This window comes from Streptomyces sp. NBC_00464 (assembly GCF_036013915.1).
GTDB lineage: Bacteria > Actinomycetota > Actinomycetes > Streptomycetales > Streptomycetaceae > Streptomyces.
In genome coordinates, this window is sequence record NZ_CP107899.1 from 859,812 (window position 1) to 917,482 (window position 57,671).

51 protein-coding genes (2 of these 51 cut by a window edge) are annotated in these 57,671 nt (G+C 71.8%); 22 read left to right on the forward strand and 29 right to left on the reverse strand.

Annotated features, from left to right (window positions below; translation table 11 throughout):
* The 10 genes from OG912_RS03700 to OG912_RS03745 all read left to right on the forward strand — a co-directional run.
* Positions 1-7, forward strand: partial view of a nitroreductase family protein gene (locus OG912_RS03700; RefSeq protein ID WP_327708151.1) — the 3' portion only. Its footprint begins 722 nt before the window's first position; 7 of the gene's 729 nt are visible here — the last part of the coding sequence; the start codon falls outside the window, past its left edge; it ends in the stop codon at positions 5-7.
* 216 nt (positions 8-223) lie between these two features.
* On the forward strand, positions 224-1,777 hold the full coding sequence (locus OG912_RS03705) for a peptidoglycan-binding protein (protein ID WP_327708152.1): 1,554 nt from the start codon (positions 224-226) through the stop codon (positions 1,775-1,777).
* Positions 1,778-2,086: 309 nt separating this feature from the next.
* The gene (locus OG912_RS03710; RefSeq protein WP_327708153.1) at positions 2,087-2,764 is read left to right on the forward strand and encodes an alpha/beta fold hydrolase; all 678 of its coding nucleotides are present in this window, start codon (positions 2,087-2,089) and stop codon (positions 2,762-2,764) included.
* 330 nt (positions 2,765-3,094) lie between these two features.
* Entirely contained in the window at positions 3,095-4,531 is a 1,437-nt protein-coding gene (locus OG912_RS03715; protein ID WP_327708154.1) for an MFS transporter, read from the forward strand.
* 83 nt (positions 4,532-4,614) lie between these two features.
* Entirely contained in the window at positions 4,615-6,159 is a 1,545-nt protein-coding gene (locus tag OG912_RS03720) for an FGGY family carbohydrate kinase (RefSeq protein WP_327708155.1), read from the forward strand.
* Positions 6,160-6,237: 78 nt separating this feature from the next.
* Positions 6,238-7,911, forward strand: coding sequence for a glycerol-3-phosphate dehydrogenase/oxidase (locus tag OG912_RS03725; RefSeq protein WP_327708156.1), 1,674 nt, complete (start codon positions 6,238-6,240; stop codon positions 7,909-7,911).
* A complete protein-coding gene (locus OG912_RS03730) occupies positions 7,908-9,461 on the forward strand; it encodes an FAD-binding oxidoreductase (protein WP_327708157.1) in 1,554 nt (517 codons plus the stop codon). Before OG912_RS03725 ends, OG912_RS03730 begins: the two co-directional genes overlap by 4 nt.
* Before the next feature lie 28 nt (positions 9,462-9,489).
* The gene (locus tag OG912_RS03735; protein WP_327708158.1) at positions 9,490-10,149 is read left to right on the forward strand and encodes a glycerol-3-phosphate responsive antiterminator; all 660 of its coding nucleotides are present in this window, start codon (positions 9,490-9,492) and stop codon (positions 10,147-10,149) included.
* Positions 10,150-10,156: 7 nt separating this feature from the next.
* Positions 10,157-10,459, forward strand: coding sequence for a putative quinol monooxygenase (locus OG912_RS03740; RefSeq protein WP_327708159.1), 303 nt, complete (start codon positions 10,157-10,159; stop codon positions 10,457-10,459).
* Positions 10,456-11,595 carry a zinc-binding dehydrogenase gene (locus OG912_RS03745; protein ID WP_327708160.1) on the forward strand — a complete coding sequence of 380 codons (1,140 nt, stop codon included), beginning with the start codon at positions 10,456-10,458 and terminating at the stop codon, positions 11,593-11,595. Before OG912_RS03740 ends, OG912_RS03745 begins: the two co-directional genes overlap by 4 nt.
* Positions 11,596-11,632: 37 nt before the next feature.
* On the opposite strand, the gene OG912_RS03750 is transcribed toward OG912_RS03745, so the two are convergent.
* Together OG912_RS03750 and OG912_RS03755 are read right to left on the reverse strand one after the other, a co-directional pair.
* Positions 11,633-12,037: a nuclear transport factor 2 family protein gene (locus OG912_RS03750; protein ID WP_327708161.1), complete on the reverse strand. Its 405-nt coding sequence runs from the start codon at positions 12,035-12,037 to the stop codon at positions 11,633-11,635.
* A gap of 50 nt (positions 12,038-12,087) precedes the next feature.
* Entirely contained in the window at positions 12,088-12,666 is a 579-nt protein-coding gene (locus OG912_RS03755) for a dihydrofolate reductase family protein (RefSeq protein ID WP_327708162.1), read from the reverse strand.
* Positions 12,667-12,846: 180 nt separating this feature from the next.
* On the opposite strand from OG912_RS03755, the gene OG912_RS03760 reads away from it, so the two are divergent.
* The gene (locus tag OG912_RS03760; RefSeq protein WP_327708163.1) at positions 12,847-13,917 is read left to right on the forward strand and encodes a hypothetical protein; all 1,071 of its coding nucleotides are present in this window, start codon (positions 12,847-12,849) and stop codon (positions 13,915-13,917) included.
* 135 nt (positions 13,918-14,052) lie between these two features.
* Positions 14,053-15,315: an MFS transporter gene (locus OG912_RS03765; protein WP_327708164.1), complete on the forward strand. Its 1,263-nt coding sequence runs from the start codon at positions 14,053-14,055 to the stop codon at positions 15,313-15,315.
* Here OG912_RS03765 and OG912_RS03770 read toward each other — a convergent pair.
* The 13 genes from OG912_RS03770 to OG912_RS03830 form a co-directional block, all read right to left on the reverse strand.
* Entirely contained in the window at positions 15,302-16,045 is a 744-nt protein-coding gene (locus OG912_RS03770; RefSeq protein WP_327708165.1) for an SDR family NAD(P)-dependent oxidoreductase, read from the reverse strand. The genes OG912_RS03765 and OG912_RS03770 overlap by 14 nt on opposite strands.
* Before the next feature lie 90 nt (positions 16,046-16,135).
* A complete protein-coding gene (locus OG912_RS03775) occupies positions 16,136-16,852 on the reverse strand; it encodes an urease accessory protein UreD (protein ID WP_327708166.1) in 717 nt (238 codons plus the stop codon).
* The gene (gene ureG, locus OG912_RS03780) at positions 16,849-17,499 is read right to left on the reverse strand and encodes an urease accessory protein UreG (RefSeq protein ID WP_327713330.1); all 651 of its coding nucleotides are present in this window, start codon (positions 17,497-17,499) and stop codon (positions 16,849-16,851) included. The genes OG912_RS03775 and ureG overlap by 4 nt, the downstream gene beginning before the upstream one ends.
* A 67-nt stretch (positions 17,500-17,566) precedes the next feature.
* Entirely contained in the window at positions 17,567-18,232 is a 666-nt protein-coding gene (locus tag OG912_RS03785; RefSeq protein WP_327708167.1) for an urease accessory protein UreF, read from the reverse strand.
* Positions 18,232-19,935, reverse strand: a complete 1,704-nt coding sequence (locus OG912_RS03790; RefSeq protein ID WP_327708168.1) for an urease subunit alpha — start codon at positions 19,933-19,935, stop codon at positions 18,232-18,234. Before OG912_RS03790 ends, OG912_RS03785 begins: the two co-directional genes overlap by 1 nt.
* A gap of 1 nt (position 19,936) precedes the next feature.
* Positions 19,937-20,266 carry an urease subunit beta gene (ureB, locus tag OG912_RS03795; RefSeq protein ID WP_327708169.1) on the reverse strand — a complete coding sequence of 110 codons (330 nt, stop codon included), beginning with the start codon at positions 20,264-20,266 and terminating at the stop codon, positions 19,937-19,939.
* On the reverse strand, positions 20,263-20,565 hold the full coding sequence (locus tag OG912_RS03800; protein ID WP_327708170.1) for an urease subunit gamma: 303 nt from the start codon (positions 20,563-20,565) through the stop codon (positions 20,263-20,265). The genes ureB and OG912_RS03800 overlap by 4 nt, the downstream gene beginning before the upstream one ends.
* 241 nt (positions 20,566-20,806) lie before the next feature.
* The gene (locus tag OG912_RS03805) at positions 20,807-24,562 is read right to left on the reverse strand and encodes a S8 family serine peptidase (RefSeq protein ID WP_327708171.1); all 3,756 of its coding nucleotides are present in this window, start codon (positions 24,560-24,562) and stop codon (positions 20,807-20,809) included.
* A 107-nt stretch (positions 24,563-24,669) separates the two neighbouring features.
* On the reverse strand, positions 24,670-25,821 hold the full coding sequence (locus OG912_RS03810; RefSeq protein ID WP_327708172.1) for an XdhC family protein: 1,152 nt from the start codon (positions 25,819-25,821) through the stop codon (positions 24,670-24,672).
* Between the two features lie 35 nt (positions 25,822-25,856).
* A complete protein-coding gene (locus OG912_RS03815; protein ID WP_327708173.1) occupies positions 25,857-27,314 on the reverse strand; it encodes an NCS2 family permease in 1,458 nt (485 codons plus the stop codon).
* A 255-nt stretch (positions 27,315-27,569) separates the two neighbouring features.
* Positions 27,570-29,954: a xanthine dehydrogenase family protein molybdopterin-binding subunit gene (locus OG912_RS03820; RefSeq protein ID WP_327708174.1), complete on the reverse strand. Its 2,385-nt coding sequence runs from the start codon at positions 29,952-29,954 to the stop codon at positions 27,570-27,572.
* Positions 29,955-29,957: 3 nt separating this feature from the next.
* Complete coding sequence (locus tag OG912_RS03825) at positions 29,958-30,551, reverse strand: (2Fe-2S)-binding protein (protein WP_326739655.1); 594 nt, start codon at positions 30,549-30,551, stop codon at positions 29,958-29,960.
* A 2-nt stretch (positions 30,552-30,553) separates the two neighbouring features.
* Positions 30,554-31,444, reverse strand: coding sequence for an FAD binding domain-containing protein (locus tag OG912_RS03830; protein ID WP_327708175.1), 891 nt, complete (start codon positions 31,442-31,444; stop codon positions 30,554-30,556).
* 257 nt (positions 31,445-31,701) lie between these two features.
* On the opposite strand from OG912_RS03830, the gene OG912_RS03835 reads away from it, so the two are divergent.
* The 3 genes from OG912_RS03835 (at position 31,702) to OG912_RS03845 (ending at position 34,973) form a co-directional block, all read left to right on the forward strand.
* A complete protein-coding gene (locus tag OG912_RS03835; RefSeq protein WP_327708176.1) occupies positions 31,702-33,423 on the forward strand; it encodes a PucR family transcriptional regulator in 1,722 nt (573 codons plus the stop codon).
* 194 nt (positions 33,424-33,617) lie between these two features.
* The gene (locus OG912_RS03840) at positions 33,618-34,403 is read left to right on the forward strand and encodes a hypothetical protein (protein ID WP_327713331.1); all 786 of its coding nucleotides are present in this window, start codon (positions 33,618-33,620) and stop codon (positions 34,401-34,403) included.
* 186 nt (positions 34,404-34,589) lie between these two features.
* Positions 34,590-34,973 (forward strand): hypothetical protein, encoded by a 384-nt coding sequence (locus OG912_RS03845; RefSeq protein WP_327708177.1) that lies wholly within the window; start codon positions 34,590-34,592, stop codon positions 34,971-34,973.
* A 53-nt stretch (positions 34,974-35,026) separates the two neighbouring features.
* On the opposite strand, the gene OG912_RS03850 is transcribed toward OG912_RS03845, so the two are convergent.
* Entirely contained in the window at positions 35,027-35,788 is a 762-nt protein-coding gene (locus tag OG912_RS03850; protein WP_327708178.1) for a GntR family transcriptional regulator, read from the reverse strand.
* 146 nt (positions 35,789-35,934) lie between these two features.
* Between OG912_RS03850 and OG912_RS03855 the strand changes: the two genes are divergently transcribed.
* Together OG912_RS03855 and OG912_RS03860 are read left to right on the forward strand one after the other, a co-directional pair.
* Complete coding sequence (locus tag OG912_RS03855; protein ID WP_327708179.1) at positions 35,935-36,783, forward strand: (2Fe-2S)-binding protein; 849 nt, start codon at positions 35,935-35,937, stop codon at positions 36,781-36,783.
* Positions 36,784-37,009: 226 nt separating this feature from the next.
* The gene (locus OG912_RS03860) at positions 37,010-38,089 is read left to right on the forward strand and encodes a DUF2637 domain-containing protein (protein ID WP_326739648.1); all 1,080 of its coding nucleotides are present in this window, start codon (positions 37,010-37,012) and stop codon (positions 38,087-38,089) included.
* Positions 38,090-38,141: 52 nt separating this feature from the next.
* Here the strand turns inward: OG912_RS03860 and OG912_RS03865 are convergent, their stop codons facing one another.
* Together OG912_RS03865 and OG912_RS03870 are read right to left on the reverse strand one after the other, a co-directional pair.
* Complete coding sequence (locus OG912_RS03865; protein ID WP_327708180.1) at positions 38,142-38,540, reverse strand: ATP-binding protein; 399 nt, start codon at positions 38,538-38,540, stop codon at positions 38,142-38,144.
* 143 nt (positions 38,541-38,683) lie between these two features.
* Positions 38,684-40,627: a serine/threonine-protein kinase gene (locus OG912_RS03870; protein ID WP_327708181.1), complete on the reverse strand. Its 1,944-nt coding sequence runs from the start codon at positions 40,625-40,627 to the stop codon at positions 38,684-38,686.
* A 228-nt stretch (positions 40,628-40,855) separates the two neighbouring features.
* Here OG912_RS03870 and OG912_RS03875 point away from each other — a divergent pair, with 228 nt between their 5' ends.
* The 3 genes from OG912_RS03875 to OG912_RS03885 all read left to right on the forward strand — a co-directional run bounded on the left by OG912_RS03875 (position 40,856) and on the right by OG912_RS03885 (position 42,476).
* Positions 40,856-41,446 (forward strand): TetR/AcrR family transcriptional regulator, encoded by a 591-nt coding sequence (locus OG912_RS03875; protein WP_327708182.1) that lies wholly within the window; start codon positions 40,856-40,858, stop codon positions 41,444-41,446.
* A gap of 144 nt (positions 41,447-41,590) precedes the next feature.
* A complete protein-coding gene (locus OG912_RS03880) occupies positions 41,591-41,983 on the forward strand; it encodes a ribonuclease domain-containing protein (RefSeq protein ID WP_327708183.1) in 393 nt (130 codons plus the stop codon).
* A 103-nt stretch (positions 41,984-42,086) separates the two neighbouring features.
* Positions 42,087-42,476, forward strand: coding sequence for a barstar family protein (locus OG912_RS03885; protein WP_327708184.1), 390 nt, complete (start codon positions 42,087-42,089; stop codon positions 42,474-42,476).
* Between the two features lie 45 nt (positions 42,477-42,521).
* Here the strand turns inward: OG912_RS03885 and OG912_RS03890 are convergent, their stop codons facing one another.
* Positions 42,522-44,909 (reverse strand): M9 family metallopeptidase, encoded by a 2,388-nt coding sequence (locus OG912_RS03890; RefSeq protein WP_327708185.1) that lies wholly within the window; start codon positions 44,907-44,909, stop codon positions 42,522-42,524.
* Between the two features lie 288 nt (positions 44,910-45,197).
* Between OG912_RS03890 and OG912_RS03895 the strand changes: the two genes are divergently transcribed.
* Positions 45,198-45,932 (forward strand): hypothetical protein, encoded by a 735-nt coding sequence (locus tag OG912_RS03895; protein WP_327708186.1) that lies wholly within the window; start codon positions 45,198-45,200, stop codon positions 45,930-45,932.
* Between the two features lie 29 nt (positions 45,933-45,961).
* Here the strand turns inward: OG912_RS03895 and OG912_RS03900 are convergent, their stop codons facing one another.
* Entirely contained in the window at positions 45,962-46,654 is a 693-nt protein-coding gene (locus tag OG912_RS03900; RefSeq protein WP_327708187.1) for a TetR/AcrR family transcriptional regulator, read from the reverse strand.
* A 53-nt stretch (positions 46,655-46,707) separates the two neighbouring features.
* Here OG912_RS03900 and OG912_RS03905 point away from each other — a divergent pair, with 53 nt between their 5' ends.
* Positions 46,708-47,832 carry an FAD-dependent oxidoreductase gene (locus OG912_RS03905; RefSeq protein WP_327708188.1) on the forward strand — a complete coding sequence of 375 codons (1,125 nt, stop codon included), beginning with the start codon at positions 46,708-46,710 and terminating at the stop codon, positions 47,830-47,832.
* Positions 47,833-47,907: 75 nt separating this feature from the next.
* Here the strand turns inward: OG912_RS03905 and OG912_RS03910 are convergent, their stop codons facing one another.
* The 9 genes from OG912_RS03910 to OG912_RS03950 all read right to left on the reverse strand — a co-directional run.
* A complete protein-coding gene (locus tag OG912_RS03910; protein WP_327708189.1) occupies positions 47,908-48,630 on the reverse strand; it encodes a GntR family transcriptional regulator in 723 nt (240 codons plus the stop codon).
* Positions 48,631-48,698: 68 nt separating this feature from the next.
* Entirely contained in the window at positions 48,699-49,700 is a 1,002-nt protein-coding gene (locus OG912_RS03915) for a proline racemase family protein (RefSeq protein ID WP_327708190.1), read from the reverse strand.
* Positions 49,701-49,801: 101 nt separating this feature from the next.
* The gene (locus OG912_RS03920) at positions 49,802-50,710 is read right to left on the reverse strand and encodes a dihydrodipicolinate synthase family protein (protein ID WP_327708191.1); all 909 of its coding nucleotides are present in this window, start codon (positions 50,708-50,710) and stop codon (positions 49,802-49,804) included.
* 65 nt (positions 50,711-50,775) lie between these two features.
* Complete coding sequence (locus tag OG912_RS03925; RefSeq protein ID WP_326739636.1) at positions 50,776-52,230, reverse strand: FAD/NAD(P)-dependent oxidoreductase; 1,455 nt, start codon at positions 52,228-52,230, stop codon at positions 50,776-50,778.
* The gene (locus OG912_RS03930) at positions 52,211-52,549 is read right to left on the reverse strand and encodes a (2Fe-2S)-binding protein (protein ID WP_327708192.1); all 339 of its coding nucleotides are present in this window, start codon (positions 52,547-52,549) and stop codon (positions 52,211-52,213) included. The genes OG912_RS03925 and OG912_RS03930 overlap by 20 nt, the downstream gene beginning before the upstream one ends.
* 130 nt (positions 52,550-52,679) lie before the next feature.
* Positions 52,680-53,855 (reverse strand): NAD(P)/FAD-dependent oxidoreductase, encoded by a 1,176-nt coding sequence (locus tag OG912_RS03935; RefSeq protein WP_327708193.1) that lies wholly within the window; start codon positions 53,853-53,855, stop codon positions 52,680-52,682.
* A gap of 85 nt (positions 53,856-53,940) precedes the next feature.
* On the reverse strand, positions 53,941-55,683 hold the full coding sequence (locus OG912_RS03940) for a pyruvate dehydrogenase (RefSeq protein ID WP_327708194.1): 1,743 nt from the start codon (positions 55,681-55,683) through the stop codon (positions 53,941-53,943).
* Positions 55,684-55,796: 113 nt separating this feature from the next.
* Entirely contained in the window at positions 55,797-57,380 is a 1,584-nt protein-coding gene (locus tag OG912_RS03945; RefSeq protein ID WP_327708195.1) for a protein phosphatase 2C domain-containing protein, read from the reverse strand.
* 142 nt (positions 57,381-57,522) lie between these two features.
* A protein-coding gene (locus tag OG912_RS03950; RefSeq protein ID WP_327708196.1) for a S8 family peptidase crosses the window boundary here: on the reverse strand, positions 57,523-57,671 show its end. 3,622 nt of this gene lie beyond the right edge of the window; only the last 149 of its 3,771 coding nucleotides appear in the window; its start codon lies beyond the right edge, outside the window — the gene reads right to left on this strand; the stop codon is at positions 57,523-57,525.

Sequence of the window (57,671 nt, forward strand, 5' to 3'; positions counted from 1 at the left end):
CTGGTAGCACCTGCCGTCAGGACCCCGCCCGCCGAGGCGGGGTCCTGACTCCCCGCCTCCCCTGACCCGACCTCAACTCCATTGGAGTGAAAGGGACTTCGACACGCGACACCGTCGTTGTCATGCCCCGAACAGATGGATACCCTGAGCGGGCTTCGCGGCCCCTCTGCCCACCCCACCCGGGCGCGGGGCCGTTCTTCTCCCCCACAGAGCAGGAGCAGGTATGCCCACACGCGCCGCCGCCCACACCAAGGCCCGCGCTTCCGTGCTGGCGGCCCTCACCGCCACCGTCCTGGCCGCGACCGGCACCCCGGCCCTCGCCTCGACGGACACCGGGCACCCGATGAACCGGGCGTTCGAGCAGGCGGCCGAGACGTTCGACGTCCCGCGCGATCTGCTCGCCGCCGTCGGATACGGCGAGACCCGGCTCGACGGCCACTCCGGGCGCCCCAGCCAGGCCAACGGCTACGGCATCATGCACCTGGTCAGCAACCCCACGAACCGGACCCTGGAGCGGGCCGCCACCCTCACCGGGACGCCCCTGGCCGAGCTCCGCTCCGACACGGCGGCCAACATCATGGGCGGCGCGGCGGTGCTGCGCGGTTACGCGGACAGGCTCGGGCTCGACGCCCGGGACCGCGACGACCTCGGCTCCTGGTATCCGGCCGTCGCCCGCTACAGCGGCACCGAGGGGGCCGCCGCCGCCCTCTACGCCGACACGGTCTACACCTTCCTGGCGGACGGGCTGGACGCCGTCTCCCCGGACGGCGAGCGGATCTCCGTGACGGGGCGCCCGGTGTCACCGCACAAGGGTGCGCTCACCGCCGCGGACGTGAGCACCCGGAGTGCCGACTACCCGTCGGCGCTCTGGGTCCCGGCGAACGCGAACAACTACGCCACGGGCCGCTCGGCGGCGATCGACAAGGTGGTCATCCATGTCACGCAGGGCTCGTACGCGGGCTCGATCAGCTGGTTCCAGGACCCGGCGTCCGAGGTGAGCGCCCACTACGTGGTGCGCTCGTCGGACGGCCAGATCACCCAGATGGTGCGTGACAGCGACACCGCCTACCACGCACGGAGCGCCAACGCCTCGGCGCTCGGCATCGAGCACGAGGGGTTCATCGACGACCCGTCCTGGTTCACGGACTCGATGTACCGGTCATCGGCGGCCCTGACGGCGTATCTGTGCGACCGGTACGGCATCCCGAAGGACCGGGCGCACATCATCGGGCACAGCGAGGCACCGGGCAACGACCACACCGACCCGGGCCCGTACTGGGACTGGACCCGCTACATGGAGCTGGTCGGCGGGAGCACCGGCGGCAGTCCCGGCGCGGACGGGCTGAGCTTCACCGCGTACGCGACACAGCAGAGCGGGTCGACGGGTGCCCAGGTCAAGGCCGTTCAGACGCTGCTGAACGCGCAGGGCTATCCGGCGGGCGAGGCGGACAGCAGCTTCGGCACGGCCACGCAGAGCGCGGTGAAGGCGTTCCAGACCGCGCGCGGGCTGGAGGCCGACGGCGTGGTGGGGTCGAAGACGTGGACGGCGCTGCTGTCCGCGGGCACCACGCCCACGCTCGCCGAGGGGGCTTCGGGTGACGGCGTGAAGCGGCTCCAGCGCGCGCTGACCGCGGCGCTCGGCTCGACGGTCGGTGTCGACGGGAGCTTCGGGCCGGGGACGGCCACCGCGGTGCGCAGCTACCAGACCGGCCGGGGCCTGACGGCCGACGGCATCGTGGGTCCGGGCACCTGGGCGGCGCTTCAGGCGGGCCGCTGACGGAGACGGCCGAAAGGCGGGGCGGTGCGCACGGCACCGCCCCGCCTTTCGCGCGCCCCGGCCCACGCGCCGAACGCTCCCGGCCCCGGCACCGGAACACCCCCGTCGCACCCGCCTCGATGCTCCTGCAGGGATCACGGGTGATCGTGACGGAGAGGCGGTTCGGAACGTGGCGCCCAGGCCTGAGACGCGGGAACGGCCGGCGGGTGCGGCGCCGGCCGCGCCGGGCGGCGGGCGGCCTGGACGGGACCGCCGGGGCGGCCGGTCATCAGCCGGACGGCCTGGTGCCGCTCGGCCTATCATGACGCAATGAAGTTCGTGATGGTGCCGGGTGGTTGGCAAGGTGGATGGGTGTTCGACTCCGTGGCCGCCGAACTGCGCCGAGCCGGTCACCACGTCGAGGCCGTGACGCTGTCGGGGCTGGAGCCTGACGGCCCGGCCGATCCGGGCCGTCCGCCGAACCTCGACACCCATATCGACCAGGTGGCCGAGATCATCGACCGTAGCGACGGAACGCCCCTGGCACTGTGCGGGCACAGCTACGGCGGAATGGTGATCGCCGGTGTCGCGGACCGGCTCGGCGACCGCATCGACCAGCTCGTCTTCATCGACGCCTACGTCCCGGACGACGGGGATTCGTGCTGGTCCCTGACCAGCGACAGTTTCCGGGACCTGTTCATCGCCGGCGTACACGCCGACGGCCGTTGGGTCGCCGTCCCTGACGGGCTCGACCCCCGCGCGCGACCGCACCCACTCGCCAGTTTCGTTCAGTCGATCAGGCTGAGGGCGAAGCCCGGGGACGTGCTCGGCCGAACCTTCATCAGCGGTGGCGCGTGGCCGGGCAGCCCGTTCGCGGACCTGCCCGAGCGGTTGCGCAGCGACTCGGCCTGGCGGGTTCACGAGATTCCCGTGGGGCACAACATCGCCCGCCGCGACCCGCACAGCCTCGCGGCCCTTCTCGGCACACTGGCGCCCGGCTTCGCCTGACGCGCGGCCGCCGCCCACAGCGCCGTGCCACCGCCGCGTTCGCCTTCGCCTTCGCCTTCGCCTTCGTCTTCGTCTTCGTCGGGATGGACGCTCGCCGGGGCGTGGATCCACCCCCATGGGCTCTTCGTCACGTTTGGGTAACCTGCCGGAAACCCTTGACGTTTCTCCTGACGTCTTCCTAACCTCCTCGTGTAGTCGCTCTTCACGTGCTGCGGCGCTTTCCGCAGTGTTTTGACAGGCACAGACATAGACCACCTGTCGGTGGTTTCGTCATGCCTGTTTTTTTTGTGCTCCCCGTGCCGCCGATGGGTCTTCCTCGAAGGCGGATTCATGGCACAACGTCCGAGCGTCAAAGGCGTCGCCGACGTCGTTGCGCTCATCGATGGGCTGGGAAAGATCACCGGCCGGGCGCAAGTCATCTGGTTCCTCGTGTTCGGCGGGCTGTTCCTCGACGCCTATTCGAATGCGGCACTGAGCGCCGGTCTGGGACCGATGACGTCCCAGATGGAGCTGACCAGCACGCAGGTCTCGATCCTCACGGCCACCGCTCCGGCCCTGGCGATCATCTTCAACCCGGTCGGCGGCTGGCTCGCCACCCGGATCGGCCGGGTCCCCCCGCTGCTCATCGCCAAGGTCTTCGCCATCGCGGGCGCCCTGATCGCCGCGTTCGCCGGTGACTTCACGGTCGTCTGGGTCGGCCGGGTCCTGGTGGGAGTCGCGTACGGCATCGACTTCGCCGTCGCCATGGCCCTGCTCGCCGAGTACACGCCCGCCAAGCTCGGCGGCCGGCTGAACCTGTGGCAGGCCGTCTGGTACGTCGCCACCACCAGCAACCTCGCGCTCGCCCTGATCTTCTTCAACCTGGACGTCGGCGCGGACATCTGGCGCTGGTCGGTCGGCTCGGCCGCCGTGGTCGCCGTGGCGCTGCTCGTGGGCCAGTGGCTGATGCTCAGGGAGAGCCCCACCTGGCTGGCGAGCAAGGGCCGCCTGGACGACGCCGTCCTCAACCTGGACCGGATCTACGGCATCAAGGCGGTCGCCGGAAAGCCGGACGCGGCGACCCGCGCCGCGACCGCCGCACCCGCCATCGGCTTCCGCCAGGCCGGACTGCTCTTCAAGGGCGAGTACCTGCCGCGCACGATCCTCTCCTCGGTCATCTCGCTCGGGCAGTCGATGCAGTACTTCGCGGTCGGCTGGTATCTCCCGCTGATCAGCCTGACGATCTTCGGCGAGAGCTTCGAGAAGGCCACGATCGGCTCGATGGTGTTCAACGCCTTCGGTATCGCGGGCGGGCTGCTGTCCGCGTACTTCGGCCGCAGGCTCGGACTGCGGCTCAGCTCCGCCGCCGGATTCGCCGGGGTGTTCGTCGCCCTGATCGCGATGGGACTCACCTTCGAGAAGGTCCCGACGGCCGTGGCGTTCCTGCTGCCGGTGCTGTTCATCCTCTGCCACTCCGCCGGCCCCGGCGCCAACGGCAAGTCCATCGCCGCGCTCTCGTACAGCAGTGATGTGCGCGCGCTCGGCACCGGTGTCACCGGGATGGTCGGCAGCTTCGGCAGTGTCGCCGGGCTGTACCTCTTCCCGCAGATCAAGGAGTCGCTCGGCCTCGCCGACACCTTCCTGGTGCTCTCCGTCGTCCCGCTGCTCGGCATGATCACCTGTCTGGCCATCAAGTGGGACCCGATGAAGGCCGCTTCGCCCGACGAGGCCGCGGCGGAGCAGGCAGCAGAGGCGCAGGAACACGCGGAGTCCGTCACCGCGCGCTGACCGTCCGCCGTGCCTGCCGCACCACACGATGGTCCCTTCTCCCCCTCCGTACAGCTCGCGATGCTCGCAATGAAAGGGCTGCAATGACGCAGACGCTCCCCGGCGCCTCCCCCCGGCGCGGTGTGCTGGCCATCGACGAGGGCACCACCGGCACCAGGGCCGGAGTCGTCCTCGACTCCGGCGCCGCGCACGAGGTGTTCTACCGGTCGATCGCGGTCAGCCATCCGGACGACCTCTCGGTCGAGCAGGATCCGATGGAGATCTGGACCGCCACCCTCGACGTGGCGCGCCGGGCCGTCGGCGCCGCCCGGGCGGAGGGGATCGAGCTCACCGCCGTCGCCCTCTCCACCCAGCGGGCCACCGCGATGCTCTGGGACCGGGTCACCGGGCAGCCGCTGCTGCCCGCCGTGGTGTGGCAGGACCGGCGGTACGCCGCCGAGCTCACCGCGCACGAGGCGAAGTGGGACGCCGTTCTCACCGCCCGTCAGGGCCGGCCGGTCGGCGCCCGCGCACCGTTCCTCTGGGCCGCCCGGCAGATCGCCGCGCACCCGGCGGTGGCCGCCGCGCACCGCGAGGGCCGGCTGCTCTTCGGCACCGTCGACACCTGGCTGATCTGGCGGCTGACCGGTGGCGCCGTGCACGCCACCACCCCGACCAACGCCGCGTCCAGCGGGGGTTACCTGCTGGAGCGGCACGCCTGGGACGAGGAGTGGATCGGCCATCTCGGCTTCCCCCTCGACCTGCTTCCGGAACTCCGCTCGGACGACGCCGGATTCGGCATCACCGACCCGGCCGCCCTCGGCATCGCCGTCCCGCTGGCCGCCTCCATGGGCGACCAGCACGCCGCACTGATCGCGCTCGGCGGCCTGGCCGCCGGGCAGGGCATGTGCATGTACGGGACCGGCGCGTTCGTCGACGCGGCGACCGGCACCACGCCCGCCCTGCCCCGGCCGGACATCTCCGGGGTGCTCGCCCAGCCCGGCCGGCGGCAGGGCGACATCAGCCACTACAGCCTGGAGGCCTACACCTCCACGGCGGGTTCGGCGCTGCGCTGGCTCTGCGACGACCTGGGCCTGTTCGCCTCGCCGAAGGAGCTCGGTGAGGAGGCCGGCCGGGTCCCCACCCGGCCGGGCCGCACCCCTCGTTTCGTCCCGGCGCTCGCCGGGGTCCGTACGCCGGTCTGGCACCCGGAGGCCACCGCCTCCCTCACCGGGCTCACCCTCGCCACCACCCGCGCCGATCTGGCCCGCGCCGTGCTCGACGGGATCGCGCACTCGGTGTGCGACCTCGTCGACGGGGTGGCCGCCACCATGGGCGCCCCGTTCACCCGGCTCCGGGTCGGCGGCGGAGTCGCGGGCAGCGACCCGCTCATGCGGATCCAGGCCGACCTGACCGGCCTCCCGCTGGAACGGGTCGCCGACTCGGCAACCGCCAGCCTGCGCGGCACCGCCTATCTGGCCGGGGTCGCCCAGGGCCTGTGGGGCTCGCTGGAGGAGATCGTCGAGGCGCAGCCGCACGGCCGGGTCTTCGAACCCTCCACCGGCGCGGACGATCGCGCCGAACAGCGGGCCGCCTGGCGCGACGTGCTGATCGGCCACCTCAAGGACCCCGCACTCACCCCCCACTGACGGCCCCTCACCGTCAGCAGGCGGCGGCCGGACACCCGACCACGCGGCCGCCGCACCGAACCACCAGGAGTTGATGTTGTGATCACCATGCCCGCCCGGAAACCGCGGCGCACCGCCGCGGCGACCCGCCGCACCCCCCTGCTGCTCGACCGCGCGGCGGCCAAGCGGCAGCTGGCCGACGACACGTACGACGTACTCGTCATCGGCGGCGGCATCACCGGGGCGTACGCCGTGCTGGACGCCGCCTCGCGCGGGCTGCGCGCGGCGCTGGTCGAGAAGGACGACTTCGCCTCGGGCACGTCGTCGAAGTCCTCGAAGATGGTGCACGGCGGTCTGCGCTACATCGAGCAGGGCAACGTCAATCTCGTACGCCACTCGCTCCTGGAGCGGCACCGCTTCCGCAAGAACGCCCCGCATCTGGTGCACCGGCTGCCGTTCCTCTTCCCGATCCTGGAGAAGGAGGGCATCTTCGACGCCCGCCTCGCCAAGGGCTTCGAGGGTCTGCTGTGGACGTACGACCTGGTCGGCGGCTGGCGGATCGGCAAGCTGCACCAGCGGCTGACCGTCCCGGAGGTCCTCGCGCAGGCGCCGACGCTGCGCGCGGAGAACCTCAAGGGCGGGCTGATGTACTTCGACGCCCGCACCGACGACGCCCGTCTCGTCCTGACCATCGTGCGGACCGCCGCCGCGCTCGGCGCGACCGTCCTGAACGGGGCGAAGGCCGAAGGCCTGCTGATGCAGTCCGGCAAGGTGGCCGGGGCCCGGGTCGACGTGGACGGTGACAGCGTCGACATCCGGGCGCGGGCCGTCGTCAACGCCACCGGGGTGTGGACCGACGAGCTGGACGCGAAGGCCGTCGACGGCCACCGCCCGCAGGTCCGCCCGGCCAAGGGCGTGCACATCGTGGTGCCGTGGGACAAGGTACGGATCAACTGCACGGTCACCGTGCCGATCCCCGGCCGGGCCCGCCGTGCGACCTGCACCCGCTGGGGCAACAGCGTCGTGCTGGGCACCACGGACGAGGACTACCAGGGCTCCCCCGACGATGTGCACTGCACGCGTCAGGAGATGGACTTCCTGCTGGAGGGCGCCAACACCGCCTTCGAGGGGAAGCTCACCCCGGACGACGTGGTCGGCTCCATCGGCGGACTGCGTCCGCTGGTCGGCGGCAAGGAGGGCGCGACGCTCGACATGCGCCGCGACCACCACATCAGCGTCGGCCGCACCGGCATGGTGACGGTGACCGGCGGCAAGCTCACCACCAGCCGCCACATGGGCGAGCTCGTCATCGACAAGGTGATGGCGGTCCTCGGCCGCAGGGGGAAGAGCCGCACCAGCGACCTTCCGCTGCTCGGCGGCGCCGGCTACGACGCCGAGGCCGTGGCCGCCTCCGGTGGCATCGCCGCACACCTGGGCGAGCGCTTCGGCACCGAGGCGCGCTTCGTCGGCGACCTGATCCAGGAGGACCCGACGCTGGCCGAGCCCATCGTCGCGGGACTTGCCTACACGAAGGCCGAGGTCGTCTACGCGGCCCGCGCGGAGCTCGCCCGCTCGGTCGACGACGTCCTCTCCCGCCGCATGCGCGCCCGGCTCTTCGCCCGCGACGCCTCCGCCGAGGCGGCGGGCGCGGTGGGCGCGATCCTCGGCCGCGAACTGAACCTCACGGAGGCCGAGGTGGAGCGTTCCGTCTCCGACTACCTCGCGGCCGTCCGTCACGAAAAGTCCGTACTCCTCGAAGGGGCAGCAGCATGATCAGCCGTCAGACCATCACCCACCCGTTCAACCGGGGCAACTACACGATCGGCGCCCCCAGTTTCGCCAAGTGGGCGCAGAACACCCCGATCGGCGACGGGGAGGCCGCGCTCCAGGCCAACCCGGTCGAGGTCCCCGAGGCCGTGGTCGAGGCGCTGCGCGAGGCCGCGCACGCCGTGCACGTGGAGCGCGACGAGGTCGTCACCCGGACCCGTGACTGGTGGGCCGGCTCGATGATCGGTGAGACCGAGGGCCGTCCCGCGACGCCGGACGCCGTGATCGTCGAGGCGGCCGACGCGGACCAGATCGCGGCCGTGCTGCGGATCTGCCACGAGGCGGGCATCCCGGTCACCCCGTCCGCGGGCCGCTCCAACGTCACGGGGGCGGCGCTGCCCGTCTTCGGCGGGGTCGTCCTGGACGTGTGCGCGCTGAACGGGATCACCGGTTTCGACGCCGAGTCGAACGTGGTGGACGTCCAGGCCGGCATGTTCGGCGACCTCTTCGAGAAGCAGCTCCAGGAGGAGTACGGCGTCACGACGGGCCACTGGCCGTCCGCGTTCGCCGTCTCCACGGTCGGCGGCTGGATCGCCTGCCGCGGTGCGGGTCAGCTCTCGACGCGCTACGGCAAGATCGAGGACATGGTCGTGGGCGTGGACGTGATCCACGCGGACGGCACCCGCGCCACGTACGGCGACTACGCCCGCGCGGCGGTCGGCCCGGACCTGCGCCAGCTGTTCATCGGCTCCGAGGGCACGCTCGGCGTCATCGTCTCGGCCCGGCTGCGCGTCCACCCGCTGCCCGAGTACGCGAACGCGGTCGCGTTCGGCTTCGAGACCTTCGCCGAGGGCCTGGACGCCTGCCGCAAGATCATGCAGCGCGGTGCGACCCCGGCTGTCCTGCGGCTGTACGACGCCCTGGAGTCGGGCACCCACTTCGGCCACCCGGAGACCAATCTTCTGCTGATCGCCGACGAGGGCGACCCGGCGATCGTGGACGCCTCGATCAAGGTGGCGGCCGAGGTCTGCTCCGCGTACGGCCCCGAGCTGGACTCCCAGGCCGTCTTCGAGCGCTGGCTGGACGAACGGATGATCGTCGGCAAGTCCGCCGACGGCTTCACGCCCGGCCCCGGCTTCGTCGCCGACACCCTGGAGATGGCGGCCTCCTGGGCCGACCTCCCGGTGATCTACGACGAGGTCGTCGCCGCGATCCAGTCGGTGGAGGGCACCCTGGCGGCCTCGGCCCACCAGTCGCACGCGTACACCGACGGCGCCTGTGTCTACTTCTCGCTGCGCGGCGAGGTGGCGCCCGAGTCGCGGCGCGACTGGTACCGCTCGGTGTGGGACGCGGCCAACGCCGTACTCATCAAGCACGCCGCGGCGCTCAGCCACCACCACGGCTGCGGACTGCTGCGCGGTCCCTACCTGGAGGAATCCCTGGGAGCGGGCTTCGCGACGTTCGTCGCGGTGAAGGCGGCCCTGGACCCGGCCGGCATTCTCAACCCTGGCAAACTGGGTCTTCCCAGCCGATTCGGTACGTCTCCGCTGAACTGACCCAGCACTCTTCCAGGCAGGTTTTGCCATGCCCCCTTCCCCGTCCCGCTCCGGCGCCCCGCTCGATCCGCGGCTCACTTCGGCGTTCGCCGAGGTGCCCGTCATCGCGTCGGTCGTCGGCACCCAGCCGCTGCGGCAGTTCCTGACCGCACCGGCCAAGGTGTGCATCCTCGCTTCGTTCGCGGTGGGGCAGCTGCCCCAGGTCGTGCCGGCGCTGGGGCGGGCGGGGAAGCTCGTGTTCGTGAACGTGGACAGCAGCCCCGGTCTCGCGCAGGACCGGGGCGCGCTGGAGTTCATCAAGAACATGGGCGCCCACGGCGTGGTCAGCACCCGGCTCTCGCTCATAGAGAAGGGCCGCCCGCTCGGCCTGCTGACGATGATGAAGGTGTTCGTCACCGACCGGTCCAATCTGCGCCGCTCCACGGACGCGATCGCGCGCGGGGCGCCGGACCTGGTCGAGATCATGCCCGCCCCGATCATCGCCCGGATGAGCGCGCAGGCCCAGCGCGCGATGTCCCCGTCGGTGGCCGCGGGATTCGTGGAGTCCCCCGCGGACGTGGCGCTCGCCCTGGCCCTCGGGTCGGCCGCGGCCGCCACGTCCGACCCCCGCCTCTGGCATCTGCGCCGCGACCAGCTGCCGCCGGTCCCGCCGGCCGCACTCAAGAGGCCAGTCCCACCCCAGGAGTAGTACCGACGTGACATACGTAGTCGTAGCCCGCTACCGCACGAACCCCGGCGAGCAGGACACGGTCCTGCCGCTCCTCGACGCCATGGCCGCCGCTTCCCGCCAGGAGCCCGGCAACCTCGCCTACCGGGTCCATCAGGGCACCGAGGACCCTCGGGCGGTCGTGCTCTACGAGGAGTACGCGACCGAGGCCGACTTCACCGCGCACTGCGCGACCCCGCACTTCCAGGAGATCGTTCTCGGCAAGGTCGTCCCGCTCCTGGAGAGCCGCGACGTCCTGCGCTGCACCCCCCGCGACGAGGTGACCGCGTGAGGACCCGGTCCGTGGTCCTGCGCGGAATATCGACGGCCCGGCCCTACACGCAGACCCGTCCGGTCGAGGTGGAGGAACTGAACCTCGGCGCCCCGCGCGAGGGGGAGGTCCTGGTCCGGGTCGCTGCCGCGTCCCTGTGCCACTCGGACCTCTCGGTCGTCAACGGCGACCGGATCCGGCCGCTCCCCATGGCCCTGGGCCACGAGGCGGTCGGCGTGGTCGAGGAGACCGGGCCCGGCGTCCACCGGATCTCCCCCGGCGACCATGTCGCCCTGGTCTTCGTACCGAGCTGCGGCTTCTGCGCCGACTGCGCGGCGGGCCGCCCGGCGCTGTGCGCGGCAGCCGCCGCGGCGAACGGATCCGGCGCCCTGCTGCACGGCCCCTCCCTCCTCACCGACGCCTCCGGCGCCACGGTCCACCACCAGCTGGGCGTCTCCGCGTTCTCCTCGTACGCGGTGGTGGCCCAGGAGTCCGTGGTCCCGATCCCCCGCGACATCCCGTTCACCGTGGCCTCGATGTTCGGCTGCGCGGTACTGACGGGCGCCGGCGCGGTCATCAACACGGCCGCCCTGCGCCCCGGGCAGTCGGCCGTGGTCTACGGGCTGGGCGGCGTGGGCCTGTCGGCGGTGCTCGGAGCACGGGCCGCCGGCGCGTACCCGATCGTCGCCGTCGACCCGGTCCCGGAGAAACGCGCACTGGCCCTGCGCCTGGGCGCTACACACACGTACGCCCCCGACGAGGCACTCGGCGCGATCCGCGAACTGACCTCCGGCGGGGCCGAGGTGGCGGTGGAGGCCGTGGGCAGCCCGAAGGTCATGGCGGAGTGCCTGGCCGCCGTGGCCCGCGGCGGCAAGGTCGTCTCGGTGGGCCTGCCCGCCCCCGACCGCGTCCTGGAGGTCCCGGCCCTGGCCTTCGCGGGCGAGGGCAAGTCCCTGCTGGGCTCGTACATGGGCGACGCGGTCCCGCGCCGCGACATCCCCCGGTTCCTGGACCTGTGGCGGGCGGGGCTGATGCCGGTGGAGGAGATGCACACGGGGACGCTGGCCCTGGACGAGGTCAACCATGCGATGGAGGAGCTGGCGTCGGGGCGGGCGATCCGTCAGGTGCTCGACACGTCGGGGCTGCTGGAGTCCTGAGCGCCCTGCCGGAGGCGCCCGCCGCCCGGCGGGCGCCTCACGAGGCGCTGAGGGGTGTGCGCCGGGCGATGACCTTGCGGTAGCTGATGCGCCAGCCCCGCTCGCCCCGCACGACGGTGTCCTCGTACGTCACGCTGCCGCACGTGCCGTCCGCGTTGACACCGATGCCCTTGGACCGGGCGCCGATCCGCCCGTCACCGAGGTCGGTGAGCACGATGTTCGTGACGTGGTGCCCGACCGGGTTGAGCGCGCCCATGGCGAGCGCCGCGTCCCGGAAGGCGTCCACCCCGATCAGTGAGCCGTGCCCGAGGTTCGTGATGTCGTAGACGATGTCGTCGGTGAACAGCTCGTCCAGCCGGTCGAGTTCGCCGTCGTCGACCAGATGTCCGTGCAGGGCGATCAGTTCCATGACCGCCAGGCGGTCAACTGCTTCCAGTGCCATGTGCTTCCCTTCGCCGGTCCGGACCGGCCACGACCGTACGTCCTCGACGGTCAGTCCCGCGACGGCGTTTCGGCACGCTCGTACCGCAACTCCACGACCCCGCTGCCGAAGGTCCGGGTTCCCGCGAGCCGGAGCGCGGTCATGGTGTCCGTCGACGGGAACATGGACCTGCCCCGGCCGATGAGGACCGGGTGGACGTACACCCAGTACTCGTCGATCAGATCGAGCGCGGCGAAGGACGCTGCGAGGTCGGCGCCGCCGAGCCCCAGGTCGCCGCCGGGCTGCTCCTTCAGCGCCATGACCTCGTCGCGCACGACGTCGTGCACGACCGTGGTGTTCCAGTCCGCCCGCTCCAGCGTCCGGGAGTAGACGTACTTCGGCATGTTCCGCCAGATGACGGCGAAGTCGGCCATCGGCCCGGCGTTGGCCGGGTCCTGGTCCGCGGTGGGCCAGAAGTCCGCCATCAGCTCATGGACGACCCGGCCGTGCAGGAACCCGCCCATGCCGGCGATCCGCTCGTTGAAGTAGCGGTGCAGTTCCTCGTCGACCCGGTGCCAACTGATGTCACGGTCCGGTCCCTCGAAGAAACCGTCGAGGGAAATGGACATGGAGTAGATGATCTTTCTCATCGCGAACCTCACCAAGAAGCATCAGGGACGGGGCTGCGGAACGAACCCGACCATACCCGGCAGCGGTGCGCGGACACGGGAACTCGGAGAAGCGCTTGACGAACGGCGGGCGTGCCCCGTAGGAGTCGGGGATGGCGCGGCACCCGGAGCCGCCCGGACCTGCCCCGAGGAGTTACGCACGTGAGAGTCGGAGCGGCACGCGCCGCCGCAGTCCGCTGGGTGGCCGACCACGCCCGCTCCGCCCCCGGATACAGAGGGGCGTACTTCAGCGGGTCGACGGTCGGCCGGGCGGACGACGCCGAACTGGCGCCCTCGTCGGACGTCGACGTCATGGTCGTCACGGAAGAGGACGCCCCGCCCGCGAAGCCCGGCAAACTCCGTTACGAGGGTGCCCTGTTGGAGATCACCTACGTGCCGTGGGCCGAGCTCCGCGATCCGGGGACCGCGCTCTCCTCGTACCATCTCGCCGGCAGCTTCCGCACGGACACGGTCATCGACGATCCCACCGGCGGGCTGCGCGCCCTGTACGCGGACGTCTCGCCGCGATTCGCCGAGCTGCCCTGGGTCCGGCGACGCTGCCTGGACGCACGGCAGCGCGTCGAGGGCCGCCTCGCCGCGTTCGATGCCGCCGCCCCCTTTCACGAGCAGGTGCCGGCCTGGATGTTCCCCACCGGAGTCACCACGCACGTCCTGCTGGTCGCCGCCCTGCGCAATCCCACCGTCCGGCTGCGCTACCGGGCCGCGCGCGAGGTCCTCACCGCGTACGGGCAGCCGGAGCTCCATCCGGAGCTGCTGGGGCTTCTCGGCTGCGCCGACGTGTCCGCGGAGCGGGTGCGGCACCATGTGGCCGAGCTGACGCGCACGTTCGATGCCACGGTCCCGGTGGCCCGCACCCCGTTCTTCTTCAGCAGCGACCTCACCGAGCGGGCGCGCCCCATCGCCGTCGACGGCAGTCTGGAGCTGATCGACCGGGGCGAGCACCGCGAGGCGGTCTTCTGGATCGTCGCGACGCTCGCCCGCTGCCACACGGTGCTGACCGTGGACGACCCCGCGCTGCACGCCGAAAGGCTCCCGGCGTTCCGGGCGGCGGTGGCCGACCTGACCGGGATCACCGGTACCGCCGATCTGCTGGAGCGGCGCGACGAGGTCCTTCGATTCCTGCCCCGGCTGGACGAGGCCGTGGAGAAGGTTCTGGCGGCCAACCCGGACATCACCGGACAGCGCCCACTGCCGCCGCGACGCCCGCTCTGATAATTTGCCCGCATGTCATCTCCTCGTGCGTAGGACCCCGCGCTGACCGCACCCGTCGTCATGGGTGCGGCACTCCGGTGTCCCCGCATGCCCGCAGCGCCGGTTCTCCGCGCTGCCCTCACGAGGAATGTCATCGTGCTCACGTCTTCTCCCGCGCCCTCGCGCGCGCCCTCGTACGCCGCCGTGCTCCGAACCCCCCATGCCGCGCGCCCTTTCGCCGCCGCATGCCTGGGGCGGCTGTCGTACGGCGTCGCGCCCCTCTCCCTCCTGCTCGCGCTCAAGGACGCCACCGGTTCGTACTCCGTGGCCGGAGGCGCCATGGCCCTGTTCGGGGTCGCGAGCGTCTCCCTCTCCCCCGCCCGTGCGGCCCTGATCGACCGGTACGGGCCTCGCAGGGTCCTGCCGCCCATGGCGGGGCTGTACGCGGCGCTGCTCGCCCTGATCGCCCTGGCCACCTGGAATCCCGGCGCCCCGGCGCTCCTCCTGGGCGGGCTCGCCACTGCGGCGGGCGCCTGCACCCCGCCGCTCGGTCCGGTGATGCGGGCGCTGTGGAGCAGCCTCGTCCCCGACCGGGAGCTGTTGCAGCGCGCGTACAGCCTGGACGGGGTCGCCGAGGAACTGATGTACGTCACCGCCCCGTTGCTGGTGGGGATCGTGGTGACGTTCACGGTGCCGGCGGCCGGCGTGCTGGCCGGTGCGGTGCTCGTGTTCGTGGGGGCGTCGGCACTCGTGTCGTCCCCCGCGGTGTCCCGCACGCGTAAGGCACGGCCCGTGACCGACGCGCCTGCCGTGCCCCGGCTGCGGTTGCGCGGCATCGTCGCGCTGCGGCACGCGGTGCTGGTGACGGCGGCCGTGGGGCTGTGCCTCGGGGCGCTCGATCTGCTGGTGGTGGCCTTCACCGAGCGGCTCCATCAGGCGGCGGCCGTGTCCTGGGTACTGGCCGCGCTCTCGGCCGGGAGCGCCGTCGGCGGTCTGGCCTACGGGGCGGTCCGGTGGAAGTCGTCTGGCGGGGTGCGACTGCCGGTGGTGGCCGCCGCGCTGGGTGCGGCGCTGATGGTGGCCGGGGTTTCGCCGCATCTGTATGTGCTGGTCGCCGTCGCCGCGGTCGCCGGGCTCTTCGTCACCCCGGCGCTCACGACCGCGTATCTGATCGCCGACGAGTCCGTGGACGCCGACCGGCGCACGCAGGCGGGTGCCTGGGTGAACACCGCGTTCAACGCCGGGTCCTCGGGCGGTACGGCGGCGGTCGGTCTGCTCGTCGACCGGTTGCCGCTCGCCCTGTGCTTCGCGCTGGCGGCGGCCCCGGCGCTGGTGTGCGCGGCGGCTGTGGCGTACGCCGGGGCCCGCCGCTCCCGGACCACGGGAACGGCGGCCCCGGACGTGGTCAGCGGAGCTTGATCGCGCCGCCGTCCGCCATCAGGGTCTGGCCGGTGATGTAACGGGCGTCGTCGCTCGCCAGGAACGCGATGACGGGGGCGACGTCCGTGCGCGGGTCGCCGAAGCGGCCGAGCGGGACCTTGGCGGCGGAGAGGGCGTACTGCTCGGGGTTGGCCTCGGCCCAGGCGGCGACGCCCGCGGTCTTCGCCATGGGCGCGACGACGTTGACCCGGATCTGGTCGGCCGCCCACTCGTTGGCGACGACCCGGCTCAGTCCGCGGATCGCCTCCTTCGCCGCGGCGTACGACGCCTGGTTCGGCTGACCGTCGATGCCGGCGCCCGAACCGAAGTTGATCACCGAGCCCCGGCTGCTGCGGAGCTCGGGGTACGCGGCGAGCATGAAGTTGCGAGTGGCGAAGAGGCCGGAGTCCATGGCCAGCTTCCAGTCGTCCTCGGTCTGCTCGGTGAAGGGCCGTACGCGTGAGGCGCTGGCGTTGTTCACCAGGATGTCCAGCCCGCCGAAGCGCTCGACGGCGGTGGCCACCGCCAGATCGGCGACCGCCCGGTCGGAGACGTCGCCCCGGAGGAACGCCACCGCGTCGCCGAGGTCGGCCACGAGCGCGTCCCCCGCCTCCTGCTGGAGATCGACGACCACGACCCGGGCGCCCCGCTCGACGAAGACCCGGGTGACGGCCTCGCCGATGCCCGAGGCTCCTCCGGTGACGACGGCGACCTTGTTCTCCAGTGTCATTGCGCTGTACCTCCGACTCGCTGTGTCCGGCGCGGCTCCCCCGTACCGCACCCTCTCCATGCACCATACATTTCGTATGTATGGTGCACATCAGGGGGTGAGCCAGGACTCCCAGACCGCGGTCAGCTCCGCCTCGACGGCCGGGGCGACCGTGTCCAGCAGCCGCACCTGCGCACCCGGCCCCGCCAGGTCGGCGCGACAGGGGTGCGGCGGACCCGCCGGGGTCGCGCCGAGTGCCGTGACGGCGCCGATGACGCGGTGAGGGCCGAGAAGGCCGGGCAGCTCGCGCAGCTCCGGGTCGGTCAGATCGAGGTCCTCGACGAGGAGCTCGCGTCCGTCGTACGTCACCCGGGTCGTGGCCCGCAGGCTCCCGCCGCGTTCGCCGGAGCGGCCGAGTACCAGGGTGTCGCGCCACAGCATCCGGGCCCCGGCGGCGAGTCGCGCATCCATCGTCCGGACGACGTCCGCTCCATCGGAGACGACGAACGGCAGGCCGTGCCACAGGAGTTCGCCGCCCTCGGCGATGTCGACGCGGGCCCGCCAGCGGGAGCTGCCGCCGCGATGGTCGTAGGCGACGAGACCGGCCGGCTCCACGAGCTCCAGGCGCGCGCCCGGACCGACGGAGATCCGCAGCCCGAGGTCGTCACCGGCCAGCAGCCCGGCCCGGGTGCCGACCAGGGCGATCCGTATCCGGTCGGACTCCGGCATCAGGGGGCGGGGCGCGAGGAACGCGCCGGGCCGCAGCTCGCGCGCCAGATGGCGGCCCGAGGTGTCGCGTTCGACGGCGACGACAACCGGTTCGTTCACGAGTGGCTGTGGGGCGCCATGGGGCCCGGGTCCGTGGGGACATGGGAGCCCGCGCGGTGACGGGCGAGCAACGACCGTACCCAGTCGGCGAGTTCGGCGACGGAGGCCGGGTCCTTCCTGGAGAGGGCGAGGACGGGAAGTCCGCCGCGGGCCGCGTCGGCGTCGGCGACCATGGTGGACACGTCCACCTCCACGTAGGGCGCGAGGTCGGTCTTGTTGATGATCAGGAGGTCGGCGCCGGTGATGCCGGGGCCGCCCTTGCGGGCGACGTCGCCGCCGCCCGCGACGTCGATGCAGAAGAGCTGCGCGTCGGCGAGGGCCGGGCTGAAGGTGGCGGTGAGGTTGTCGCCGCCGCTCTCGATGAGGACCAGGTCCAGCGGCCCGTACGCCTCCTCCAGATCCTCGACGGCGTCCAGGTTGGCGCTGACGTCGTCGCGGATCGCGGTGTGCGGGCAGGCGCCGGTCTCGACCGCGCGGATGCGTTCGGTGGGCAGGACGCCCGCCGAGCGCAGGAAGCGGGCGTCCTCGTCGGTGTAGATGTCGTTGGTGACGACCGCCATGGAGAGTTCGCCGGCGAGCTCGCGGCACAGGGTGGCCAGGATGGAGCTCTTTCCGGTGCCGACCGGGCCCGCGACGCCCAGGCGCAGGGCGCGCGGCTGGTTGAGCGGCTCGTGGAAGTGGGGGTTCGGCTGCGGGGCGGGGGTGGTGTCGTTCTCAGGCAAGGAAGAGTCTCCGTTCGCGTCGTGCGTGTTCGAGCGCCCACTGTTCGGTGAGCGGGGCGGTACGGGCGGGCAGCCGGTCCGGGCTCCGTACGGCGAGGGCGGCGGTCACCGCCCGTGCCGCGTCGGGTTCGGCGGCGAGGATCCAGGCCACCGAGTCGAGCGGGTCGCCGGGCAGGAGCTTCAGTGCGGCGGCGGCGATGGTCTGGAGCTCGTCGTAGACGACGGCGTGCGCCAGTTCCGTCTCGGTGACCTTCAGTACGGCTCCGAGTGCGCCGAGCGTGACCGGCCGCAGGGGCCGGCCGCTCAGGGCGGCCAGCGCGGTGACCGCCGGGTGGTCCGGGGCCAGCCGCCGGGCCAGCCGCCGCACCCCCCGGCCGAGCGCCGCCGACGCCTCGCGCTGGGGGGCGACCGGGGTCCGGGCGGCCAGGGCCTCCTGTACGGGCCCGTAGTCGACCGGGTCCTGGCGGGCGGCCCGCAGGGCGAGGACGGCGGCGGCGGCCTCGGTGACGGCGGTGGTGTGCAGCCGGGCCTTGAGGAGTGCGGGGATCCGGTCGCGGGTGAGGCCTGCTTCGACGGCGGGTTCGAGTCCCGCGCTGTAGGTGTACGCGCCGACCGGGAGCCGTCCGTCGCCGAGCAGCAGAGAGGCGAGGGACGCCATCAGAACAGGGAGTACCGCTGGGTCAGCGGCAGTTCGGCGGCGGGCGACGGCTCGACGAGCTCCCCGTCGATGCGGATGGCGAAGGTCTCCGGATCGACCTCGATGGCCGGGAGCGCGGTGTTGTTCGGCAGATCGGCCTTGGTGAGGTGGCGGGTGGGACGCACGGCGACCAGTTCGCGTACGAGTCCGAGGCGTTCGGCCAGACCGTCGGCCAGGGCGGCCGGGGCGACGAAGGTGACGGACAGGTGCGGGGCGGCCTCGGCGGCGGCGGTGGGGCGCAGGAGCACGGGCTGGGTGGTGGGGATCGCGGCGTTGGCGTCGCCGAGGGGTGCGTACACGACCATGCCGCCCTTGATGACGGCGGCGGGGCGGATGCCGAAGAAGGCGGGGTCCCAGAGCACCAGGTCGGCGAGCTTGCCCGGCTCGACGGAGCCGACGACATGGTCGATGCCATGGGCGACGGCGGGGCAGATCGTGTACTTGGCGACGTAGCGGCGGGCGCGTTCGTTGTCGGCGGGCAGGGCACTGCCGCGGTCCCCGAAGCGCTGCTTCATCACATGGGCGACCTGCCAGGTGCGGCAGACGACCTCGCCGATGCGGCCCATGGCCTGGGCGTCGGAGGAGGTGATGGAGAGGGCGCCGATGTCGTGGAGGATGTCCTCGGCCGCGATGGTGGTGGCGCGGATGCGGGACTCGGCGAAGGCGAGGTCCTCGGGGACGCGCGGGTTGAGGTGGTGGCAGACCATCAGCATGTCGAGGTGTTCGTCGACGGTGTTGACGGTGTGCGGGAGCGTGGGGTTGGTGGACGCCGGGAGGATGTTGGGGTGGGAGGCCACGGTGATGATGTCGGGTGCGTGGCCGCCGCCCGCGCCCTCGGCGTGGAAGACATGGATGCCGCGGCCGGCGATGGCGTCCAGGGTGCCCTCGACGTAGCCGGCCTCGTTGAGGCTGTCGCCGTGCAGGGCGACCTGGAGGCCGTAGGTGTCGGCGGCCTTCAGTGCGGCGTCGATGGCGGCGGGGGTGGCGCCCCAGTCCTCGTGGACCTTGTAGCCGCCCGCGCCGCCGAGCGCCGCCTCGCGCAGGGCGTCCTCGCCGACGGTGGAGCCCTTGCCGAAGAGCATGACGTTGAGCGGGACGCGGTCCAGGGACCGGTGCATCATCGCGAGGTTCCAGGCACCGGGGGTGACGGTGGTGGCCTTGGAGCCCTCGGTGGCTCCGGTGCCGCCGCCGATGACGGTCGTGGTGCCGGTGGCCAGGGCCTCGTGGAGGGTCTCCGGCATGAGGAAGTGGACATGAGTGTCGACGGCCCCGGCGGTCAGGATGCGGCCCTCGCCGGAGACCACGTCGGTGCCGGGCCCGATGACGAGGTCCGGGTGGATCCCGTCGGCGATGTCGGGGTTGCCGGAGCGGCCGAGGGCGACGATGCGTCCGGCCCGGATGCCGATGTCCGTCTTGACGACGCCCCAGTGGTCGAGGACCACGACATTCGTGATGACGAGGTCGAGGGCGCCCTCGGCGCGCGAGGTGGTCGCCTGGCCCATCGATTCGCGGATGGACTTGCCGCCGCCGAAGACGGCCTCCTCGCCGCCGAAGCAGCGGTCCTCCTCGACCTCGATCCAGAGGTCGGTGTCGGCGAGCCGGACGCGGTCACCGGTGGTGGGTCCGTAGAGCGCCGCATAGGCGGCGCGGGTCAGTTGTGCCATGTCACACGGCCTCCTTCGCCGCGGCGTCGGCCCCCGGCGCGGCGGGTACGACGATGCCGGGCACCGTCCCGCGTCCGCCGAGTGCGACGAGGGTGATCTCCGCGCCGACGCCGGGCTCGAAGCGGAGCGACGTACCGGACGGAATATCGAGCCGGAATCCCTTCGTCGACGGGCGGTCGAAGGAAAGGGCGGGATTGACGTCGAAGAAATGAAAATGGGATCCGATCTGAATCGGACGGTCCCCGTCGTTGACCACGGTGAGCTTAATCTTCTGACGGTCGGAATTGATGTGCAGTACGCCGGGTCCGGTCCGGACCTCGCCGGGGATCACGGGATCGGCGAGGTGATCGTGACGAGCTTGCGCCCGTCGGGGAAGGTCGCCTCGACCTGGACGTCGTGGAGCATCTCCGGAACACCTTCGAGCACGTCAGCACGGGTGAGGACGGATCGCCCCGCGGTCATGAGGTCGGCGACGCGGGCCCCTTCGCGGGCCCGTTCCATCGCCCAGCAGGCGAGGAGCGCGACGGCCTCGGGATAGTTGAGGCGCACGCCCCGCGCCCGCCGGTCACGGGCGACCATTCCGGCAACACTCAGCAGCAATTTCTCCGTGTCGGACGGAGTGAGAAACATGGGAAACCTCCATGGCGGCAGTCCACGGAATTCCCGGAATCGCCTCGGCCACCTTCCTCTTATAAGCCTCCGGGCGACGCCTTGGCAACTTCCATCACACCGCAAAAAGTCCCTTTTTGCCGTTATCGCCTGCCATATACGGGCAAGCCGGGCAAATTTTGATCATCGGAAGGGCATGACGAAGGCGGCCGCGCACCCCGTTCCCGGGGTGCGCGGCCGCCTCGACCGTGGCCTCAGCAGGTCATTTCAGGCCGAAGGCCCGGATGATCTCCTGGTCCACGGCGAGACCGTTGCCGGCCTCGGTGTGCGCCTTGAGCGAAACAGCGGTGGCGCCCTTCTCGGGGGTCCTGAACCGGGCGGTCCAGGAACCGGCCGCGTCCTTCTTCAGCTGCACCGCGCTCCAGGTCTCCCCGTCGTCGTAGCTGACCGACAGCGCGGCCTTCGTCGCCTTCACAGCGCCCTCCAGCCACTCCTGCGTGGTGGACGACAGGCCGATCTCGGTCCACTTCCCGGCCTTCACGTCACCGGCCAGGTCGGTGGCGACGTCGTAGTCCAGCTGAAGCATCGGGATGTCGGCCTGCGAGGGCCCTTCGGGGTCGAGCGCGCCGGAGACGAAGTTCCACTCGGTGTGCGTGCGCACCGAGGTCTTCCAGGTGTCCGCGTCGCGCGAGGCGTCGAGCACCAGCCGGTACGGGGTCTTCTCGGGTGAGAGGTCCCAGGCGTAGCCCGCGCGGCCGGGGGACTTGTCCAGCAGGGTGTCGCCCTGGAAGAAGGCGATGGTGCCGGTGTCGTACTCCTTGTCGGGCATGGAGCCGGAGTGGCCGGCGCCGGCGTCCGTCCACGGCGTGATGTTGAACTGGATGTCGTTGTACGAGGACCGGAACGGTCCCCAGTAGCCGGTGCCCAGTCGCGGCCGGGTGATCGGCGCGAACCAGTCGGCGGGGTAGGTGCGGCCCGCCGTGTAGTCCAGGTCGCCGCTGCGCTCCTCCAGCGAGGTGTCCGAGCCCTCGTCGTTGAAGACCGAGTGGTCCTCGTACCAGAACGAGGCGCCCGGCAGGGGGTTGACCCACTCGGTGCGGGTGGCCGGGTACTTCTCGTACTCGGCGAAGCCGATGCCGAAGCCGTAGTCGGGGATGTCGTAGCGGTAGCCGCCGCCGACGACGTCCCGGTGGCCGTAGAAGGTGTTCTCCACCTTCGCGAGCTGCCGGGTGGACGGGGCGAAGGCGAGCGAGCGGTCCGGGATCGTGCCGTCGTGACGGTCGACCAGGTCGTAGACGTAGCGCGCGAACTTCCGCTGGTCGACGGTCACCTTCCTGCCGCGCTGGGCGGCCTTCACGAGGCCCTCGCCCGCGAGGCGCTGGACGGAGGCGACCGGAATGGGCAGCGTGGTGCCGTAGTCGGCGTAGGACTCCATCAGGACGCCGTCGCCGCTGTTGACGACGAACAGGGCCTTCGCACCCGCGGCGATCGCGGCGGCGGCCCGGTCGGCGGGAGCCACCGTGTCACTGCTGCGGATCACGACCGCCTTGCCCTTGACGTCGAGACCGGCGTAGTCGGCCGTGGCGCCGTCGCCCGCGAAGACGCTGTCGAGCCGCTGCCGGCTGTCCTCGGCCACGGGCGAACCGCCCTGCACGGCCACCGGCACATCGCGGCCGTCGGCCGTCAGGTCGATCAGCTTCTCGCCTCGGCGCCAGCGCGTCAGGAAGGAGAAGCTGCCCTGGGTGACCTTCTTGGTCGGGCTCGCCCACAGCTGGTCGTACGTCATCGGGATCTGGAACGCGTCGCGCTGGACGGTGCCGTCCGGTGCGGTGCGCGCCATGTCGTAGCGCAACTGGCGGGTCTCGGTCTCCTGCGGTGTCCGCACGCTGACCTTGTGGGCCTTGGACGCGTCGAGCGCCACGGTGGTGGGCTTGTCGAGGATGATCTCGGGGGCGGCGAGGAAGGCGAGGGCCTGGGAGTCGGCCGTGTCGCCCTTGATGTCGGCTGTGGACCAGGCCGTGTAGTTGCCCGGGGGCAGCCGCAGGGTCATGTCACCGGGGACCGCGACGACTCCGAGCTCGGGGTCGCCGAGCTGTGCGATGACGACCTGGCCGTCCATCGGCTTGCCTGCGCGGTCGCGGAGCTGGAGCGTCAGGTCGTAGAGCTCCTGCTCCTTGTCGAGGGCGAATCCGGTGTGCGCGACGACGGCGCCCGAGGCGTCCTTCGCGATGACCTGTCCGGAGAACGTGGTGTTGTTCGCGACCTTCGACGGATCGAGCGAGAGCACCGCATCGGCGGTCGAGCCCGCCGGGACGGTCAGCTGCTCGGCCGACAGCGTGTACGCGTCGACTTCACTGTCCGTCGCCAGATCCAGGGTGACGTCCTCGGTACCCGTGTTGCGGTAGGTGATCGTCCGCTCGGACACCGGGTCCGAGGCGCTGTGCGGCCAGTCGTACGAAGCGACCGCGACGGACCCCGTGGCCTCGATCGTGGTGTCGATGGCGGCCTTCACGTCCAGGCGGCCGGTTCCCTGCTCGTACGGCGTGTAGGCCGGCAGCACCTTGGACGAGGTCATCAGCGCTTCCTTGATGCGCTGACCGGACCAGTCGGGGTGACGCTCCTTCAGAATGGCGGCGGCGCCCGCGACGTGCGGGGTCGCCATCGACGTACCGGACATCGACTGGTACATGCCCTCGATGCCGGGGACCGACTGCGAGGCGGCCGCGTTGATGTCGACGCCGGGTGCGGAGAGGTCCGGCTTGAGGCCGTAGGAGCGGGTCAGCGGACCCATGGACGAGAAGTCGGCACGGTTGTCCTGCTTGTCGACTGCGGCGATGGTGAGTGCCTTCTCCGCCGAGCCGGGCGAACCGATGGTGCCGGCGCCGTACGCGTTGCCCGCGGCGATCACGAAGAGCGGACCGCCGTCCGCGGACAGGGTGTTCACGGCCTGGGACATCGGGTCGGAACCGTCGTCCGGGATGCTGGAGCCGAGGCTCATGGAGACGACGTCGGCGCCCTCCGCCTTCGCCCACTCCATCGCCTCGATGATGCCGGAGTCGGCACCCGAGCCCTCGTCGCTGAGGACCTTCCCGATGATCAGGTCCGCGGCCGGGGCGACGCCCTTGTTGACGCCGTCGGAGGCGGCGCCGGACCCGGCGATGGTGGACGCGACGTGCGTGCCGTGGCCGTTCTTGTCGTCGACCTCCTCGCCCGGGACGAAGCTCTTGGACTCCAGGACGCGGTCCTTGACGTCCGGGTGGTCGGCGTCGATGCCGGTGTCCAGGACGGCGACCTTGGAGCCCTTGCCGTCGTACCCCTCGGCCCAGGCCTGCGGGGCGTTGATCTGCGGGACGGAGTCCTTGAGAGCGGCCTCGACGCGGCCGTCGAGCCACAGCTTCGCGATGCCGTTGTCCAGCGAACGGGCCGTGGACGTCCTCGCGATGTCGTTCCAGAAGGTGCGCGCGGTGCCCTTGCCGGCCGTCAGCGCCGCGCCGTGGATGGACTCCAGCGTCCGGACGGACTTGCTGCCGCGCGGGGCGGCGGGCAGCGAACGGGCCTTGCTCTCCGGGTAGGTGGCGATCAGCGGGATGCCGCCGGACTTCTTGTCGTCGTAGCCCATCTTCGCGAGCGCGGAGACGTTGAAGAGGCGGCGGTCCAGCTTGCCGGCGGCGATCAGGCTTCCGGCCTCGTCGGGCAGGACGTAGATGTCGTCCCCGGCCTGCTGGACGTGCACGCCGCCGGTCGCACCGTCGGGGCGGTCCACCGTGACGGTGTCCTGCTTGCCCGCGCCGTCGGCGTAGTGGACGACATCGCCGGTGACCAGGGTGATGTCGTACTCATGGACAGGAGCGGCCGGGCGGTCGGCGGACGGCGCGGTTCCCTCGGCGGCGGACGCGGAACCCGTGACGGGCAGCAGCGCACCGCTCACCAGGGCGACGGAGGTCGCTATGAGGAGGGCTCTGCGCCGCGCGCGAGCGGGTCTCGCCCGGCCGGCGGGTGTGGAGGGTGTCGAAGTCATGCACATGATTTACCGGTTGGCGCACCGGTACGTCATCGACTCTCGCTGGCGGGAAGCCGCCGCGGCGGCTTCCCGCCTGTTCCCGAACCGGCCCGGGGTACCCGCCGTCAGGCCACGGAGGCGATGCGCCCGGCCGGTGCCGGGGTGCCGGTGTGATGGATCGGGGTATGGGCGCCGGTCAGCGGGACACCGCTGCCGCCGCGGCGGTCGGCGACTATCTCGGCGGCGATCGAGAGGGCCGTCTCCTCGGGTGTACGGGCGCCGAGGTCGAGGCCGATCGGCGAGTGCAGCCTGGCCAGTTCCAGTTCGGTGACGCCGGCGTCGCGCAGCCGGTCGTTGCGCTCCAGATGGGTGCGGCGCGAGCCCATCGCGCCGACGTAGGCGACCGGCAGCTTCAGTGCCGCCTCCAGGAGCGGGATGTCGAACTTGGCGTCGTGCGTCAGGACGCACAGGACGGTGCGGGCGTCCACGCCGGTGGCGGCCAGGTAGCGGTGCGGCCAGTCGACGACCAGCTCGTCGGCGTCCGGGAATCGCGCCTTCGTGGCGAAGACGGGGCGCGCGTCGCACACCGTGACGTGGTAGCCGAGGAACTTCCCGGCCCGTACCAGTGCGGAGGCGAAGTCGATGGCCCCGAACACGATCATCCGGGGCGGCGGGACGCTGGACTCGACGAGCAGGGTGAGCGGCTGCCCGCACTGCGAGCCGTCCGCGCCGATGGTGAGGGTTCCGGTGCGGCCCGCGTCCAGCATCGCCCGGGTCTCGGCCGCCGCGGTGCGGTCCAGCTCCGGGTGTCCGCCGAGCCCGCCCTCGTAACCGCCGTCGGGGTGGACCAGCAGGGGCCGGCCGAGGAGTTCGGCGGGGCCGTCGGTGATCCGGGCCACCGCCGCCGCCTCCCCCCGCGAGGCGGCGGCGAGCGCGGCGGCGAACACCGGGCGGGCGGGGTCGTCCGCCCTGACCGGGGTCACCAGGATGTCGATGACGCCGCCGCAGGTCAGGCCCACCGCGAAGGCGTCCTCGTCGCTGTAGCCGAACCGCTCCCGTACGGTGATGCCGTCGTCGAGGGCCTGTTGGCACAGTTCGTACACCGCGCCCTCCACACACCCGCCGGAGACCGAGCCGATCACCGTGCCGTCACGGTCGACGGCGAGCGCCGCACCCGGCTGCCGGGGCGCACTGCCGCCGACGGCGACGACGGTGGCGACGGCGAAGTCGCGTCCCTGCCCGGCCCATCGGTCGAGCTCCTCGGCGATGTCCAGCATCTCGGTCTCCTTGGCGGATGTGTGGAGCGGCGGCGTCAGCTGACGCCGAGCCAGCTCTCGATCGGGTGCAGGGCGAAGTAGATGACGAAGATCGCCGTCAGCCCCCACATGAAGGCGCCGACCTCACGGGCCCGGCCCTGCGCCGCCTTGATGGCGACGTAGCTGATGACGCCCGCGGCCACACCGGTGGTGATCGTGTACGTGAACGGCATCAGGACCACGGTCAGGAAGACCGGGATGGCCACCGAGCGGTCACTCCAGTCCACGTGCCGGGCGTTCTGCATCATCATGGCGCCGATGACGACCAGGGCGGCGGACGCCACCTCGGCCGGCACGATCGCCGTGAGCGGGGTGAAGAAGAGGCATGCGGCGAAGAAGAGCCCGGTGACGACGGAGGCGAGCCCGGTCCGGGCGCCCTCTCCCACACCGGTCGCCGACTCGACGAAGACCGTCTGGCCGGAGCCACCGGCGACGCCGCCGATCGCACCGCCCGCGCCGTCGATGAACAGCGCCTTGGACAGGCCGGGCATCCGGCCCTTGTCGTCGGCCAGCTTGGCCTCCGTACCGACACCGATGATGGTGGCCATCGCGTCGAAGAAGCCGGCCAGCACCAGGGTGAAGACGATGAAGCCGACGGTCATCGCGCCGACGTCGCCCCAGCCGCCGAACTCGACGTCCCCGAAGAGCGAGAAGTCGGGTGAGGAGACCGCCGAGCCCGTGAGCTCGGGCGGGCCGCTGCTCCAGATCTTCGGGTCGACGTGGGCGACCTTGTTGATCACGACGGCGACGACGGTGCCGACCACGATGCCGATGAGGATCGCGCCGGGGATGTTGCGGGCCTGCAGCATGAAGATCAGCAGCAGGGTCACCGCGAAGACGAGGACGGGCCAGCCGGCGAGTTCACCGGTCGGGCCGAGGGAGACGGGAGTGGCCGTGCCCTTCTGGACGAAGCCGGCCTTGTAGAGGCCGATGAGGGCGATGAAGAGCCCGATGCCCATGGTGATGCCGTGCTTCAGCGGGAGCGGGATCGCGTTCATGATCAGCTCGCGCAGACCGGTGACCACCAGCAGGCAGATCACCAGCCCGTACATCACGCACATGCCCATGGCCTGCGGCCAGGTCATCTCCGGGGCGACCTGTGAGGACAGGACACCGGAGACGCTGAGTCCCGCGGCGAGCGCGAGGGGGACCTTGCCGACGAAGCCCATCAGCAGGGTGGTCGCCGCCGCGGCGAGCGCGGTGGCGGTGATCAGACCGGGCTGGCTGAGGAGGTTGCCGTCGACGTCCTTGCCGCCGAGGATCAGCGGGTTGAGCAGCAGGATGTACGCCATGGCCATGAAGGTCGTGACGCCGCCGCGCACTTCGGTGGCCACGGTCGATCCGCGTTCGGATATGTGGAAGTACCGGTCGAGCCATGATCTGCCCGCGGGGACGCGCGAGCCCGGGCCCGCGTCCTCCGCGCCGGTCTTCGGTTCCACTGACTGCTGGGTCATGATGCCTGACTCCCAAGGTTCACAGGGGCACCCGCGATGGTGAGTGGAGATGCGGGATTTGGGATGAATGCTCTGGCTGCACGACCCGGGGGACGGCCCGAGACGAACTGTTCATGCATGGGGAAAGGGAACTGCGTACATCAGGTCAAGGGCCGCTAGCGGTGCGGAACTTGGGTTCTCCGGGCGGTACGGGCGGAGGAAGTGTGACGTTCCCTGGAGGCGCGCACCGCCCGGAGAGCTGTGGAGGAGCTCCGGTCAGGTGCCGGTGAGGTGCTCCGGGCGGACCGGGGTCCGGTTGAGCTCCAGCCCCGTCGCGTTCCGGATCGCCGCGAGGACGGCCGGGGTCGACGACAGGGTGGGGGCCTCGCCGACACCACGGAGCCCGTACGGGGCGTGGTCGTCGGCGAGTTCGAGCACGTCGACCGGGATGGTCGGGGTGTCGAGGATGGTGGGAAGGAGGTAGTCCGTGAAGGACGGGTTGCGCACCTTCGCGGTCTTCGGGTCGACGACGATCTCCTCCATGACGGCGATGCCCATGCCCTGGAGGGTGCCGCCCTGGATCTGGCCGATGACGGAGAGCGGGTTGAGCGCCTTGCCGACGTCCTGGGCGCAGGCCAGTTCGATGACCTTGACCAGGCCCAGCTCGGTGTCGACCTCGACGACCGCACGGTGCGCGGCAAAGGAGTACTGGACGTGGCCGTTGCCCTGTCCGGTACGCAGGTCGAAGGCCTCGGTGGGCCGGTGGCGCCACTCCAGTTCGACGTCGACCGCCTCGCCCTCCAGCACATCGGCCAGGTCGGCCAGAACCTCGCCGCCGTCGGTGACGACCTTGCCGCCCTCCAGCAGGAGTTCGGCGGTGGCCCAGGCGGGGTGGTACGTACCGAACTTGCGGCGGCCGATCTCCAGGACCTGCTCGCGGACGGCCTCGCAGGAGTTCTTCACGGCGCCGCCGGTGACGTACGTCTGCCGGGAGGCGGAGGTCGAACCCGCCGAACCGACGCGGGTGTCGGCCGGGTGGATGGTGACCTGGGAGACACCCAGTTCGGTACGGGCGATCTGGGCGTGCACGGTGACGCCGCCCTGGCCCACCTCCGCCATGGCGGTGTGCACGGTCGCGACGGGTTCGCCGCCGATGACCTCCATGCGCACCCGGGCGGTGGAGTAGTCGTCGAAGCCCTCGGAGAAGCCGACGTTCTTCAGGCCGACCGCGTATCCGACACCGCGTACGACACCTTCGCCGTGCGTGGTGTTGGAGAGCCCGCCGGGCAGTGCGCGCACGTCGGCGTGCTCGCCGGCGCTCTCCCACTGACGCTCCGGCGGCAGCGGCCTGGCCTTGACCCGGCGCAGCAGTTCGGCGACCGGGGCGGGCGAGTCGACCACCTGTCCGGTCGGCAGCAGGGTGCCCTGCTCCATGGCGTTGAGCTGCCTGAACTCGACGGGGTCCATGCCGAGTTCGGAGGCGACCTTGTCCATCTGCGCCTCGTAGGCGAAGCAGGCCTGGACCGCGCCGAAGCCGCGCATCGCGCCGCACGGCGGGTTGTTGGTGTAGAGGGCGAGCGCCTCGATGTCGACGTCCTCGATGACGTACGGGCCGACGGCGAGCGAGGAGGCGTTGCCGACGACGGCCGGCGAGGCGGAGGCGTAGGCCCCGCCGTCCAGCACGATGCGGCACTTCATGTGGGTCAGCTTGCCGTCACGGGTGGCGCCGTGCTCGTACCAGAGCTTGGCGGGGTGACGGTGGACGTGTCCGAAGAAGGACTCGAAGCGGTTGTAGACGATCTTCACCGGCTTGCCGGTGCGCAGCGCCAGCAGGCAGGCGTGGATCTGCATCGACAGGTCCTCGCGCCCGCCGAACGCGCCGCCGACGCCGGAGAGCGTCATACGGACCTTGTCCTCGGGCAGCCCGAGGACGGGGGCGATCTGGCGGAGGTCCGAGTGCAGCCACTGGGTGGCGACGTACAGGTCCACGCCGCCGTCCTCGGACGGCACGGCGAGACCGGACTCGGGGCCGAGGAAGGCCTGGTCCTGCATGCCGAAGACGTACTCGCCGCTGACCACCACGTCGGCGCGTGCCTTCGCCGCCTCCGCGTCGCCGCGGACGATCGGCTGGCGGTGGACGATGTTGGGGTGCGGTACGTGCCCGATGTGGTGGTCGTCGCGGCCCTCGTGGACGAGGATCGCGTCGGGGGCGGTCGCGGAGGCCTCGTCGGTGATGACCGGGAGCTCGCGGTAGTCGATCCGGATCTTCGCCGCGGCACGGCGGGCCGTCTCCGGGTGGTCGGCGGCGACGAGCGCCACCGGCTCGCCGTGGTGGCGGACCTTGCCGTGGGCGAGGACGGGGGTGTCCTGGATCTCCAGGCCGTAGTTCTTCACCGCGGTCGGCAGGTCGTCGTAGGTGAGTACGGCGTAGACGCCGGAGGTGGCGAGCGCCTCGGAGGTGTCGATCGAGACGATCTCGGCGTGCGCGACGGTGGAGCGCAGGGTGTGGCCCCAGAGCATGTCCTCGTGCCACATGTCCGAGGAGTACGCGAACTCGCCGGTGACCTTCAGGATCCCGTCGGGGCGCAGCGTGGATTCGCCGATGCCGCCCTTGGTGCGGGTGCCCTGGTTGATGCTGTTGGGGGAACCGGTAACGCCCATCGTCTAGACCGTTTCTTCCGCGCGGGCGGCCGCGAGGCGGACCGCGTCGAGGATCTTCTCGTAGCCGGTGCAGCGGCAGAGGTTGCCGGAGAGCGCCTCGCGGATGTCCGCGTCGGAGGGCTCCGGGGTGCGCTCCAGGAGTTCGTCGGCGGCGACCAGCAGGCCGGGGGTGCAGAAGCCGCACTGGACGGCTCCGGCGTCGATGAACGCCTGCTGGATCGGGGAGAGCTCACCGGTGTCGCGGTGCTCCTCGCCGGACGGCTTGGCCTTCCACCGCTGCGCCTGGTCGACCGTGACGCCGCAGGCGCCCGACGCGCAGCCGGTGCCGGGGTGGGCCTCGGAGCGGTGGGCGGCGAAGTCGGCGAGACCTTCGACGGTGACGACGTCGCGGCCCTCGACCTGGCCGGCGGCGACCAGACACGAGCAGACCGGGACCCCGTCCAGGCGGACCGTGCAGGAGCCGCACTCGCCCTGCTCGCAGGCGTTCTTGGAACCGGGCAGGCCCATCCGCTCACGCAGGACGTACAGGAGGGACTCGCCCTCCCAGACGTCGTCGGCCTCGTGCCGGCGGCCGTTGACCGTGAAATTGACGCGCATGATCAGGCAGCTCCTTCGGTGCTGCGGCCGTTGCCGCGGTACGTCTCCCAGGTCCAGCCGAGGGTCCGGCGGGCCATGATCCCGACCGCGTGCCTGCGGTAGCTCGCGGTGCCGCGCACGTCGTCGATCGGGTTGCAGGCGGCCGCGGCGAGCGTGGCGAACTGCTTGGCGACGGAGGGTGTGATGATGGTCCGGCTGTCCCAGAACCCGCCCTCCTCCAGCGCGGCGTTCAGGAAGTCCTCGGCCTCCTTCGCCCGTACGGGTGTCGGGGCGGCGGATCCGATGCCGGTGCGAACCGTGCGGGTCTCGGGGTGCAGGGCCAGGCCGAAGGCGCAGACGGCGATGACCATCGCGTTGCGGGTGCCGACCTTGGAGTACTGCTGCGGCCCGTCGGCCTTCTTGATGTGCACGGCCCGGATCAGCTCGTCCGGCTCCAGGGCGTTGCGCTTGACGCCGGTGTAGAAGGCGTCGATCGGAATCATCCGGGTGCCGCGCACGGACTCGGCCTCGACCTCGGCGCCCGCGGCGAGCAGCGCCGGGTGGGCGTCTCCGGCGGGCGAGGCGGTGCCCAGGTTGCCGCCGACGCCGCCGCGGTTGCGGATCTGCGGCGAGGCGACGGTGTGCGAGGCGAGCGCCAGTCCGGGCAGCTCGGCGCGCAGGTGCTCCATGATGGCGCTGTACGGGACAGAGGCGCCGAGCCGTACGCTCTCCTGGCCCACCTCCCACTCGGACAGGTCACCGATGCGGTTCAGGTCCAGGAGGTACTCGGGCCGCCGGTGGTCGAAATTGATCTCGACCATCACATCGGTGCCGCCCGCGATGGGCACAGCCGTAGGGTGCTCGGCCTTGGCGGCGAGCGCCTCCTCCCAGCTGGCGGGGCGAAGGAAGTCCATGAGTGGCTCTCTTCTTCTCAATCGAGTTGTTCGCTGGGGGCTGGAGACGGCCGGCCCTCGACTTGTTCATGTCTTGTTCACGCGGTGTGTGACTCAGTACACAAGCCCTGCTCCACCTGGTGCAGTCACCGAAACCATGAAGGAGTTGGCTGCTCTCCTCGCTCGTCTTGTAGATTCGAACGAATGGCGGGGATCGGTGACCTCACCGCAATACCCAGTTTTCACCCGCACCAACGAATGAGATCGGCGGCGACGAGATGCGGCTGCGCGCACTGCTGGAGACCGACGCGCTGGGCCTGCGGCTGCTCGGCGGCGACGAGGAGCTGGACCGGTCGGTCCGCGGCGTGATGACCACCGACCTGAAGGACCCCAGCCGCTACCTCACGGGCGGCGAGCTGGTGCTGACCGGACTGGCCTGGCACCGGGACGCGACGGACTCGGAGCCGTTCGTACGGATCCTGTCGGGGGCCGGGGTCGCCGGGCTCGCGGCGGGCGAGGCGGAGCTCGGAGCCATCCCTGACGACCTGATCGAGGCGTGCCGCCGCCACCGGCTGCCGCTCTTCGCCGTGAACGAGACCGTCGCGTTCGCAACGATCACCGAGCATGTGGTGCGCCAGGTGTCCGGCGAGCGGGCGGGTGACCTGGCCGCGGTGGTGGACCGGCACCGCAGGCTGATGACCTCGGGGCCGACGGGCGGCGGGCCCGAGGTGGTCCTCGATCTACTCGGCTCCGACCTCGATCTGCACGCCTGGGTGCTCTCGCCCACCGGCCGGCAGATCGCGGGCGCGGGTGCACCGCTGTCGGGACCGGCGGGTGCGGAGCTGGCCGGGCTGCATCTGGCCGCGGTGCGCTCCGGCCGCCGCGCCCCGCACCGGGCCACCGTCGACGGGGCGACGTATTCGCTCTTCCCGATCCGCAACCACGGCAGAGGCGCCGGGCCGGCCTCCCGCGATGTGCGGGAGTCGGTGCTCTCCGACTGGCTGCTGGCCGTCGAGGCGGACGCGGGCGACTGGCCGGCCGCCCGGCTCGACCTGCTCCAGGGCGTCACCCAGCTGATCGCGGTGGAACGGGACCGGCGCGACGCGGCCCGCACGGTGCGCCGCAGGCTCGCCCAGGAGGTCCTGGAGCTGGTGCAGGCCGGTGCACCGCCGGCCGAGATCGCCGCCAGGCTGCGGGTCGCCGCCCCGGTCCTGCTGCCCGGGCTCGGAAGTGCGCCGCACTGGCAGGTGGTGGTGGCCCGGGTCGAGTGGGACGAGCCGGACGCGCCCGGCGGCGCCGGTTCCGGCATCGCGGGCGGGCCGGTCGCCCAGGCCCTGCTGGAGGAGATCCTGGTCGACCCGGCGGTGACCGGGCCGGATTCCGCGGACCGGATCGCGGTCGCCCACTCGGGTGACGAGGCCATCGCGCTCGTACCGCTGCCCGCCCTCGCCGACGCCCTGCCGGAGGCGGACGAGGCCGAGGGGGAGGCCCCGAAGGCCGACCCCGCGCTGCACGCCGACGCCCTGCTGGCCGCCGTGCGCGCCCCGCTCTCCGCGGGCCTCGCCGACGACGGGCGCCTGACACTGGGTGTCAGCGCCTCGGTGCATTCGGCCGAGGGGCTGCGCGGCGCCCTGGAGGAGGCCCGGCACGCCCGCCGGGTGGCGGCGGCCCGTCCGGGGCGGGTCTGCGCGGCCGGCCACCACGAGCTGGCCTCGCACGTCCTGCTGCTGCCGTTCGTCCCCGACGATGTGCGTCGTGCGTTCACCGCACGGCTGCTCGACCCGCTGCGCGATTACGACCGGCGCCACCGCGCGGAGCTGATCCCGACTCTGGAGGCGTTCCTGGACTGCGACGGTTCATGGACTCGCTGTGCGGCCCGGCTGCACCTCCACGTCAACACCTTGCGCTACCGGATCGGGCGAATCGAGCAGTTGACGGGCCGTGACCTTTCCCGGCTCGAGGACAAGCTCGATTTCTTCCTGGCCCTGCGTATGAGCTGACTCCGGGGGGCCGCAGCGGCTACCACGGACTCCCGCTGATTGTGAAAAGTTTCACCTGACATTGCCTCGACCCCTTGGCCCGGCGTGCCATTCCGTGCTGTGATGCGGCCAGACTCAGAGCATCCGGCCCAGTTGCCGGACGTTCTCCACAGCTCGATGGCGCGCTCGGGGAGGGCAATGTGGCGGACACCGCCATGTCTGGTTCCGGAACGACAGCTGATGACGATCCGCCGCTCCGGACAGCGGTATGGCGGCTGCGGTCACGCGCCTGTTGGACGGACGCCGCGGCACTGCTCGAACACGACGCCGCCACCGACCCGGCCGCGGCCCTCCAGCGCACGGCGCTGCTGACCGAGCGGTGTCTCTACACCGGGGAGGGCTGGACCGACGCCGAGGACGCGCTGCGCACCGCCGAGGCCATGGCCCACGACGACGCCGAACGCGGGGCCGCGGCCTGCGAACGGGGGCACCTGGCGTACGCGTCGACCCTTCTCGGAGTACGGGACCGGGCCGACGAGGCCCGTGTCGCGCTGAGCCGGTCCGCGGCCCTGCTCTCCCCCGCCGCCCCGGCACGCCCGCTGCTCGACTTCCGCCGGGGCCTGATCGCGCAGAACATCGCCGACTCGCCACAGGCCGCCCGCGCCGCGTACCGCAGGGCGCACGCCGGCGCCACGGCCCAGGGTGACGAACTGCTGCTCTCCTCCACCTGGCGCCATCTCGCCCTGCTCTCGCTGCGCGAGGGCGAACTGGCCGAGGCCCGGCACGGGTTCGCCGAGTCGCTGCGGATAAGGGAGGAGCTGGGCTACCTGGTCGGTACGGCCCCGGCCCTCATCGCGCTGGCGGACACCGAACCGGAGCCGGAGGCGGCTGCGCGCCTGCGCGCCGAGGCGGGCCGCCTCTTCCGCCTCCTGGGCGGCGTCCCCAGCTGGCTGGCCCCGCACCTGACCCCGCCAGCCCCGGAGACGGCCGAGGCGAACTGAGCGCGGGCCTGGCACGAGGACCGTCAGGTACGGTCCTCGACCGGGTCGCCGGGCCAGGACCGTCAGGTACGGTCCTCGACCGGGTCGCCGGGCTTCCAGCCCGCGTCGCTCCACTCGGGGGTCGGCGTCGGTCGCGGCGGAGCGGGCGGCGGGTTCGGGCCGCGGTTCGGGTTCTGCGGCACCGCGGTGGCGGGATTCCCGTTCTGCCCGCTGCCGCCGTCGCGCTGCGGCGGCGGCGCGACCGGGGATTTCGGCGGTGCGGGCTTCCTCGTCGGCGGCACGGAGACGGCGGCCGCGGCGGGGGCGGTAGCGGAGGCGGACCGGGGCGCGGAGGGCGTCGGGGGCACGGAGGACGCCGGCGAGGGCGCGGCGGAACCCTCAGGTGTACGCGTGGGGCTCGCGCTCGGCGAGGGCGTCGCTGCGGCGGGCGTCGCCGGAGGCTTCCCGTCGGACCTGCCGGACCCGGAACAGCCCGCCGCCGCCAGTCCCAGCACCACCAGCAGCGCGGACACCCCTCGCAGCCCTCGGCTCCGTATCATCCCTGCCCCCTCGAAAACGATCATGCGATGAGCCGCACAGGCTACCCACAGCCGTCCGCTGTGGCGGCAGCGGATGCGGGAAGGTCAGCGGTCCGCGCCGGTGAAGTGTTCGCGTACGAGCGACTGCACGACGGTCACGTCCTGGGCGACCAGCGCGTCCAGCAGGGCCGTGTGCTCGGCGGCGTCCGCCAGCAGATCGGCGCGGCGGGTGACGGGGTTGCCCTCCAGGGGCCACTGGGAGCGGCGGTGCAGTTCGTCGGCCACCATCACCAGCTGGGCGTTCCCGTTGAGGGCGAGCACCGCCCCGTGGAAGGCCCGGTCCGCCTCCGCGTAGCTCGCCCGGTCCCCGACGGCCGCCGCCGCGACGGTGGCGTCGGCCAGCGGGCGCAGGGCGCACCAGCCGGCCGGCGGGACGGTGCGGGCGAGCCGCAGCATGACGGGTACTTCGAGCAGCGCCCGCACCTCGGCCAGCTCGGCCAGCTCGCCGGGCCCGCGCTCGGCGACCCGGAAGCCGCGGTTCGGCACGACCTCGACGGCCCCTTCCACGGCCAGCTGCTGCATCGCCTCGCGCACGGGAGTGGCGGAGACCCCGAAACGGGCGCCCAGCGCCGGGGCGGAGTAGACCTGCCCGGGGGTCAGCTCGCCGTCGACGAGGGCGGCGCGCAGGGCGTCCAGGATCTGACCGCGCACGGAGTGCCGCTGCACCGGGGTCCGGGGGGCGGGCAACTCGTTGTGGGTGTGCTCGCCACGGGCCTGCTCGGGCACCCGGAGGGACGAGGAGGCGGTCATGGGCGCGGCGGACGCATGCGGTGTCCACATGTCCTCACGGGCTCTGCCCTGCTCCACGGGTACCTCCTCGGCCGGTCGCGGGCGCGGCTCGCGTGCGCGGCGCCTCGTGTGCACGATAGGCGGAGGAGGCTGCAGTTCAAACATCGATCGGGTCGGGTAAGGTAAGGCTAACCTGCAAACGATCGTGATTCGGTGGTCCCTGCATGACCCTGCCCACTCTGCTCCCCGACATGACGACCTCGGCGGTGACGGACGCGTACACGCGTCTGGCCGAGGTCTTTCCCGGGCTGCGCGCCGAGGCGCTGACGGACGGCGAGACCTCCCCCGGCGGCGCCGGCTGGGTGGGCGCCCACGAGCTCGCGGCGGGTGGCAGCGGGCTCGACGCCTTCCTCGCCTGGGACGACGCGCAGGTGCTGCGGGACTACGGGCAGCAGGCCAGGCCCGATGTGGTCGCCGGCTTCGGACTGCACCGCTACGCATGGCCGGCCTGTCTGCTGGTGACGGTGCCGTGGTTCCTGCACCGGCGGGTGCCGCGCATCCCGGTCGAGGGCGTCGCCTTCCACCGGGCGCTGGGCCATCTGACCGTACGGGTGCGGGAATTCGCCTGCCTGCCCGGCGATCCGGCGGCGGAGCTGCCGGGTGCGCGCGTGGTGGCGGACGAGGCCGCACTGCGCGCCGAGGTGCTCGCGTCCGTGGCCGAACACCTCGGCCCGGTCCTCGACGGCTTCGGCCCGCGGATGCGGCGCGGCAAGCGGGCGCTGTGGGGCATGGCGACGGACGAGATCGTCGAGGGCCTCTGGTACATCGCCCATCTCCTCGGCGAGGAACGGCGCGCGATGGCCGAGCTGGAGGCGCTCCTGCCGGGCACCACGAAGCCGTACGTCGGCACGGCGGGCTTCCGCGAGCTGACCGGACCGAACGGGGAGTCGCTGCCCACCCGGGACCGGGCGAGCTGCTGCATGTTCTACACGGTGCGGCCCGAGGACACCTGTGTCACCTGCCCGCGCACCTGCGACGCGGACCGGGTCCGGAAGCTGACGCCCGCCCCCTGATCCGCACGGCCCGCGGGCGTGGTGCGGATCGACGATCCACGCCGCCCGCACGAGTGGCATAAATCGAACACAACTCCTCTGCGGCATACGGTCATTCGACCAAATCGCGGTTATCCGGCGGCTCTGCCACCCCGTTGGCGTTCTCTTGCCCCGAAACCGCCTGGACGCGACGAAATCCCCGGCACGATGGCGCCGAAACGCCCTATCGCGATGCAAGGGATCGTGCATGAGACTGACCGACATATCGCTTGACTGGCTGCTTCCGGCCGCCGTGCTGCTGGCGGGGGTCATGGCGGCGGTGGCGGTGGTCGCGCGCGGCAAGCGCGCCTCTGACACATCCGCGGCCGACGACACCTGGGAACGCAGCGAGGACCGGCGCAGACGCAAGGAGGCGCTGTACGCGACCGCTTCGTACGTTCTGCTGTTCTGCTGTGCTGCGGTCGCCGCCGCACTGTCCTTCCACGGACTCGTCGGCTTCGGCACACAGAATCTCGGCCTCTCCGGAGGCTGGGAGTATCTGGTGCCGTTCGGCCTCGACGGGGCGGCGATGTTCTGCTCCGTGCTCGCCGTGCGTGAGGCCAGCCACGGGGACGCCGCGCTCGGCTCGCGGCTGCTGGTGTGGACCTTCGCCGGTGCCGCCGCCTGGTTCAACTGGGTGCACGCGCCGCGCGGCCTGAACCACGCGGGCGCCCCGCACTTCTTCGCGGGGATGTCGCTCTCGGCGGCCGTGCTCTTCGACCGGGCGCTGAAACAGACCCGAGTGGCAGCGCTGCGCGAACAGGGCCTGGTGCCCCGTCCGTTGCCGCAGATCCGGATCGTACGGTGGCTGCGTGCACCCCGGGAGACCTTCGGCGCCTGGTCGCTGATGCTGCTCGAAGGCGTACGCACGCTGGACGAAGCGGTCGACGAAGTACGCGAGGACCGCCGGGAGAACGAGCAGAACCGTCTCCGCAGGCGGGACCAGGAGAAGCTGGACCGGGCACAGATCAAGGCCCTGAACCGGCAGAACCGGGCCTGGGGACGGGTCGGCCGGGGCAGCGCCCAGGTGGACGTCCAGGCCATCGCCCCCGCGACGGGCTCCGCGCAGTCCGTCGCGGAGCCCGCCATATCCGAGCCGGGTCAGCTGCCCCTGCGACCCCGGCCATCCCTGCAAGCCGTGAACGGCCCGAACTCGAGGGACGTCCCTGAGCTGGGGGCGCCCGATCCGAGAGCGGTCGACCTCACCCCCGAGGACGACACCCAGGCACTGCCCAGACTCGACTCTCTGGAGCAGAAACTGAAGGACCTGGAGCAGCAGTTCGGCTGAAGTGCCGGCCGGCGGACCTGCGGGACACGGCCCTGACGATCCGACAAGACCGTCAGGGCCGTTCGCCGTCCAGTTCGAACCAGACCACCTTGCCCAGGGCGTGCGGGCTGATTCCCCAGGAGTCCGCGAGGCTCTCCACCAGGACAAGTCCCCTGCCGTGCGTACCGTCGTCGGCGTTCGGTACGTGCGACACGGGCATGCCCGGGACGAAGTCCCGTACTTCCACGCGCAGCTTCTGCGGCTCCACGCTGACGGCGACGACCGCTCCGTCGTCCGTATGGACCAGCGCGTTGGTCACGAGCTCGCTGAGCAGCAGTTCAGCCACCTGCGCGGGCTCCTCCTTCCATCGGTATCGCAGCAATTCCCGCACCGCGCCCCGCACTTCCGCGACGGCCGCCAGATCGGCACGGCCGACTCTGCGATGCAGTCGGGCCAGTTCCTGACGCCCCATCGTCTCCCCCGCCCACACAGTGAATCGCCCCCTGTTATCGAAGGTGCTCACGCAATGCATGCCCCGCCTACGCGCTGTCACGCTTGTCGGTGCCTCACAAGGGCGGCGATTCCAGCGTTCCTCAGGGCGGCTTTCTGCGGACGTCAGGCCCGTTTGTAGTAGTAGCCGTCGGCATGGGCGGCGCCGACGTTGTGCTGGACGCCGCTGCCGTTGAGGGTGAAGTACGACGCGTCGAGCGTGGCGTAGCAGTAGCCGGGGTTGGCGCCGACGAGCTTGGCCGTGCCGACGTTGATACGGCTGTTGCCGTTCGCCGTGGACGTCACCTTGGCCTCGTACGGGCAGTTGTTGACCGGGAAGTCGGTCAGACGCACCACACCCGACCCGGAGATGGTGATCGTGCCCGGCTGCCCCACGTTGTACGCGTCGCCGTACTTCCAGGTGCCCGCGAACGACGACGGCACCGTACTCCCGCCCCCTGATCCGCCCGTGGAGCCCGAAGCGCCTCCCGAACCGGTCGTGGTGGACCCGGAGGTGCTGCCGGAGCCGCTCGTGGAGCCCGACGTGCTGCCCGAGGTGCTGACTGATCCTCCGCCGCCCGTACTCCCACCGCTCGATCCTCCGCTGCTCGAACTCCCGCCGTCCGTCGCATCGGTGCCGTCACCGGAGGAACCTGCGCCGGAGCCGCCCACGGCGGACGTACCGCCGCCGTCCGGTGTTCCCGCACCGCCGGCCGAGCCTCCGGCGTCCCCGCTTCCCTTCCCGTCCTCGCCGTCCTTCCGGTCGTCGTCCTTCTTGCCGCCGGACGCCTGGGGACTCCTGTCGCTCGGGGGAGGTGAGCTGTGCGGTGCCGACGGCGACCCCGGCACCGAAGGGGCCGTCGCACCGCTGGACGGGGACGCGTGGATGCCACGGTCGCTGTCGCCGCCGAACGGCTGCAGGATCGCCAGCGTGCCGCCTCCCCCGCCCAGGACCACGACCAGGGGAACGGCCACGAACCATGGGCGGCGTCGCTCGTCCCGCTTGCGTTTCGGCTCGGCCGTCCCACCGACGGAGGCGACCACGGCGACGTCCGCCGGCGCCCGCAGGTCCACCGTCCCTCGGTCGACGCCCTCCTGCCGCACCGGCGCCGCCTCCGCGTCCAGGAGCCGCGCCGACTGCCGCGCGAGGTGGCTCACCACTCCGGCCGGCAGCCACGACGCCCCCGCGGCAGGGCCCTCGCTGCCGCGCTCGGCCAACAGCTTGTCCACGGAGGGCCGTTCGGTGACCGACTTGGCCAGGAGGCGGCCGATCAGGGTGCGCAGAGCCTCGTCGCGGACCTCCTCGATGTCGGGTTCGGCCTCGACGATGTGGTACATCACCGCGTGCTGGTTGCTCACCCCGTTGCCGAAGGGGAGCGTGCCGGTCGCCGCATACGTGAGCACGCAGCCGAGGGTGAACACGTCGCTCTTCGGGCCCGCGCTCTCGCCGCGGATCTGCTCCGGTGCCATGAAGCCGGGCGATCCGATCACCATTCCCGTGCTGGTGAGAAGGGAATCGACGGACGTTTCGACAGCGCGGGCGATCCCGAAGTCGATGACCTTGGGCCCCTCGACCGTGAGCATCACGTTCGACGGCTTCAGGTCGCGGTGGACGATGCCGGCCGAATGGATGTCGTTGAGTGCGCGCAAAAGCCCGTCGGCAAGGGCGAGTACGGACGCGGCGGGGAGCGCACCATGGCCCCGGACCACCTGTTCCAGGGAGAGCCCCGGGACATAACCCGTGGCCACCCAGGGGTACTCCGCGTCGGGGGCTGCGTCCAGTACGGGCGCGGTGTAGCGCTCCCCCACGCGCCTCGCCGCATCGACCTCACGGCGGAAGCGGGCCCTGAACTGCGGGTCCGCGACGTGCTCGGAGTGCACCACCTTGACCGCGACCGTGCGGCCGCCCTCGGAACGGGCCAGGTAGACCCGGCCCATGCCCCCCGCACCGAGTCTGCCGAGCAGCAGGTAGGGCCCGATGCGGACCGGGTCGGTGGCGGCCAGCGGCTTGATGCCGCCGTCGAGGTTGTCCTCGCCGTCCCCGTGGCTGTCGTTGTGCACGCTGGTCATGTTCGAGCACTCTCCCGTGAGTCCCGCCGCGCAGTCCCCCCGGGACCGCCACCGCCCCTTGAAACCGCCTTGTACAGAGGCGGCTTGGAGCGGCAAGTGCTCAGTCTGGGGCACAGCACGTAACTATTGGAACTGCTTCCGGAATTAATTCTGGAACATTCTTCTACTCTGGGTACCGGCGGGCGGGCCCATGAGGGGACGCCGGAACCGGGAGCCGGGGCGGCATCGATGAGTCCGAAGCAGCAACGCGGTGAGGCCACTGCCGCGCACGTACTCGACTGCGCGCTGGACCTCTACGCGTCGGACGGCGAAGCCGGGCTCACCCTGGGCGCGCTCACCTCGGCCAGCGGCGTCAGCGCGGGAAGCATCTACCACCACTTCGGCAGCCTCCCGGGCGTGGTGGCCGCGCTCGCGCAATCCTGGCTGGGCCGCCTCCTCGACGAGCTGGGCGGGGAGCTCGCACGGGCCGGGAACGCCCGGACCGGCATCCACGCGGTGGTGCGGACCTACCTGACCTTCATCCAGGTCCACCCGGACGCGGCGCGGCTCATGCACTCCGCCACCGTGGACCGCGAGACCACCGCACGCGCCCGTCAGATCCGCGGGGCCCAGGAGGCCCGGCTGGCCCCTCTCGCGGCCTGGCTGCGCGCCCATCAGGAATCGGGCCAACTCGTGGATCTCCCCCTGCCCGTGGTGGAATCGCTGATCCTGGGCCCGGTGACGGGGATCGCACGCCGCTGGCTCTCGGTCGGCGACATCGACATCGAGGAGGCCGCGCGCACGGTCCCGGACCGCATTTGGCGCTCCGTCAGCCCCTGAATGCGCCCGGCGCGCCGGGCTTGCGCCGGCTCGCGCGGAGCGACCGTCCGCCCTCCTCGTTCACCTTCTTCTCTGTTAACTTCCGAAAAATTCACCCTTGTTGGCGTTGACGGGACCAGGTCTACGCGCGTCATCATGGTGACTATGCGAATCCCCCCACGGATCACCACGCTCGGCGGCGTCGCCGCCCTCCTGTCCGTCCTCTTCGTCGGCGGCCCCGTCGCGGCGACCGCGACCGCCGCGACCACCTCGGTCGGCAGCATCTGCTATTCCGCGCTGCCGTCCCAGGCCCACGACACCCTCGATCTCATCGACGCCGGCGGACCCTTCCCGTACGACCAGGACGGGACCGTCTTCCAGAACCGCGAAGGCGTCCTGCCCGGACAGAGCACCGGCTACTACCACGAGTACACCGTGATCACCCCCGGCTCCCCGACCCGCGGTGCGCGACGCATCGTCACGGGCGAGGAGGTCCAGGAGGACTACTACACCGCCGACCACTACGAGACCTTCGACCTCGTCGACCACGGCTGCTGAGAGGCCGACGGGTCCTTCCGGGCCGCTCCCCCGGTCCGGTCCGCGCCGTAGCCCCCCACCTGCGGCGCGGACCTCCGGAGCGGCGTACTTGTACGCTCCCCCCATGACCGTGACCTATGTGATCGACGGCTCCGAGGTCACCGGCCTCGATCGCTTCTGGGACGTGATCGGCGAGGCGGTGAACGGGCCGGGCGGCTACTTCGGCCGGAATCTCGACGCCTTCGCGGACTGCCTGAGAGGCGGGATGGGCACGCCGGACGACGGCGACTTCGTCATCGAGTGGCGGGGCCACGCCCTGTCGGCGCGCGCTCTGGGCCACGAGGAGACCGCGCGCCATCTCCGCGGCCTGTCCGGCCGCGCCCATGCGAGCAACCTGCCGCGGCTGCGGCAGGAACTGGCGCGGGCCGAGGCCGGCCTGGGGCCGACGCTCTTCGACCGGCTGCTGGAGATCATCCGGGACGAGACCGCCCCCGGCACCCTGCGACTGCTCTGAGGGCCACGGGCGCGGTCGGCCGCGTCCGTGACCCTCAGGGACCGGTCAGTACTGCGTGGAGACCTTCGCCCCGCCGAAGTCCTGCACGGCGTAGAGACTGATGTAGTGCGCTCCTTCCGCCGGGTTCTCGACCGTCAGCGTGTGGGCGTTTCCGGTGCCGGTCGACCGTGAGGTGTAGGCACTGGTGGTGGCCCAGCCGTTGGCGTTGTAGTAGAGGTCGGCGTCGCCCGTGCCGCCGCTCATGGTGATGGTGAGCCGGGCGGTTCCGGCGGGCACGTAGAGGTACAGGTAGGAGTAGTTGCCCTGGGTGGCCTGCAGCCCGCTCCGGACACAGTCCTGACCGAGCTCCCGGACATCGCTCGCGGTGCACTCGGCCGACGGATCGGTCGGCGGGTTGGTGCTGGTTCCGCAGGCGCCACCCGCACACGCCGTCAGCCAGGTGTTCCAGTCGGTGTCGTAGCGGCTGCCGATGGTGGAGGTGAGCAGGGTGCGGGCGGCGTTCCAGTCGCCGCTGCGGTAGAGGCCCAGAAGCGTGTCCATGTCGGCGCGGTGCGACTGGAGCATGTAACGGACCGCCAGGTAGCCCCAGTTGTAGATGCGCGTCTGGTCGGCGTTCTCGTAGGTGGTGTCGAACAGGGAGCTCAGGGTGTAGGTGTGCGCGGCGGCCTGGGTGACGGCGTCGTCGTAGGTCACATCACGGTAGGAGTAGGAGACGTACTCCGCGAAGCCCTCGACCCACCAGATGGTCGGCGTGGTGAGGCCGTCCTCGAAGTCGCCGGACATGTTGAACCGGCCGTCGAGGTAGTGCGTGTACTCGTGGTTGAGGTTCCAGATCTGGAAGTCCGGGCGCACCCATTCGGCCTCGTAGGCGATGAAGCGCGGCTGGTTGCCGGCCGCTGCCGGGTCGCCCTCCAGGTACATGCCGCCGTTGTTGGTGTCGATGCCGTAGATGGCTCCGGCGTAGGTCTGGTAGTCGGTGCTCGAATCGAAGACGACCACCTCGATGGTGGTGTTGTTGTCGTCGGCGACCGGTCCGCTGTCACGGGCGATCTCGTGGAAGTAGGCGTCCTGGCCCTTCAGGCTGGTACAGGCGGCCGAGAGGTCGGACGAGGACATCTGCTGGGCGAGGATGCGGATGCTGTCGCTGCAGGTGTACTCGACGGGAAGGACGGCGCTCTTGATCCGTGCCGCCAGGTCGCAGGTGCCGTACGTGGCGCAGTTGTCCGGTTCGTAGTAGTTGGCCATGTCCGCGAGTCCGACCCAGAGCGGTGCGGTCGGGCCCGTGAGGGAGCTCCGGCCGAGCAGGTCGATGACGAGCGGTCGCGCCTTGGACCGCAGCGACTCCTCCTGGAGGAAGCGCGCGAGCTCGCGCCCGGCGTTGGAGGTCAGGTAGGCGCGGTCCGTGCCCAGCAGGTCGAGGTGATCGCGGGCGAAGCCGGCGAGCGAGTCGAGCAGGCTGGGATCGGCCTCGACGGCGCTGACGAACTCGGGCACCTGATGACCCCGGAAGGTCACCGTGTAGACGCTGTTGACGGCGTTCAGCATGTACCAGGAGCTGTTGTACGAGGAGTCGTAGTCGGCGAGCAGGCGCTTGACGACGCTCAGGTAGCGGGCGTTCTGCACGGCGCTGTCGATGAGGATGACGGCTTCGGACAGGGTTTCCCCGTTGGCGTCCGTGACGTCGAAGGCGTGCGCGGAGGCGAAGAAGGCGTCGAGCCCGCCCTGGATGGCGGTGCGGAGCGCGTCGCCGTAGTCGCCGACGGTGGCGGGGTCGTAGTACTGCACGTAGTAGCCGGCCCGGAGGAACAGCACCAGCTGGGGCATCCCGGTGCTGCTGTCACCCGGGTACGCGGCCGATCCGTCGCGCAGGGCGTTGGCGACGGTGACCATCTGGGCCTCGCGGAAGGCGAGGTAGCCGTCGTTGCCCTTGACCGTGAACAGGGTGTTGACGCAGTCGGTCGTCGACGACTTGATCTGCTGCACCAGGTCGCTGCCGGTACGGCTGGTGAAGTCGGCGACGGAGCAGGCGGCGGCAGGGGCGATGCCGGCGGCCTTCGCGGCGGAGCGGGCCTTGGCCTTCATCGAGGGGGCCGGGTGGCTCGGCGCGGTGGCACGCGGGTCGTCGTAGTCGCGCTTCAGCGCGTCCTTGGACGCGGTCTGCGGCGCCCGGTCGGCGGGCTTCAGGGCCGTGCCGCCTATGTGGCCGGGGTCCTGTACGGGTGCGGTGAGGGCCTGCGCAGCGGGGCCGCCCGGCTCGGGCGTCCCAGGAGCAACGGCCTTGCCCGCGGCAGCAGTCGTGGTGACGGCCGCCGGTGTGGAGGGCCGGGGCTCGGCGGCCAGGCTCGGTGCGGCAAGCATGCCGACACCCAGACAGGCCGCCAGGGCCACGGTGGACAAGCCGGTCAATCTCTGTCGAACCAAACGGTTCTTCACGTGCCGCCTCCCAGCGGTGTGGTGCCGCGCGACATTGCGCGGCGGTGGGGGATGGCGCGCCCGGGGCCCGGACAACCGGATCAGTTCATGACATGAGCACGACCTCGAACGCGACCGTCAGTACAATGGCACATGTCACATGTCCTACGGAAGGAGTTGGGCGCACATTCATCTCCGCGCCAACTCCCCGCGGTGTCACCCTGCTTGCCGGTGCCGCCGCTTCGGCCCGAGGAGTTCCGAGTCGGGTTCGGCGCACCTCGGCGCAGCGACTGAGGGAGGATCTCCTGCGTGGCAAAGGACACGGACGGGGATGCGAGTGCGAGTGCGGATGCGGGTGCCGGCGTGGACGACGCGCAGGTGTGGAACGCCCGGTTGGGCTGGGCGTTCGGGCTGATCGCCGACGATCCCGTCGAACGGGGTGCGGCACTGGACCTGCTTGCCGACGCACAGGGGAACGTCCAGGGTGCTCTTGGCCGGTTCAACGAGTTGTGGCACTCGACGCTGCCGCTCGGCGGACAGGGACAGTGGCGAGATCCGGCCCTCCTGAAGGCATATGAGCGGTACGTCGAAGCCGGAAAGTCCTCACTGCCCGACGCGTTGTGGAACCGCCCGCCCGGAGACATCAGGGCATGGCAGGGCCTGCCCTATGCGCTCCTCTTCCTGGAGTGGGAGGCACGGTATCCGCAGGAGTGGACCCGGCACGCCAAGAAGTGGGGCACAAAACAGAGCCTCATCCGGGACGTGGCGGTCGCAGGCCACGGCGAGGCGGTCAGAGCGAAGCTCACCGACCTGGTCGAGACCGTCGTTCAGCGGGCCTACCGCTGCAAGGACCGCGAGTACGTGCGCGTCGCCCGAGCCGTTGACAGTGAGGATCTGCGCCGCAGGCTGGACGCTGCCACCCGGTCCGGCAACCCGTGGGCGCGGCGGCATGCCGGCTACGTCCTCTGGCTCCTCGATCACCCCGAGGCACCGCACACGATCCACGTCTGGCAGAACTGGATCGCGGCCGAGGCGAGCGAATGAGCCCCCCTTTCCGCCTGTCGGGACAACTCCTAGGCCTTCTGCCCCGCGAGTTTGGCAGCCACGGCGTCGAGAACCCAGTCCAGACCGGTCTCGAATGACTCCTCGGCGTCGACGTGCGTGCCGTCGTGCACGGCCTTGGCCAGTGCCGGGAAGCGGCCCGTGGCCAATGCCTTCGTCACACGCGGGCCGGAGGCGCGTTGCCAGTCGCTCTCGGACAGGCCCGTGGCGCGCTCGGCCCGCAGGTTGGTGATCTCGCGCCTGATCGCGCCGGTGAAGTAGGCGCTGACCGTCTCCACGGCGCGCATGACGGTGTCGACGTCGGCCAGGCCGTCGAGTGCGGCCAGCGTGGCCTCGGCCACGGCGAGGCCGTTCGGGCCCAGGGCCGGACGGCCGCCGAGCAGGTCGGCCAGCCATTCATGACGGAGAGCGGCCTGCCTGGTGCGGCGGGCGAGGACGCGCAGCGCCTCCCGAAAGTCACCGGGCTCCTCCTCGGGGAGAATCTCGGCGTAGACCTCGTCCACCAGGAGGTCGAACAACTCCTCCTTGGTGGAGATGTATCCGTACAGCCGCATCGGGCCGGCGTCCAGGCGGGCGGCGACCTTGCGCAACGACACCGCCGCCAGCCCGCCCTCGTCGGCCAGCGCCATGGCGGCGGCGACGATCCGCTCCCGGTCGAGCGGCACAGGGCGATTCGGCGGCTCCGGCCGGTCCCACACAGTCATGGTCACATCGTACTGTTGCGATACGCCGTATCGTTAAAATACAGTGTATCGACATGAGACAACGAATCGCCGTGGTCGGGAGCGGCCCTGCAGGCCTTGCCTTCGCCCGCGTCCTGCACCGCCATGACCACCCCGTCACCGTCCTCGAACGCGATCCCGCACCCGACGCCCGCCCTCCCGGCGGCACCCTGGACCTGCACGAGGGGCTGGGTCAGCTCGCGCTGGACAAGGCGGGGTTGCTGACGGAGTTCCAGGCCCTGTCCCGCCCCGAGGGGCAGGCGATGCGCATTCTGGATACGGACGGGACCGTCCTGCGCGACTGGAAACCTCGTCCGGGTGACCGGGCCAATCCCGAGATCGATCGCCGTCAACTCCGTGATCTGCTGCTCGGCCCTCTGGACGTCCGGTGGGGGCAGGGTGTGACGCAGGTGGTGCCGGGGACCCGAAACGGCGTGCTGGTCCATTTCGCGGACGGGCGACAGGAGACGTTCGACCTCGTGATCGGCGCGGACGGCGCCTGGTCCCGGGTCCGCCCGGTCGTCTCGCCGGTGACGCCGCACTACACCGGAGTCACCTTCGTCGAGACCTCCCTGGACGACGTCGACATCCGCCACCCCGGCCTCGCGCGTCTGATCGGCGACGGTTCCCTGGCCGTGTACGGCGTGAACCGCGCGCTCGTCGCCCAGCGCAACAGCGGCGGCCACGTCAAGGTGTACGCCCAGTTCCGTGCGCCGCTGGCCTGGCACACGCACCTGGACCTGACCGACGCCGAGGCCGTGCGGTCGAGCCTGCTGGCCCTGTTCGACGGCTGGGCCGCCCCTGTCCTCGACCTCCTCCGCCACGGCACCGCTTTCGTCCACCGCCCCCTCTACGTCCTGCCCGTGTCCCACACCTGGACCCATGTCCCCGGGGTGACGCTCCTGGGCGACGCCGCCCATCTGATGCCCCCGCTGGGGGCGGGCGCGAACCTCGCGATGCTGGAAGGCGCCGAACTCGCCGAGTCCATCGCCACCGGCCCCGGCCCCGGAGATCTGGACGCGACCGTCCGCGCCTTCGAGGAACAGATGTGGGCACGGGCCGGCAGGTGGGCGAAGATGACGACGGCCGGTCTGGACCGCCTCGTGAGCCCGGACCCAGCCGAAGCCCTCGCCCTCTTCGACCAGGTCCAGCCGTCCTGACCGCCGAGCGCGAGAGCACCGGCAACGCGCCGCGGCTTCACGGAGGACACAGGCGCGGGCAACCGCGCGAGGGTCTCAGACCTGGCCGGCCGACACCCCTTCGGGCGCCTCGCCGGAGCGCTCGGACCCGCCCTGCCTGCCGTCGGCCCACAGGGACCGGACATGGGACATATGGGCGAGCATGCAGGCCTCGGCTCCCGGGGCGTCACCGGCGACCACCAGGTCCAGCAGTTGTACGTGTTCCTGCGCGGAGGCGATCAGCTGCCCCGACTCGGCCAGCCGGTTCAGGCCGAACAGCCGGGAGCGCTTGCGCAGTTCGCCGACCTCCTCGACCAGCCGGCGGTTCCCGGCCAACGCCAGCAGGGCGAGATGGAAACGGCGGTCCGCCTCCAGATAGCCCAGGATGTCGTGCCGGCGGGCCGCCTCGACGATCTCCAGCGCTACGGGCCGCAGCGCCTCCAACTCCTGTGTGAGGCCCATCCGCGCGATCCTGCCCACGGTGGGCACCTCAATCATGGCCCGGAGTTCGGTGAAGTCGTCGAGGTCCTGATCGGTCAGTTCGGTGATCCGGAAACCCTTGTTGCGGACGGCCTCGACCAGTCCCTCACGGGCCAGGTCGAGCATCGCCTCACGGACGGGCGTGGCGGAGACCCCGAAATCCGAGGCGAGCGCGGGCGCGGAGTACACGGTCCCGGGCTTCAGCTCGCCGGAGATGAGTGCCGCCCGCAGTGCGTGCGCCACCTGGTCACGCAGATGCTCCTGCGCCGAGATCACGTTGAGCGACGTCAGGCGGGCCATGTCTGTTCCTCCAGCACCGTGCGGAGCCCAAGAATACAATGTGACGTTGTGCGTTGCGGACTCAACGGTCACAACACGAAGCCCTCGGGGAACGGGTCGGCCGGGTCGAGGAAGTACTGCGCGGTCCCCGTGATCCAGGCGCGCCCTGTGATGGCGGGGACGACGGCGGGCAGCGTTCCCACGGTCGTCTCGGCGACGAGCCGGCCCGTGAACTCCGTACCGATGAAGGACTCGTTGACGAAGTCGGTGTCCAGCGCCAGTTCGCCCCGCGCGTGGAGCTGGGCCATGCGCGCGGAGGTGCCGGTGCCGCACGGCGAACGGTCGAACCAGCCGGGGTGGATGGCCATGGCGTGCCGGGAGCGGACGGCGTCCGAGCCCGGGGCGATCAGCTGGACGTGCTTGAGCCCGTGGATGGCGGGGTCGAGCGGGTGGACCGGGCGGTCACCGGCGTTGACCGCGTCCATCAGTGCGAGCCCGGCGGCCAGCAACTCGTCCTTGCGGGAGCGGTCGAACGGCAGGCCCAAGTCGTCCAGTTGGACCATGGCGTAGAAGTTTCCGCCGTACGCGAGGTCGTAGGGCACGGTGCCGTGGCCGGGGACCTTCGCCGTGAGTCCGAGTCCGGCACTGAAGGCGGGGACGTTGGTCAGGGTGACGGAGGTGGCAGCGCCGTCCTCGACCCGGACGTCGACGCTCACCAGCCCGGCGGGAGTGTCCAGCCGCACGGTGGTGACCGGTTCGGTGACCTCCACCATGCCGGTCTCCACCAGGACGGTGGCCACCCCTATGGTGCCGTGCCCGCACATCGGCAGACAGCCGGAGACCTCCATGAACAGGACCCCGAAGTCGGCGTCGGGTCGGGTCGGCGGCTGGAGTATCGCCCCGCTCATGGCCGCGTGGCCGCGCGGCTCGTACATCAGCAGGGTCCGTACCGCGTCCCGGTGCGCCATGAAGTGGGCGCGGCGCTCGGCCATGGTGGCGCCGGGCAGCGTGCCGATGCCGCCGGTGATCACCCGGGTGGGCATGCCTTCGGTGTGCGAGTCGACGGCGTGGAAGATGTGACGCGTGCGCAAGTGTCCCCCTCGGGTCGTCCGGCCGTTCCGGTACGACGCTCCGGCCGGCGGATGTCTGGTGTGCTGACGGGTGGGGCGATACCCCCGATGACCGGCCTCTCTCAGTCGAGGCCCTCGGCCAGCGCCTTCTCGGTGGCCGCGCGCACGGCGGCCAGGGCGCCGGCGTCGAGCGGCATGCGCGGCGGCCGGGTGGGGCCGCCGTGCCGACCGACGATGTCCATCGACGCCTTGATGGCCTGGACGAACTCCGGCTTGGAGTCCCAGCGCAGGAGCGGGTGCAGCCGCCGGTACAGCGGCAGCGCCGTGTCCAGGTCCCCGGACACGGCAGCCCGGTACAGCGCGACGCAGCCGGCGGGCAGCATGTTGGGGCAGCCCGCGATCCAGCCGACGGCACCCGCCACGGCGAGCTCCAGCAGGACGTCGTCGGCGCCGACCAGCAGGTCGAGCCCCGGGGCCTCCTCGGCGATCTCGTACGCCCTGCGGACGTCACCGCTGAACTCCTTGACGGCGACGACGGAACCGTCGGCGTGGAGCTGGGCGAGCAGCCGCGGTGTCAGGTCGACCTTGGTGTCGTACGGATTGTTGTACGCGACGACCGGCAGGCCCGCGGAGGCGACTTCCGCGTAGTGCGCACGGACCGCCCCGTCCTCGCACGGGTACCCGTTGGGCGGCAGCAGCAGGACGGAGCCGGCCCCGGCCTCGGCCGCCTGCTCGGCGCGGCGCCGCGCCTGGGTGCTGTCGTAGGCGGAGACGCCGGGCATCACCCTGGCCCCGTCCCCGGCCGCCTCGACGGCGACCCGTACGACCTGGTCGCGCTCCTGGTCCGTGAGGGTCTGGTACTCCCCCAGCGAACCGTTGGGCACCACACCGTCGCATCCTTCGGCGACGAGGTCGTGCACATGTGCGGCGTACGCGTCGAAGTCGATGGACCGGTCCTCGCGCAGGGTGAGGGGCGTGGCCACCATGACGCCTCGCCAGGGGCTGGTGCGTGCAGGGCGGTTCGTCTTCATGCGGGCTCCATTGGAAGGTGTGGCGAAGGTGGGAAAAGACATGCGGAGGGGTGGGGTGCGCGTCCTCACGTGTCCTCGGGGAGGGCGGCACGGGCGAGTACGGACAGGGGGACGGGGCAGGCGAGCGGGCGCCGGTCGGCACCCCCGGTCTCCGCTGCGCAGCCGGCGAGTTCCCGCACGGCGAATCCGCACGTCCGGCCCTGGCACCAGCCCATCCCGGCCCGGGTGAGGAGCTTGACCGTACGGCTGTCACCGGCACCGAGCTCCCCGACGGCCGTGCGGATGGCGCCGGTGGTGACCTCCTCGCACCGGCAGACCTCGGTGTCGGCTGCCGTCCAGTCGGTCCAGCCGGGTCCCGGACGGTGCACGGCGCCCATGAGTTCGGCGAACGCACGCATCCTGCGCCGGGCCCGGCGCAGGGCCGCCGTGCGTGCCGTGCCCCGGCCGCCGCGCGCGTCCACGAGCACGGAGCGGGCCGCCAGTTCGCCTTCGGTCAGGGCGAGTCGGACGCCGCCGATACCGCCGGTCTCGCCCGCGGCCCATACTCCCGGCACGGTGGTGCGCAGTTCCTCGTCGAGCTCCAGCGCGGCCGATCCGTCCGCGGCACACCGGGTGGCGCAGCCCAGCCCGACGGCGAGGTCCAGCTGGGGCACGAGACCGTGCCCGACGGCCAGGGTGTCGCAATCGATCCGGTGCCCGGTCCCGGGCAGTGGACGCCAGTCACGGTCCAGCCGGCTCACCGTGACGCCCTCCACCCGGTCGGTGCCGTGGACGGCGGTGACGGCCCGGTGCGTCAGCAGCCTGACCCGGTGGCGTGCCAGCGCCACACCGTGCCGAGCCCCTTCGGCGAGCCGGCCGGGGGCGGCGGCCAGCACCATCGGCGCACGTCCGTACGCCGCGTAGCCGGAGGCCTCCACCAGCGCGGGCACCCGGGCGCCCGCTCGGGCGAGGGAGACCGCGACGGCCTGCAGCAGCGGTCCGCTGCCGGCGACGACGATCCGCCGGCCCGGCAGGACCAGGCCCGATTTCAGCATGGCCTGCGCCCCGGCCGCTCCGACGACCCCGGGCAGGGTCCAGCCGGGGAACGGGAGTTGGCGCTCGTGGGAGCCGGTCGCGACCAGCAGCCGGCGGGCGTCGAGCGTGCAGGCCCCGTCCCGGCCGTCGGGCCCGGTGACCGCGTGCAGGGTCCAGTCCGCTGCGCGCCGCTCGACGGCCCAGACGTGGTGGCCGGTGAGATGGCGGATCCGGCCTGCCGTGCGGTGCCGGTCGAGCCGTGCGGCGAGGGCCTCGAACTCCCGCCAGTTGTGGTGAAGTCGCTCGGGCCGGGTGGCGCCGAGGCCGGGTGCCGGGGCACGGTAGTACTGGCCGCCCGGTGCGTCCGCCGCGTCGAGCAGGACCACATCGAGTCCGCCGTCGGCAGCGGTGACGGCGGCGGCCGTCCCGGCGGGACCGGCGCCCACCACCGCGAGTTCGGTGCGCTCGGGGCGGGCGGCGGACGGTTCAGCGGACGGGACCGGCATGACCGTCCCCTTCCTGCGTGGTGACGGCATCGCCGGGGCGGGCGGGCAGCAGGCAGGCACGCCGGTTGGGGAGGCCGTTGACGGTGGCCAGGCAGTCGAAGCAGGATCCGATCCCGCAGAAGGCACCCCGCGGCCGTCCGGCCCCCCGGGTGGTGCGCCAGGTGAGGACGGAGGCGGCCCAGAGTGCGGCCGCGATGCTCTGGCCGGGCAGGGCGCGGACCGGGCGGCCGTCGAAGGTGATCTCGAAACCGGGGCCGGGATCGGCACCGGCCAGGCCGGCCGGGGTCCGTACGGCCGTACGTATGCGGGGACGTCTCACCAGGGCTCCTGCTCTGTCGGTCGGCGGTCGGGCGGTCCGGACGCTCCCGGACGGGTCAGCGGGCTTCTCGGGGCGTGCGGCGCATCAGGACCGCGTCCCCGGAGGCAGCGGGTGGCCCCGGTCCTGCCGGTCAGTCGTCGGAACCGGGGCGGGGGCCCGCGTCGAACCGGTCCGGACGGAACGGCTCCGGGTCGAGGGCCGGTTCCTCCCCGCGGATCGCGGCGGTGATCAGCACGGCCGTGGCCGGCGCCAGTCCGATGCCCGCCCCCTCATGGCCGCAGGCGTGGAAGAGGCCCGGCACCCGGCGGTCGGGCCCGATCGCCGGGAGGTGGTCGGGCAGGTAGGGGCGGAAGCCGTGGTAGGCCCGCAGCACCCTGGTGTGGGCGAGCACCGGGAAGAGCGCGGCCGCCGCAGCGGCCAGTTGGCTGACCACGGGGACGGACAACGTCCGGTCGAAGCGCACCCGTTCACGGCTGGCGCCGATCAGGACCGGCCCGGCCTGTGTGCCCTCCACGACGGGAGAGGTCTGCAGGGCGGCGGATGCGCTCGACACGTCGGCCACGTACTCCGCCGCGTACACCTTGTGTCTGATCAGCGGCGGCAGCGGCTCGGTCACCAGGACGAAGCCGCGCCTCGGCAGCACGGGCAGTTCCACTCCCGCCAGAGCGGCCAGTTCCCCGCCCCGTACACCCGTCGCGTTGACCACCGCCGGGGCGGACAGCTCTCCCGCACGGGTCCGTACACCGCGCACCGCGCCCGTCGGTCCGGTCAGCACGGCCGTGACCGCCTGCCCCGGGTGGAGGCTCGCTCCGGCATCGCGGGCCGCGCGGACGAGATGGGCCGCGGCCAGGGCGGGCTGGACCTGGGCGTCCTGCGGGTAGAGGAATCCTCCGGCGAGCCCGGATGCCAAGTGCGGCTCGATCGCCTGCAGTTCTTCGGCCGCCACCGCGGTGGCCCGGACTCCTGCCGCCCGCTGCCCGGCGGCGGTCACGGTCAGGGTGGCCAGCGACTCGGGGCCCGCCGCGACGACCAGCCCGCCCTTCTGCTCGAACTCGACGGCGGAGGGCAGCACTTCGGCCAGCTCGCGCCAGAGTGCGGCGGACAGGAGCGCGAGGTCCAGCTCCGGGCCCGGCACCTTGTCGGAGACCAGGAGGTTCCCCTCCCCCGCCCCGGTGGTGCCACCGGCCACCGGTCCGCTGTCCACCACCGCGACCGAAAGTCCGGACCGGGCGGCGTAGTACGCGCAGGCGGCACCGACCACTCCGGCGCCGACGACGACCACGTCGAAACGCTGTCTCGTGAACACGTCAGTAATATGTCACATTGCTCAGGGGTCGCCAAGGGGGCGTCAGACACCTTCATCTGACGTCCCGTCACCGACGCCGGGTCCCCTAAGGGCGGGGCACGTTGCGCAGGTTGGACCGGGCCATCTGGACCATCCGGCCCACGCCGCCGTCCAGCACGATCTTGCTGGCGGACAGCGCGAAGCCGGTCACCATGTCCGCGCTGATCTTCGGCGGGATGGAGAGCGCGTTCGGGTCGGTCACGATGTCGACGAGCGCCGGCCCCTTGTGCTTGAAGGCGTCCCTGAGGGCGCTCTCCAGCTGCTTGGGCTTCTCGACGCGGACGCCGTACGCCCCCGAGGCCCGCGCGACCGCCGCGAAGTCCGGGTTCTTGTTGGTCGTGCCGAACGACGGCAGTCCCGCGACCAGCATCTCCAGCTCGACCATGCCCAGCGAGGAGTTGTTGAACAGCACGACCTTCACCGGCAGGTCGTACTGGACCAGGGTCAGGAAGTCCCCCATCAGCATGGTGAATCCGCCGTCCCCGGACATCGAGACGACCTGCCGGTTCCGGTCGGTGAACTGCGCACCGATGGCCTGCGGCAGCGCGTTGGCCATCGAGCCGTGGCTGAACGAACCGATCACCCGGCGCTTGCCGTTCGGCGTCAGATAGCGAGCAGCCCAGACGTTGCACATGCCCGTGTCGACGGTGAACACCGCGTCTTCGTCAGCGAGTTCGTCCAGGACCGAGGCCACGTACTCCGGGTGGATCGGGACGTGCTTGTCGACCTTGCGGGTGTACGCGCTGATCACACCCTCCAGCGCGTCCGCGTGCTTCTTGAGCATCCGGTCGAGGAACTTTCGGTCGCTCTTGGCCTTCACCCGCGGGGTCAGACAGCGCAGCGTCTCGCGGACATCGCCCCAGACCGCCAGGTCGAGCTTGGAGCGGCGGCCCAGGTGCTCGGGGCGCACATCGACCTGGACGATCTTCACATCGGTGGGGAGGAAGGCGTTGTACGGGAAGTCCGTGCCGAGCAGGATCAGCAGATCGCACTCGTTCGTGGCCTCGTACGCGGCGCCGTAGCCGAGCAGCCCGCTCATGCCGACGTCGTACGGGTTGTCGTACTGGATCCACTCCTTGCCGCGCAGGGCGTGGCCCACCGGGGCCTTCACCCGTTCGGCGAACTCCATCACCTCGGCATGCGCGCCCGCCGTGCCGCTGCCGCAGAACAGCGTCACCCGTTTGGCCTCGTCGACCATCCGGCAGAGCTTCTCGATCTCCGCGTCGCCCGGCCGCACAGTGGGCCGCGACGTCACCAGGGCATGCTCGACGGACTTCTCCGGCGCGGGCTGCGAGGCCACGTCGCCCGGCATCGACACGACGGCGACGCCGCCCCGGCCGATCGCGTGCTGGATGGCCGTCTGGAGCAGCCGCGGCATCTGCTGCGGGTTGGAGATCATCTCGTTGTAGTGGCTGCACTCCTGGAAGAGCAGCTCGGGATGGGTCTCCTGGAAGTACCCGAGGCCGATCTCGCTCGACGGGATGTGCGAGGCGAGCGCGAGGACGGGGGCCATGGAGCGATGGGCGTCGTAGAGGCCGTTGATGAGGTGGAGGTTGCCGGGGCCGCACGACCCGGCGCAGGCCGCCAGCTCGCCGGTGACCTGCGCCTCGGCGCCGGCGGCGAACGCGGCCGTCTCCTCGTGCCTGACCTGGATCCAGTCGATGTCCGGGTTGCGGCGGATCGCGTCGACGACCGGGTTGAGGCTGTCGCCGACCACCCCGTACAGGCGTTTGACGCCCGCCCGGGCGAGGATGTCGACGAACTGCTCCGACACGTTCTGCTTGGCCATGGGTGCGCACTCCCTCTGCCTGTGCTCCTGGCACGTCCGGCTGTCCTGATACCGGGGCGCCAAACCCCGGCGGGACGGGTTATCCGGAGTCCATCAACCCATGACGCGCACGGTTACGCCTCCCAGACGCCGACCGCCGTCCGGTCGTCGGCATAGCCCGCCACCCTGAGCTGGGTGTCTGCGAGGAACGCGCCGAGGCCCGGTGCCTCGGCGGGTGCCCAGCGTTCGGCGAGCTCCTCCGCCAGGGCCGGCTCGCCGCGCAGCGGCTCGGCGAGGCCAGGGCTGCAGAGCAGCAGGGTGTCGCCCGGCCGGGCGACCGACGCACGGAAGCGGAACGGCTCGGCGGGCGGCGGGACCGGGTCCTCCACGTACGGCGACGGGGCGGTGGTGATCCCCAGGTCCATGGTCAGCCGTTCGCCGTCCGGCCCGCTCTCGGGCGCGGCGGAACCAAAGCCGACGACGGCCTCCCCGGTGAGCGTGCCGGTCTGCGGCACGATCGGTTCGAGGTCCTGCCAGCTGCCGTCCCGGAGCCGGAAGAGCCCGCCGCCACCCACACCGAAGAAGACCCGGGTGCGGCATTCGGGATCGGCGGACAGCAGGAGGCAGCGCAGACCCGCCGTGTACTCGTGCGGTTCCCGGCCGAGTTCGGCGGCGCGGGCACGCAGCTTGCCGTAGCTGCGGTCGGTGAGCCGCTGCAGCCCGGATTTGAGGTCGCCCCGGCGACCCGCTCTTATGTCGTCGGACAGGCGGGCGTGGCTGCGCCCGACGGCTTCGCCGATCCAGCGGCAGGCGTCGGCCGCGGCCGGATGCGCGTGCTCGGACGACCGGTCGCCGCCCGCGACGGCGACCAGGACGAGCGCACCCTCCGCGGCGCCGAACCGTGCGGTGAGCAGCGCGTCGCGCCGGAGTTCGCCCCGGAAGCGGGCGGAGTCGCCCCGTACGGAGGCGGCCCGCAGGGTGTACGTGCCGTACCGGGCGCCGTCGAGCACCGTGTCGGCGACGAGGCCGTCCAGTTCGCGCGGGTCGCTCGCGGGCAGCGCGGTGGGCTCGGCGTCGTACGTGGGCGGCCTCGGGCCCACGTGGACGACCGGGGGCCGCGGCGCCGGCGTCCCGGGGACGGGGGCGGCCGGTTCCGGGACGGGGGCGCGGTCGGCCGAGGGGTCGTCCTCGGGCCGCTCGACGACGGGGCGCCTGGGCAGCGGTGGCACCTCGCCGTCCGGCACGACGGGCGGGCCGGACACGACGGGCGGCGCCTCGGCCTCCTGCCCGGTGGGGTAGCCCTGCACTATGCGGGGATCGGCGGGGGGCGGAGGAGGCGGAGGCGGAGGCGGCGGAGGCGGAGGCGGCGGAGGCGGAGGCGGCGGAGGCGGCGGAGGCGGGGCCGCGAAGGTGCGGGGGCGTGGTGGGCCGGCCGGTGGCTCCCACGGGGCGCGGATGGTCGGCTCGGGCGGCGGCGGGGCCGGCGAGTCGTCCGCCATTCGGGTGACGGCGGACGTCGCCGCCCTCGGTTCGGGCACCGCGGCCGCGGCCTCGTACACCTCATCGCCGTCGGGCCCCACCGCATCCGATGCCGAGTCGAAGCGGTCGTCGAGACTGTCGGCAGCCTGGCTCGCCCCGGTGTCCGGGGCGGATTCGTCGTACAGCCTGCGCCACCAGTCGTCCTCGTGGGCGGCGGGCCTCTCCCCCTGCTGACTCATGCCCTTATTGTCCACCGCGGAGGCCGCGCGAAAACGGGACATCCGGAAATACTGGCCGAAGGGCACCACACGAAAGGTCCGCCGGGCGGCCCCACCCCCCCACGGGAAGGACGCCCGGCGGACCGGTTCGAGTGACGCGACGTCAGCGCACGGCGTAGGCGTCGGTCACGGTCTGGATGACGGAATTGCCGTTGGCGTCCTTCAGTTCGGTCCTCAGGGTGACCGGCTTGCCGGCCGCGTCCGCGTGGTTCACGGTCGCGGTCCACCGTCCGCCCTGCTGTGCGGTGATGG

Excerpts from the sequence above, each read along its gene's own strand:
- OG912_RS03910 (WP_327708189.1), bottom strand. The coding sequence starts at position 48,630 with ATGGCCCGCCTGACGTCGCTCAACGTGATCTCGGCGCAGGAGCATCTG.
- OG912_RS03865 (WP_327708180.1), bottom strand. The coding sequence starts at position 38,540 with ATGGGGCGTCAGGAACTGGCCCGACTGCATCGCAGAGTCGGCCGTGCC.
- OG912_RS03785 (WP_327708167.1), bottom strand. The coding sequence starts at position 18,232 with ATGGCGTCCCTCGCCTCTCTGCTGCTCGGCGACGGACGGCTCCCGGTC.
- OG912_RS03810 (WP_327708172.1), bottom strand. The coding sequence starts at position 25,821 with ATGCTGGACATCGCCGAGGAGCTCGACCGATGGGCCGGGCAGGGACGC.
- OG912_RS03880 (WP_327708183.1), top strand. The coding sequence starts at position 41,591 with ATGCGAATCCCCCCACGGATCACCACGCTCGGCGGCGTCGCCGCCCTC.
- OG912_RS03945 (WP_327708195.1), bottom strand. The coding sequence starts at position 57,380 with ATGAGTCAGCAGGGGGAGAGGCCCGCCGCCCACGAGGACGACTGGTGG.
- OG912_RS03705 (WP_327708152.1), top strand. The coding sequence starts at position 224 with ATGCCCACACGCGCCGCCGCCCACACCAAGGCCCGCGCTTCCGTGCTG.
- OG912_RS03750 (WP_327708161.1), bottom strand. The coding sequence starts at position 12,037 with ATGGCACTGGAAGCAGTTGACCGCCTGGCGGTCATGGAACTGATCGCC.
- OG912_RS03870 (WP_327708181.1), bottom strand. The coding sequence starts at position 40,627 with ATGACCAGCGTGCACAACGACAGCCACGGGGACGGCGAGGACAACCTC.
- OG912_RS03715 (WP_327708154.1), top strand. The coding sequence starts at position 3,095 with ATGGCACAACGTCCGAGCGTCAAAGGCGTCGCCGACGTCGTTGCGCTC.
- OG912_RS03905 (WP_327708188.1), top strand. The coding sequence starts at position 46,708 with ATGAGACAACGAATCGCCGTGGTCGGGAGCGGCCCTGCAGGCCTTGCC.
- OG912_RS03885 (WP_327708184.1), top strand. The coding sequence starts at position 42,087 with ATGACCGTGACCTATGTGATCGACGGCTCCGAGGTCACCGGCCTCGAT.
- OG912_RS03805 (WP_327708171.1), bottom strand. The coding sequence starts at position 24,562 with ATGACTTCGACACCCTCCACACCCGCCGGCCGGGCGAGACCCGCTCGC.
- OG912_RS03820 (WP_327708174.1), bottom strand. The coding sequence starts at position 29,954 with ATGGGCGTTACCGGTTCCCCCAACAGCATCAACCAGGGCACCCGCACC.
- OG912_RS03830 (WP_327708175.1), bottom strand. The coding sequence starts at position 31,444 with ATGGACTTCCTTCGCCCCGCCAGCTGGGAGGAGGCGCTCGCCGCCAAG.
- OG912_RS03900 (WP_327708187.1), bottom strand. The coding sequence starts at position 46,654 with ATGACTGTGTGGGACCGGCCGGAGCCGCCGAATCGCCCTGTGCCGCTC.
- OG912_RS03925 (WP_326739636.1), bottom strand. The coding sequence starts at position 52,230 with ATGCCGGTCCCGTCCGCTGAACCGTCCGCCGCCCGCCCCGAGCGCACC.
- OG912_RS03840 (WP_327713331.1), top strand. The coding sequence starts at position 33,618 with ATGTCTGGTTCCGGAACGACAGCTGATGACGATCCGCCGCTCCGGACA.
- OG912_RS03855 (WP_327708179.1), top strand. The coding sequence starts at position 35,935 with ATGACCCTGCCCACTCTGCTCCCCGACATGACGACCTCGGCGGTGACG.
- OG912_RS03730 (WP_327708157.1), top strand. The coding sequence starts at position 7,908 with ATGATCAGCCGTCAGACCATCACCCACCCGTTCAACCGGGGCAACTAC.
- OG912_RS03920 (WP_327708191.1), bottom strand. The coding sequence starts at position 50,710 with ATGAAGACGAACCGCCCTGCACGCACCAGCCCCTGGCGAGGCGTCATG.
- OG912_RS03710 (WP_327708153.1), top strand. The coding sequence starts at position 2,087 with ATGAAGTTCGTGATGGTGCCGGGTGGTTGGCAAGGTGGATGGGTGTTC.
- OG912_RS03800 (WP_327708170.1), bottom strand. The coding sequence starts at position 20,565 with ATGTTTCTCACTCCGTCCGACACGGAGAAATTGCTGCTGAGTGTTGCC.
- OG912_RS03835 (WP_327708176.1), top strand. The coding sequence starts at position 31,702 with ATGCGGCTGCGCGCACTGCTGGAGACCGACGCGCTGGGCCTGCGGCTG.
- OG912_RS03770 (WP_327708165.1), bottom strand. The coding sequence starts at position 16,045 with ATGACACTGGAGAACAAGGTCGCCGTCGTCACCGGAGGAGCCTCGGGC.
- OG912_RS03790 (WP_327708168.1), bottom strand. The coding sequence starts at position 19,935 with ATGGCACAACTGACCCGCGCCGCCTATGCGGCGCTCTACGGACCCACC.
- OG912_RS03720 (WP_327708155.1), top strand. The coding sequence starts at position 4,615 with ATGACGCAGACGCTCCCCGGCGCCTCCCCCCGGCGCGGTGTGCTGGCC.
- OG912_RS03940 (WP_327708194.1), bottom strand. The coding sequence starts at position 55,683 with ATGGCCAAGCAGAACGTGTCGGAGCAGTTCGTCGACATCCTCGCCCGG.
- OG912_RS03875 (WP_327708182.1), top strand. The coding sequence starts at position 40,856 with ATGAGTCCGAAGCAGCAACGCGGTGAGGCCACTGCCGCGCACGTACTC.
- OG912_RS03755 (WP_327708162.1), bottom strand. The coding sequence starts at position 12,666 with ATGAGAAAGATCATCTACTCCATGTCCATTTCCCTCGACGGTTTCTTC.
- OG912_RS03860 (WP_326739648.1), top strand. The coding sequence starts at position 37,010 with ATGAGACTGACCGACATATCGCTTGACTGGCTGCTTCCGGCCGCCGTG.
- OG912_RS03735 (WP_327708158.1), top strand. The coding sequence starts at position 9,490 with ATGCCCCCTTCCCCGTCCCGCTCCGGCGCCCCGCTCGATCCGCGGCTC.
- OG912_RS03825 (WP_326739655.1), bottom strand. The coding sequence starts at position 30,551 with ATGCGCGTCAATTTCACGGTCAACGGCCGCCGGCACGAGGCCGACGAC.
- OG912_RS03815 (WP_327708173.1), bottom strand. The coding sequence starts at position 27,314 with ATGACCCAGCAGTCAGTGGAACCGAAGACCGGCGCGGAGGACGCGGGC.